At 60.7% G+C, this 57,671-nt stretch carries 45 protein-coding genes, 2 tRNA genes, 2 rRNA genes and 1 pseudogene (2 of these 50 running past the window's edge); 23 read left to right on the top strand and 27 right to left on the bottom strand.

Annotated elements, in window-relative coordinates:
• Positions 1 to 143, top strand: the final stretch of a protein-coding gene (locus AB4O45_RS04700) for a chemotaxis protein CheV (protein WP_150637783.1). The gene continues 793 nt to the left of window position 1, outside the view; 143 of the gene's 936 nt are visible here — the last part of the coding sequence; the start codon falls outside the window, past its left edge; it ends in the stop codon at positions 141 to 143.
• A gap of 191 nt (positions 144 to 334) precedes the next feature.
• Positions 335 to 1,141, top strand: a complete 807-nt coding sequence (locus AB4O45_RS04695; protein WP_150637785.1) for an MOSC domain-containing protein — start codon at positions 335 to 337, stop codon at positions 1,139 to 1,141.
• 72 nt (positions 1,142 to 1,213) lie between these two features.
• Here the strand turns inward: AB4O45_RS04695 and ppnP are convergent, their stop codons facing one another.
• The 8 genes from ppnP to AB4O45_RS04655 all read right to left on the bottom strand — a co-directional run bounded on the left by ppnP (position 1,214) and on the right by AB4O45_RS04655 (position 10,720).
• Positions 1,214 to 1,498 carry a pyrimidine/purine nucleoside phosphorylase gene (ppnP, locus tag AB4O45_RS04690; protein ID WP_039759849.1) on the bottom strand — a complete coding sequence of 95 codons (285 nt, stop codon included), beginning with the start codon at positions 1,496 to 1,498 and terminating at the stop codon, positions 1,214 to 1,216.
• A gap of 71 nt (positions 1,499 to 1,569) precedes the next feature.
• The gene (locus tag AB4O45_RS04685) at positions 1,570 to 2,112 is read right to left on the bottom strand and encodes a 3'-5' exonuclease (protein WP_460161132.1); all 543 of its coding nucleotides are present in this window, start codon (positions 2,110 to 2,112) and stop codon (positions 1,570 to 1,572) included.
• A 70-nt stretch (positions 2,113 to 2,182) separates the two neighbouring features.
• Complete coding sequence (locus AB4O45_RS04680) at positions 2,183 to 4,144, bottom strand: acetyl/propionyl/methylcrotonyl-CoA carboxylase subunit alpha (RefSeq protein WP_460161131.1); 1,962 nt, start codon at positions 4,142 to 4,144, stop codon at positions 2,183 to 2,185.
• A 292-nt stretch (positions 4,145 to 4,436) separates the two neighbouring features.
• Positions 4,437 to 5,234: an enoyl-CoA hydratase/isomerase family protein gene (locus AB4O45_RS04675; protein ID WP_150637791.1), complete on the bottom strand. Its 798-nt coding sequence runs from the start codon at positions 5,232 to 5,234 to the stop codon at positions 4,437 to 4,439.
• Positions 5,231 to 6,388 (bottom strand): citronellyl-CoA dehydrogenase, encoded by a 1,158-nt coding sequence (atuD, locus tag AB4O45_RS04670; RefSeq protein ID WP_056788533.1) that lies wholly within the window; start codon positions 6,386 to 6,388, stop codon positions 5,231 to 5,233. Before atuD ends, AB4O45_RS04675 begins: the two co-directional genes overlap by 4 nt.
• 30 nt (positions 6,389 to 6,418) lie before the next feature.
• The gene (atuC, locus tag AB4O45_RS04665) at positions 6,419 to 8,035 is read right to left on the bottom strand and encodes a geranyl-CoA carboxylase subunit beta (RefSeq protein WP_460161130.1); all 1,617 of its coding nucleotides are present in this window, start codon (positions 8,033 to 8,035) and stop codon (positions 6,419 to 6,421) included.
• Between the two features lie 3 nt (positions 8,036 to 8,038).
• Positions 8,039 to 8,923: an SDR family oxidoreductase gene (locus AB4O45_RS04660; RefSeq protein WP_122700113.1), complete on the bottom strand. Its 885-nt coding sequence runs from the start codon at positions 8,921 to 8,923 to the stop codon at positions 8,039 to 8,041.
• A gap of 12 nt (positions 8,924 to 8,935) precedes the next feature.
• On the bottom strand, positions 8,936 to 10,720 hold the full coding sequence (locus tag AB4O45_RS04655) for an acyclic terpene utilization AtuA family protein (RefSeq protein WP_460161129.1): 1,785 nt from the start codon (positions 10,718 to 10,720) through the stop codon (positions 8,936 to 8,938).
• A gap of 184 nt (positions 10,721 to 10,904) precedes the next feature.
• Here AB4O45_RS04655 and AB4O45_RS04650 point away from each other — a divergent pair, with 184 nt between their 5' ends.
• The 3 genes from AB4O45_RS04650 to AB4O45_RS04640 all read left to right on the top strand — a co-directional run bounded on the left by AB4O45_RS04650 (position 10,905) and on the right by AB4O45_RS04640 (position 13,518).
• Positions 10,905 to 11,528 carry a TetR/AcrR family transcriptional regulator gene (locus AB4O45_RS04650; RefSeq protein WP_041478455.1) on the top strand — a complete coding sequence of 208 codons (624 nt, stop codon included), beginning with the start codon at positions 10,905 to 10,907 and terminating at the stop codon, positions 11,526 to 11,528.
• 93 nt (positions 11,529 to 11,621) lie between these two features.
• Positions 11,622 to 12,419 carry a substrate-binding periplasmic protein gene (locus tag AB4O45_RS04645; RefSeq protein ID WP_041478456.1) on the top strand — a complete coding sequence of 266 codons (798 nt, stop codon included), beginning with the start codon at positions 11,622 to 11,624 and terminating at the stop codon, positions 12,417 to 12,419.
• An 85-nt stretch (positions 12,420 to 12,504) separates the two neighbouring features.
• On the top strand, positions 12,505 to 13,518 hold the full coding sequence (locus AB4O45_RS04640) for a GNAT family N-acetyltransferase (RefSeq protein ID WP_460161128.1): 1,014 nt from the start codon (positions 12,505 to 12,507) through the stop codon (positions 13,516 to 13,518).
• Between the two features lie 108 nt (positions 13,519 to 13,626).
• Here the strand turns inward: AB4O45_RS04640 and AB4O45_RS04635 are convergent, their stop codons facing one another.
• The gene (locus tag AB4O45_RS04635; RefSeq protein ID WP_008088195.1) at positions 13,627 to 14,181 is read right to left on the bottom strand and encodes an RNA polymerase factor sigma-70; all 555 of its coding nucleotides are present in this window, start codon (positions 14,179 to 14,181) and stop codon (positions 13,627 to 13,629) included.
• A gap of 370 nt (positions 14,182 to 14,551) precedes the next feature.
• Between AB4O45_RS04635 and AB4O45_RS04630 the strand changes: the two genes are divergently transcribed.
• The 3 genes from AB4O45_RS04630 (at position 14,552) to AB4O45_RS04620 (ending at position 29,772) form a co-directional block, all read left to right on the top strand.
• Positions 14,552 to 27,550 carry a non-ribosomal peptide synthetase gene (locus tag AB4O45_RS04630; RefSeq protein ID WP_460161127.1) on the top strand — a complete coding sequence of 4,333 codons (12,999 nt, stop codon included), beginning with the start codon at positions 14,552 to 14,554 and terminating at the stop codon, positions 27,548 to 27,550.
• A 227-nt stretch (positions 27,551 to 27,777) separates the two neighbouring features.
• A complete protein-coding gene (locus AB4O45_RS04625; RefSeq protein ID WP_056788552.1) occupies positions 27,778 to 28,590 on the top strand; it encodes an alpha/beta fold hydrolase in 813 nt (270 codons plus the stop codon).
• Between the two features lie 153 nt (positions 28,591 to 28,743).
• Complete coding sequence (locus AB4O45_RS04620; RefSeq protein ID WP_460161126.1) at positions 28,744 to 29,772, top strand: ParB/Srx family N-terminal domain-containing protein; 1,029 nt, start codon at positions 28,744 to 28,746, stop codon at positions 29,770 to 29,772.
• A 30-nt stretch (positions 29,773 to 29,802) separates the two neighbouring features.
• Here the strand turns inward: AB4O45_RS04620 and dsbG are convergent, their stop codons facing one another.
• The 4 genes from dsbG to AB4O45_RS04600 all read right to left on the bottom strand — a co-directional run bounded on the left by dsbG (position 29,803) and on the right by AB4O45_RS04600 (position 33,953).
• The gene (gene dsbG / locus AB4O45_RS04615; protein WP_110601469.1) at positions 29,803 to 30,573 is read right to left on the bottom strand and encodes a thiol:disulfide interchange protein DsbG; all 771 of its coding nucleotides are present in this window, start codon (positions 30,571 to 30,573) and stop codon (positions 29,803 to 29,805) included.
• The gene (locus AB4O45_RS04610) at positions 30,549 to 31,430 is read right to left on the bottom strand and encodes a prolipoprotein diacylglyceryl transferase family protein (protein WP_375122468.1); all 882 of its coding nucleotides are present in this window, start codon (positions 31,428 to 31,430) and stop codon (positions 30,549 to 30,551) included. Before AB4O45_RS04610 ends, dsbG begins: the two co-directional genes overlap by 25 nt.
• Positions 31,430 to 33,163 carry a protein-disulfide reductase DsbD gene (dsbD, locus tag AB4O45_RS04605; protein WP_460161125.1) on the bottom strand — a complete coding sequence of 578 codons (1,734 nt, stop codon included), beginning with the start codon at positions 33,161 to 33,163 and terminating at the stop codon, positions 31,430 to 31,432. The genes AB4O45_RS04610 and dsbD overlap by 1 nt, the downstream gene beginning before the upstream one ends.
• A gap of 97 nt (positions 33,164 to 33,260) precedes the next feature.
• Positions 33,261 to 33,953, bottom strand: coding sequence for a hypothetical protein (locus AB4O45_RS04600; RefSeq protein WP_056788565.1), 693 nt, complete (start codon positions 33,951 to 33,953; stop codon positions 33,261 to 33,263).
• A gap of 253 nt (positions 33,954 to 34,206) precedes the next feature.
• Here AB4O45_RS04600 and AB4O45_RS04595 point away from each other — a divergent pair, with 253 nt between their 5' ends.
• The 5 genes from AB4O45_RS04595 to AB4O45_RS04575 all read left to right on the top strand — a co-directional run bounded on the left by AB4O45_RS04595 (position 34,207) and on the right by AB4O45_RS04575 (position 38,773).
• A complete protein-coding gene (locus AB4O45_RS04595) occupies positions 34,207 to 34,887 on the top strand; it encodes a response regulator (RefSeq protein WP_016770812.1) in 681 nt (226 codons plus the stop codon).
• On the top strand, positions 34,887 to 36,209 hold the full coding sequence (locus AB4O45_RS04590; protein ID WP_123443499.1) for an ATP-binding protein: 1,323 nt from the start codon (positions 34,887 to 34,889) through the stop codon (positions 36,207 to 36,209). Before AB4O45_RS04595 ends, AB4O45_RS04590 begins: the two co-directional genes overlap by 1 nt.
• Positions 36,210 to 36,425: 216 nt before the next feature.
• Entirely contained in the window at positions 36,426 to 36,911 is a 486-nt protein-coding gene (locus AB4O45_RS04585) for a GNAT family N-acetyltransferase (RefSeq protein ID WP_460161124.1), read from the top strand.
• 142 nt (positions 36,912 to 37,053) lie between these two features.
• A complete protein-coding gene (locus tag AB4O45_RS04580) occupies positions 37,054 to 38,466 on the top strand; it encodes a diaminobutyrate--2-oxoglutarate transaminase (RefSeq protein ID WP_460161123.1) in 1,413 nt (470 codons plus the stop codon).
• An 82-nt stretch (positions 38,467 to 38,548) separates the two neighbouring features.
• Entirely contained in the window at positions 38,549 to 38,773 is a 225-nt protein-coding gene (locus AB4O45_RS04575) for an MbtH family protein (protein ID WP_016770808.1), read from the top strand.
• A 176-nt stretch (positions 38,774 to 38,949) separates the two neighbouring features.
• Here AB4O45_RS04575 and AB4O45_RS04570 read toward each other — a convergent pair.
• The 10 genes and pseudogenes from AB4O45_RS04570 to soxR all read right to left on the bottom strand — a co-directional run bounded on the left by AB4O45_RS04570 (position 38,950) and on the right by soxR (position 46,454).
• Positions 38,950 to 39,857, bottom strand: a pseudogene (locus AB4O45_RS04570) (metal ABC transporter substrate-binding protein).
• Positions 39,858 to 40,757, bottom strand: a complete 900-nt coding sequence (locus tag AB4O45_RS04565; protein WP_007917717.1) for a metal ABC transporter permease — start codon at positions 40,755 to 40,757, stop codon at positions 39,858 to 39,860.
• Positions 40,757 to 41,608 carry a metal ABC transporter ATP-binding protein gene (locus AB4O45_RS04560; RefSeq protein ID WP_460161122.1) on the bottom strand — a complete coding sequence of 284 codons (852 nt, stop codon included), beginning with the start codon at positions 41,606 to 41,608 and terminating at the stop codon, positions 40,757 to 40,759. The genes AB4O45_RS04565 and AB4O45_RS04560 overlap by 1 nt, the downstream gene beginning before the upstream one ends.
• Entirely contained in the window at positions 41,605 to 42,534 is a 930-nt protein-coding gene (locus AB4O45_RS04555) for a metal ABC transporter substrate-binding protein (protein WP_056788579.1), read from the bottom strand. Before AB4O45_RS04555 ends, AB4O45_RS04560 begins: the two co-directional genes overlap by 4 nt.
• Positions 42,535 to 42,569: 35 nt before the next feature.
• Positions 42,570 to 43,145, bottom strand: a complete 576-nt coding sequence (locus tag AB4O45_RS04550) for a DUF6162 family protein (protein ID WP_236168528.1) — start codon at positions 43,143 to 43,145, stop codon at positions 42,570 to 42,572.
• Positions 43,142 to 43,480, bottom strand: coding sequence for a hypothetical protein (locus tag AB4O45_RS04545; protein WP_101155631.1), 339 nt, complete (start codon positions 43,478 to 43,480; stop codon positions 43,142 to 43,144). The genes AB4O45_RS04550 and AB4O45_RS04545 overlap by 4 nt, the downstream gene beginning before the upstream one ends.
• Complete coding sequence (locus AB4O45_RS04540) at positions 43,477 to 44,019, bottom strand: hypothetical protein (RefSeq protein WP_041478472.1); 543 nt, start codon at positions 44,017 to 44,019, stop codon at positions 43,477 to 43,479. The genes AB4O45_RS04545 and AB4O45_RS04540 overlap by 4 nt, the downstream gene beginning before the upstream one ends.
• Positions 44,016 to 45,215, bottom strand: coding sequence for a PepSY-associated TM helix domain-containing protein (locus tag AB4O45_RS04535; protein WP_041478473.1), 1,200 nt, complete (start codon positions 45,213 to 45,215; stop codon positions 44,016 to 44,018). The genes AB4O45_RS04540 and AB4O45_RS04535 overlap by 4 nt, the downstream gene beginning before the upstream one ends.
• Positions 45,216 to 45,430: 215 nt before the next feature.
• Positions 45,431 to 45,889 (bottom strand): VOC family protein, encoded by a 459-nt coding sequence (locus tag AB4O45_RS04530; protein WP_150638861.1) that lies wholly within the window; start codon positions 45,887 to 45,889, stop codon positions 45,431 to 45,433.
• A gap of 112 nt (positions 45,890 to 46,001) precedes the next feature.
• Positions 46,002 to 46,454, bottom strand: coding sequence for a redox-sensitive transcriptional activator SoxR (soxR, locus tag AB4O45_RS04525; RefSeq protein ID WP_460161121.1), 453 nt, complete (start codon positions 46,452 to 46,454; stop codon positions 46,002 to 46,004).
• 93 nt (positions 46,455 to 46,547) lie between these two features.
• Here soxR and AB4O45_RS04520 point away from each other — a divergent pair, with 93 nt between their 5' ends.
• From AB4O45_RS04520 to AB4O45_RS04500, 5 genes are all read left to right on the top strand, one after another.
• Positions 46,548 to 46,910 carry an antibiotic biosynthesis monooxygenase gene (locus AB4O45_RS04520; protein WP_460161120.1) on the top strand — a complete coding sequence of 121 codons (363 nt, stop codon included), beginning with the start codon at positions 46,548 to 46,550 and terminating at the stop codon, positions 46,908 to 46,910.
• Positions 46,911 to 47,011: 101 nt separating this feature from the next.
• Entirely contained in the window at positions 47,012 to 47,281 is a 270-nt protein-coding gene (locus AB4O45_RS04515; protein WP_056788593.1) for a hypothetical protein, read from the top strand.
• Between the two features lie 101 nt (positions 47,282 to 47,382).
• Entirely contained in the window at positions 47,383 to 47,997 is a 615-nt protein-coding gene (locus tag AB4O45_RS04510; RefSeq protein WP_041478477.1) for a LysE family translocator, read from the top strand.
• Between the two features lie 206 nt (positions 47,998 to 48,203).
• Positions 48,204 to 49,370, top strand: a complete 1,167-nt coding sequence (locus tag AB4O45_RS04505) for an aminotransferase class V-fold PLP-dependent enzyme (protein WP_252876668.1) — start codon at positions 48,204 to 48,206, stop codon at positions 49,368 to 49,370.
• Positions 49,371 to 49,435: 65 nt separating this feature from the next.
• Entirely contained in the window at positions 49,436 to 51,244 is a 1,809-nt protein-coding gene (locus tag AB4O45_RS04500; protein WP_460161119.1) for an aminopeptidase P family protein, read from the top strand.
• Between the two features lie 44 nt (positions 51,245 to 51,288).
• On the opposite strand, the gene AB4O45_RS04495 is transcribed toward AB4O45_RS04500, so the two are convergent.
• Together AB4O45_RS04495 and AB4O45_RS04490 are read right to left on the bottom strand one after the other, a co-directional pair.
• Positions 51,289 to 51,885: a 2-hydroxychromene-2-carboxylate isomerase gene (locus AB4O45_RS04495; protein WP_150638872.1), complete on the bottom strand. Its 597-nt coding sequence runs from the start codon at positions 51,883 to 51,885 to the stop codon at positions 51,289 to 51,291.
• A gap of 41 nt (positions 51,886 to 51,926) precedes the next feature.
• Entirely contained in the window at positions 51,927 to 52,655 is a 729-nt protein-coding gene (locus tag AB4O45_RS04490) for an SDR family oxidoreductase (protein WP_460161118.1), read from the bottom strand.
• Between the two features lie 91 nt (positions 52,656 to 52,746).
• On the opposite strand from AB4O45_RS04490, the gene AB4O45_RS04485 reads away from it, so the two are divergent.
• A complete protein-coding gene (locus AB4O45_RS04485; RefSeq protein ID WP_150742473.1) occupies positions 52,747 to 53,316 on the top strand; it encodes a TetR/AcrR family transcriptional regulator in 570 nt (189 codons plus the stop codon).
• Here AB4O45_RS04485 and AB4O45_RS04480 read toward each other — a convergent pair whose 3' ends face one another.
• Entirely contained in the window at positions 53,317 to 53,598 is a 282-nt protein-coding gene (locus AB4O45_RS04480; protein WP_460161117.1) for a hypothetical protein, read from the bottom strand.
• Between the two features lie 167 nt (positions 53,599 to 53,765).
• Positions 53,766 to 54,653 carry a threonine/homoserine exporter RhtA gene (gene rhtA, locus AB4O45_RS04475; protein ID WP_252882417.1) on the bottom strand — a complete coding sequence of 296 codons (888 nt, stop codon included), beginning with the start codon at positions 54,651 to 54,653 and terminating at the stop codon, positions 53,766 to 53,768.
• Between the two features lie 667 nt (positions 54,654 to 55,320).
• On the opposite strand from rhtA, the gene AB4O45_RS04470 reads away from it, so the two are divergent.
• The 4 genes from AB4O45_RS04470 to AB4O45_RS04455 all read left to right on the top strand — a co-directional run.
• A 16S ribosomal RNA gene (locus AB4O45_RS04470) occupies positions 55,321 to 56,857 on the top strand.
• A gap of 123 nt (positions 56,858 to 56,980) precedes the next feature.
• Positions 56,981 to 57,057 (top strand) — tRNA-Ile (locus AB4O45_RS04465).
• Positions 57,058 to 57,067: 10 nt separating this feature from the next.
• A tRNA-Ala gene (locus AB4O45_RS04460) sits at positions 57,068 to 57,143 on the top strand.
• 238 nt (positions 57,144 to 57,381) lie between these two features.
• Positions 57,382 to 57,671 (top strand): 23S ribosomal RNA (locus tag AB4O45_RS04455) (it continues 2,604 nt past the right edge of the window).
• Together the 16S and 23S rRNA genes with 2 tRNA genes alongside form the textbook arrangement of a ribosomal RNA operon.

Genomic DNA, 57,671 nt, shown 5'->3' with positions numbered 1-57,671 from the left:
TGTTGCACACCTCGCTTTCCGGCAGTTTCAACGACTCGATGGTGAAGAAGGTCGGTTGCGACAACTTCCTTTCCAAATTCCAGCCGGACAAACTGGTCGACGTGGTGCGCCAGCGTCTGATGCTCGACGCCGTGCCGGCCTGAAACACGCACATTTTGCTTCCAGTGGGAGCGAGCCTGCTCGCGAAAGCGCAGGGTCTGACACATTGATGGTGAATGTGCCGGCCTCTTCGCGAGCAGGCTCGCTCCCACAGAAGTGTATTTACATTAATGACGGCTTTGATTCGGTATTGAAGCTCGTATAGGGTGGCGTTTTTCCTCCAAGGAAGCTGGCCATGCTGCGTCTGAGCGCGCTTTATCGTTACCCGTTGAAATCCGGCAAGGGCGAAATGCTGCAAAGCATTGAGCTGGACAAGCTCGGGCTGGTGGGCGACCGACGCTGGATGCTGGTGGACGAGGCCAGCGGGCGCTTTCTGACCCAGCGTGCCGAAGCGAAGATGAGTCAGCTGTCGGCGTTATGGAATGCCGGCGGCGGTCTGACTCTGAGCGCTCCCGAGCAGGGTTCTATCGAAGTCGCGCTGCCCGCGGCCGACGCCGAGCAGCGCGGTGTGACGATCTGGCGTGACACCCTGCGTGTGCCGGACGCCGGTGATCTAGCCGCGCGTTTTGTCAGCGACTTCCTCGGCAAGCCGACACGTCTGGTGCAAATGCCACTCGAGCGGGCGCGCACCACGCAGTCGGGTTTCGGCAAGGATGACGATCAAGTGGCGTTCGCCGACGGTTATCCGTTGCTGCTCATTGGCGAAGCCTCGCGGCTGGCACTCTCGGAAACGGTAGGGCGAGAGCTGGAGATGCTGCGCTTCCGTCCGAATCTGGTCATCGAAGGCAGCGCGCCTTACGCCGAGGACAACTGGAAGCGTATTCGCATTGGCGACATCGAATTTCGCGTGGTCAAGCCGTGCGCGCGTTGCATCATGACCACTGTCGACCCGCAAACCGGTGAGCGCAGTGCTGATCGTGAGCCGTTCGCGACGTTACAGAAACACCGCAGCACCGCCGATGGCGCGATGTTCGGGCAGAATCTGGTCAATGACGGTAACGGCCGCCTGGAAGTCGGCATGCCGGTGGAAATCCTCGAATAGGTTGTCGCTGAAACGAAAAATGCCCGGGTCTTTTGGACGCGGGCATTTTTTTGCGCAGTGAAACCGGCGGGATCAGCCGCGGTATTCGCACAGGTAAGCGGTATCAACGGCGACTTTCAGTTGGAACTTGCTGTTGGCCGGGACGTTGAACTGGCTGCCGGCGGCGAAGGTTTCCCAGTCGCTGCTGTCTGGCAGTTTTACGCTCAGCGCGCCGGAAACCACATGCATGATCTCGCGCTGGCTGGTGCCGAATTCGTATTCGCCCGGGGCCATGACGCCAATGGTCGCCGGACCTTCAGCGGTGCCAAAGGCGATCGACTTGACGGTGCCGTCGAAGTACTCGTTGACTTTAAACATGGGCGGATTCCTCGAAAAGGGCTTAAAAGGGGGCGGCCAGTATGCACAAGGCTTTTCGCGCCGTCACGCGTCTAGAGCGGCAGGACCAGCGGCAATAACCGTGCAGTATTGCGGGCATCTTCCAGCGCGCGATGTTGTTGGCCGTTGAACTGCATACCCGCCAGCTGCAACGCGGCGTTGAGGCCCAGCGGTCGTTCCAGGCGGCGGGCCTTGGCGAAGCGCTGTTTGAGGTTCATGTGCGGTACTTTGCTCAGGCCGCTGGCGATGTTCAGGCGCTGCCACTCCTGCAGCAACTGCTGGCGATCGTAACCGCCCCAGCTGGCCCAGCCTTCAAGGCGAGCCTGATGCTGCGCCAGCCAACGCTCAAAGGCCGGCCAGACTTCGCTCAGCGGTTGCGCCGAATCGATGTTGGCCTGAGTGATGTGCGTCAGCTCCCGACAGAACGACGTCAGCAATGGCCGGCGGGTCGGTTTGACGAAGCGCTGGAAGTGATCCTGCTCGCGCCCGGCGCGGTCGACCAGGGTCGCACCGATCTCGATAATTTCCATTTCCGTGACCGGCCAGCCACCCTCGTCTGTGGTGGCTTCCAGATCTATGACCAGCCAATGGGGCATCGCAGGGTTCCTGATTTCCGCGTTCTGATTTATCAGAGCGTAGTCAAACCCCGCGCTTGTGCCCGGGCGACTACTCGACCTGCAACAGAACCTGACGATTTTTTACCTGATCGCCGACCTTCACTTGCACCCGTTTGAGCACGCCATCGATGCCGGCCTTCAACGGATGCTCCATTTTCATTGCCTCCAGCACCACCAGCAATTGACCCTTGCTGACCGTACTGCCTTCGCTGACCAACACATCGACAATGGCACCGTCCATCGGGGCTTTGAGGGTGCCGGAGGCGACGCTGGTCTGACTGTCGATCGGCGCATGAGTTCGATCCTCCAGGCGCAGGCTGCCCGGATGGGTGAACAGCCATAGCTGACCATCGTGCAGACGGTAGGCATGACGCTGGCGCAGGCCGTCGATTTCCATGGTTACCGATTGCGCGGTGTGCTTGATGATTTTCAACTCCAGCGTGCGTTCGCCCAGCTGCACGACACATTCGCCGGATTTGCGCGCCAGCACCGACAGCGTCCAGTCCTGCTCGTCACTGCCGAGTCGATAGTGCAATGGCACGCTCGCGTTGTTGCGCCAGCCGTTCAGCGGGGCGCGATGGGGCAGGGCGCTGGCCTGATAGAACAACACCACAGCAATCGCCAGTTGCTCCGTCGTCGGCACATAAGTGTTGAGGCTGGCATGGCTGGAAAAATGGTGCTGGATGAAGGCGGTGCTGAAATCGCCGCTGATGAACTGCGGATGTTGCAACAGGCCCTCGAGCAAGCGTTGATTGCTTTGAACGCCAAGCAGCACGGTGTCCTGCAGCGCACGCAACAGCTTGCGCCGCGCCTCTTCGCGGGTTGCACCGTGGGCGATCAGTTTGCCGAGCATCGGATCGTAGAACGGGCTGACCGACTGACCTTCAAGCAGACCGTGATCGATCCGTGCACCGTGGCCCGACGCCGGTTGCCATGCGGCAATTCGGCCGGTTTGCGGGAGAAAATCCGCAGCGGGATCTTCAGCGTAGAGGCGCACTTCCATGGCGTGACCGTCGAGACGGATCTGCTCCTGCGTCAGCGGCAGCGGCTGACCCTCGGCAACCAGCAACTGCCACGCGACCAGATCGAGGCCGGTGATCGATTCCGTCACCGGATGCTCGACCTGCAGACGGGTGTTCATCTCCAGAAAGTAGAACTGGCCGCGCGCGTCGAGGAGGAACTCCACGGTGCCAGCGCCGACGTAATCCACCGCGCGCCCGGCCTTGAGCGCCGCTTCGCCCATGGCCTGGCGCAGCTCGGCGGTCATCACCGGGCACGGCGCTTCTTCGATGACTTTCTGATGGCGGCGCTGGATCGAGCAATCACGTTCGCCGAGATAGACCAGATGCCCGTGCTGGTCGCCGAACAGCTGTACTTCGACATGGCGTGGCTCGACCAACGCTTGCTCGAGAATCAACTCGTCACTGCCGAAACCGTTCATTGCTTCGGACCGCGCGGTACGCAGTTGCGCCGCCAGTTCGCTGGCCTCGTGCACCAGACGCATGCCGCGTCCGCCGCCACCGGCGCTGGCCTTGATCATCAGCGGATAACCGATCCGCGCGGCTTCGGCCAGCAGCGTCGCGTCGTCCTGCGCTGCTCCCTGGTAGCCGGCAATGCATGGCACGCCCGCGTCGAGCATGGCAATTTTCGACAGGCGTTTGCTGCCCATCAGTTCGATAGCTTTGACGCTGGGACCGATGAAAATCAGCCCGGCTTCGGCGCAGGCGCGGGCGAAATCGGCGTTTTCCGAGAGAAAACCGTAGCCCGGGTGAATCGCATCGGCACCGCTGCGTCGGGCGGCGTCGATGATCGCCGCAATGTTGAGGTAGGACTGCTGCACCGGCGCCGGGCCGATATGTACGGCTTGGTCGGCCATTTGCACGTGTAGCGCATCGGCGTCGGCGTCGCTGAACACGGCGACGGTGCGATAGCCCAGCGCCTGGGCCGTGCGCTGGATGCGGCAGGCGATTTCACCGCGGTTGGCGATCAGGATTTTGTGGAGGGTAGGCATGGTGGGGTTCCTGAAATGATAGCGGTGAATGGGATGGCCTCTTCGCGAGCAGGCTCGCTCCCACATTTGGAACGCATTTCAACCGCGAATTCGGGCGCTCCTGAGTTTTGGGCGGCGAAGGTGCGGGCCTCTTCGCGAGCAGGCTCGCTCCCACATTTGGAGCGCATTTCAACTGCGAACTCGGGGGCTCCTGAGTTTTGGGCGGCGAAGGTGCGGGCCTCTTCGCGAGCAGGCTCGCTCCCACATTTGGAATGCATTTCGACCTGTGGGAGCGAGCCTGCTCGCGAAGCTTTTAGCTGACCCACCGAGGGTTACGTTTCTGCATAAATGCCATGGTCCCCTCGATTCCCTCGTCTCCAGTCACCGCCGCGCTGAACCACTGCGCCGCCTCATCGAGCAATGCGCTCGACGGCTGTCCGGCACTCGCCAGCAACAATTTTTTCGTCATCGCATTCGCTTCCGGTGCGCAGCGCAGCACCTGTTGCAACACCTCATCCAGTCGCTCGGCCAACGCTTGCGCATCCTGTTCAACGAAATGCACCAGCCCCAATCGCTGCGCCTCGGCGCCATCGAAACGCGCCGCCGTCAGCGCGAGTCGGCGGGTTTCGGTCAAGCCGAGCCGTTGCACCACAAACGGTGCGATTTGCGCCGGGATCAGGCCAAGGCTGGTTTCCGGCAAGCCGAACTGCGCCTTGTGATCGCTGATCGCAATATCGCTGACGCAAGCCAGGCCGAAGCCGCCGCCGAGCACGGCGCCTTGCAGCACAGTGATCAGCACTTGCGGCGCATGTTGGGCTTGTTCCAGCAGCGCGCCAAACGCCCGGTTCAACTCACGGTAAGCGTCCGCGCCCTGAGCCCGGGCACTGGCCATGTCCTTGATGTCGCCACCGGCGCAGAAATGCCCCCCGGCACCGCTGAGCACCAAGGCCCGCACTGTGCGGTCATCACGCACCGCCGCCAGCACCGCGCGCAGTTCGGCGACCATTTGCAGGCTCATCGCGTTGCGGCTGTCCGGGCGGTTGAGGGTGATGTGCAGCACGCCACCATGCAGTTCCAGCAACAGCGTCTGGCAATCGGGCAGGCGGCTCATTTCTTTTTCCCCGGCAGGATGCCCATCAGTTTGCAGATGATCCCCAGCATGATTTCGTCGGCGCCGCCGCCAATCGATACCAGGCGCACATCGCGATAGGCGCGGGCCACCGGGTTGTCCCACATGAAGCCCATGCCGCCCCAATATTGCAGGCAGCTGTCGCTGACTTCACGGCCGAGGCGTCCGGCCTTGAGCTTGGCCATCGATGCCAGGCGCGTGACGTCCTGGCCTTTGATGTATTGCTCGGTGGCCTGATAGACCAGGGCGCGCAGGCATTCGATTTCGGTCTGCAATTCGGCGAGGCGGAAGTGGATCACCTGGTTATCGATCAGCGCGTTGCCGAAGGTCTTGCGCTCCTTGCAGTACTCGATGGTGCTGTCGATGCAATATTCCAGGCCCTTGATCATGTTCGCCGCGCCGAACAGACGTTCTTCCTGAAACTGCAGCATCTGCATCATGAACCCCGCGCCTTCATGGCCGATGCGGTTGCGCTGGGGCACGCGCACGTTGTCGAAGAACACCTGCGCGGTTTCCGAGCTGCGCATGCCGAGCTTGTCCAGGTGCGAACTGAGGCTGATTCCCGGGGTGTTCATCGGCACCATGATCAGCGACTTGTTGATGTGCGGCTTGTCGTCCGAAGTGTTGGCCAGCAGGCAGATGAAATCGGCGCTCGGCGAGTTGGTGATCCACATCTTGCTGCCGTTGATCACGTAGTCATCGCCGTCCTTGCGCGCCGTGGTTTTCAGCCCGGCGACATCGGAGCCGGCGCCGACTTCGGAAACGCCGATGCAACCGACCTGTTCGCCCGTGATGGCCGGGCGCAGGAATTCTTCGCGCAATTCATCGGAGCCGAAGCGGGCGAGGGCGGGTGTACACATATCGGTCTGCACGCCGATCGACATCGGAATCCCGCCGCAATGAATGGTGCCGAACTCTTCAGCGGCGACGATCGAATAGCTGTAATCAAGGCCCATGCCGCCGAATTTTTCCGGCTTGGAAATGCCCAGCAGGCCCAGCTCACCGGCCTTGCGGAAAATTTCGTGGATGGGAAAGCGTCCGGCCTTTTCCCACTCTTCGACGTGCGGGTTGATCTCGTGCGTGACGAACTGGCGGACGGTGCGGCGCAGGGCTTCGTGTTCCGGGGTGAAGATCATTGTTGTTGTTCTCCGTAGGATCCGTGGCGGTCAGAAGCGGCTGACGCCGAAGCTGTTGGGTTGCAGCGTGCGCATGTCGGCTTCGTGGCAAATATCCAGCAAGTAACCGAGCAGGGTGCGGGTGTCGCGCGGGTCGATCAGGCCGTCGTCCCACAGGTTGGCGCTGCCGTACAGTGCGGTGGACTGGCTGTCGAGTTTCTGCGCGGTCATCTGTTCGAGCATGTCGAGCATTTTCGGATCGGGCTCGATGCCGTCCTTAAGCTGTTTGGCTTCGGTAACGATGCGCAAGACCTTGCCGGCCTGTGCGCCGCCCATTACTGCCGTGCGGCTGTTGGGCCAGGCGAAGATGAAGCGCGGATCGAGCCCGCGCCCGCACATGGCGTAGTTGCCGGCGCCGTAGGAACCGCCGACGACAATGGTCAGTTTAGGCACCCGTGCGTTGGCCACCGCCTGGATCAGTTTCGAGCCGTGCTTGATCACGCCTTGCTGTTCCGATTCGGTGCCGACCATGAACCCCGTCGTGTTGTGGAAAAACAGCAGCGGCGTCTGGCTCTGGTCGCACAACTGGATGAACTGCGCCGCCTTGCTCGCACCTTGCGGGGTGATCGGGCCGTTGTTGCCAATGAAGCCGCAGGCGCGGCCCTGGATTTTCAGTTGGCCGCAAAGGGTTTGCTGATCGAACTCGCCTTTGAATTCGAGAAAGTCCGACTCGTCAGCAATCCGCGCGATGATTTCGCGCACGTCGTAGGGCTTTTTTGCATCGTCCGGGATCAACCCCAGCAGTTCGTCGATGGGGTAGAGCGGTTCTTTGAATTGCGGCTCCGGCAGCCACGGCAACTGCTCGTTCCATGGCAGCATGCGCATGATGTCGCGGACCTGGCGTATGCCGTCAGCGTCGTTTTCAGCGAGATATTCGGCAGTGCCAGCGACCTGCGCGTGCATTTCGGCGCCACCGAGTTCTTCATCGCTGGCCACTTCGCCGGTCGCCGCTTTGAGCAACGGTGGGCCAGCAAGAAACAGCTTGGCCTTGCCGCGCACCACCACCACGTAATCCGACAACCCTGGTTGATAGGCGCCGCCGGCCGTGGCCGAGCCGTGCACCACGGTGATCTGCGGCAAACCCATCGCTGACATGCGCGCCTGATTGGCGAAACTGCGCGCACCTTCGACAAAAATCTCCGCCGCGTAATTGAGGTTGGCACCGCCGCTTTCGGCGAGGGTGATCATCGGCAGTTTGTTTTCCCGCGCGATCTGTTGCAGGCGCAGGGATTTTTTCAGGCCGCTCGGCGAGATCGTGCCGCCCTTGATTGCGCTGTTGTTGGCGACCACCATCGCGCGGATGCCGCAGACATAACCGATGCCGGCAATCAGCCCGCCACCGGCCGAACTGCCGTCCTTGTCGTCGTGCAACTTGTAGCCGGCGAGGCTGGCCAGTTCGAGAAACGGCGCGCCGGGGTCGAGCAACAGGTTCAAGCGCTCGCGGGGCAACAGTTGCCCGCGTTTGCTGAATTTGTCTTTGGCTTCGGCGGCCTTGTTCAGCAGGTTCTGTTCGAGCTGCTGCACCTGCTCGATGGCGGCGAGCATGGCCGCGCGGTTGCGCGCGAACGCTTCGCTGTGCGGATCGAGTTGCGACTGAATCTGCGCCATGGCTTATTCCTTGTCCTTGAGCACGTCGGGACGCAACACTTCTGGTAAATACGCGCGGTGAAAACCGTTGAACGATTCGCTGTGGCTGGCCTTGTGCAGCGGCCAGGCACGACTGCCGAGGCTGGCGGCGCCGTCGATTTTCACTGTGGTGCCGCTGATGAATGCCGCCGCCGGGCTGAGCAGAAACACGATCGCCGCACTGACTTCCGATTCGGTGCCGATACGCTTGAGCGGCACATGCTCGCGCAGGGTCGGAATCACCGCTTTGAATGCGCCCTCGTAAGTGTCCATGCCGCTGGACGCAATCCAGCCCGGCGCCACGGCGTTGACCCGGACCCCGGCGTAACCCCACTCGAACGCGGCGGTCTTGGTGAAATTGTCCATGCCCGAACGCGCTGCCCCCGAGTGGCCCATGCCGGGCATGCCGCCCCACATGTCAGCGAGCATGTTGACGATGCTGCCGCCATGTTTGCTCATCGACTGGTTGAACACTTCGCGGGCCATCAGAAAGCCGCCGACCAGATTGGTCCGCAGCACGGTTTCAAAGCCCTTCTGATTGATTGAGGCCAAGGGCGACGGGTATTGGCCGCCGGCGTTGTTGACCAGGCCGTGGATCGGCCCGTGTTCGGCGATCAGCTCTTTGACCAGTTGCTTGACCGCTTCTTCATCGCGGATATCGCAGGCCTTCCAGTGCGCGCGGCCGCCGTCCTCGGCGATTTCGGCGGCGACTTTTTCGAGCTTTTCCGGCTTGCGCCCGACCAGCAGCACATTGGCGCCGAGGGCCGCCAGTTCATGGGCGGTGCAGCGACCGATGCCGCTGCCGCCACCGGTGACAATCAGGTTCTGGCCGCTGAACAGATCGGCGCGGAAAATCGACGCGTAAGCCATGCACACCATCCTCTAGTCGAGCTGTTCGGCGACGCTCTGCGGCACCGGGATCTGGATTTCCAATAGTTGCTGGGCGAAGGCTTTGCCTTGCGGGTCGATGCGCAGACTGGCGACACCGCCACCGCCGAGGGCGTTTTCCAAAAGAAAGTTGAGGCTGTGGGTGCCGGGCAGATACCAGCGTTCGACACGCCCGAGAACCGGATCGAGGACGTGACGCATCCAGTCGACCACCACCGAAGGGGTCAGCGCTTCGGCGATCCACGGCAGGTAATCGGGATGGCGCGGCATCACGCCGATATTGCTGTGGTTGCCCTTGTCGCCGGAGCGCGCCACCGCCAGTTTCACCAACGGCACACTGGCATCGGCGCGGCCCTGGGGTCTGGGCGGCTGATGGGCGAGTGGCAAATCTGCGCTGTCGAGGGCCACCGGGTCGGGCAGGGCGCACGGATGACGCTCGCCTGCGATGTCGACTTGCAGGGTGCAGGCGCTTTTATCGATGAGGAAAGAGAACAGACGGATGAGGGGGTATACGGTCGGACGACCGCCGACGATGCCGGTCAAGCCCGGCGCCATGCCGGTCGCGGCCTGGGCGATCTCTCTGGAAAACAGTACCAGTGCGCGTTTGTCGGGATGGCGCACGGCGATTTTGATCACCACTTCACGGCTGTCGCGGCGCTGGCCGTGGGGGCCGTAGGTGGCTTCGCTGCCGAGCAGTTCGACATGGGTTTCGCTGTACGGCGCCCAGCCGCGCAGGCTGAACATCTCGGCGGTCTTGTCGATGATTGCCTGACTGACCCGCCGTGCCTTGTCCACTGCGTCGATGCCGGCCATCAGGCAACTGGCGGTGCAGCGAAAACCGTCCGGGTACGTGGCGCTGACCTTGTATTTATCGGTAGGCGGCAGGCCTTTGGCACCGTGCACGTGCACGACGTTTTTGCCTTGTTGCTGGAGTTTGACCTGGCTGAAATCGCAGATCACGTCGGGTAACAGATAGGCCTGCGGATCGCCGATTTCGTAGAGCATCTGCTCGCCGACCGTCAATGGTGTGACCAGTCCGCCGGAGCCTTCGGGTTTGCTGACGAGGAACTGGCCATCGGCGCTGACCTCGACGATCGGAAAACCGATGTGCTCGTAATCCGGCACCTCGCGCCAGTCGGTGAAATTACCGCCGGTGCACTGCGCGCCGCATTCGATGATGTGCCCGGCCAGTGCGGCCTGGGCGAGTTTGTCGTAGTCATGCCACGACCAGCCGAATTCGTGAACCAACGCCGCACTGACCACGGCGCTGTCGACCACCCGGCCGGTGATGACAATGTCGGCACCCAGGCGCAAAGCTTCGACAATTCCCGGCGCGCCGAGGTAGGCGTTGGTCGACACGCACATACGCGGCAATGGGGCGCCGCTGAACATTTCGCGGATGTCGGCGGGGTTTTTGAGCTGTCCTTGCAAGTCGTCGCCGAGCAACACGGCAATCTTCAGCTGGACTCCAGCCTGATCGCAGGCCGCTTGCAGGGCCGCCGCGCAAGCCTGCGGATTGACCCCGCCGGCATTGCTGATCACGCGGATGTTCTGTTCGGCCAGTTGCGTCAGCAGCGGCGCCAGCACTTCAACGAAGTCGCCGGCGAACCCGGCCTGCGGGTCTTTCAGGCGCGCGCCGGCCATCAGCGACATGGTGATCTCGGCCAGATAATCGAACACCAGATAATCCAGGTTTCCGCCGGAGACAAGCTGGGCGGCAGCAGTGGAAGTGTCGCCCCAAAAAGCACTGGCGCAGCCGATTCGCACGGTGGTTGGCATTTTTATCTCCGACTCAGGGACCTGCGACAGAAGTGTCTGGAGGCTACCAAGCAAGCGCTTGGTTTGTAAACAGGCGAAACATTCTTCTGCCCAAGCGCTTGCTTGGTGCCCGCGCGCGGCTTAAATTGCGCGCAACCCTGCGGTTACAGGGGGCAACACACTGATCGACTGTAGGAGAGAACGGGTGGACGAGCAAAAAGCCCTGCGGGTCATGCGCGAACTGGTCGACCAAGGCCAGTTGACCGACCCGGACAGCGCCCGCGGCAAATTGCTGCAAGTGGCGGCTCACCTGTTTCGCAACAAAGGCTATGAGCGCACCACAGTGCGTGATCTGGCCAGTGCTGTGGGCATTCAGTCGGGCAGTATTTTTCATCACTTCAAAAGCAAGGATGAAATTCTCCGCGCGGTGATGGAGGAAACCATCCGCTACAACACCGCGTTGATGCGCGCAGCCTTGGCCGAGGCGAGCGATGTGCGCGAAAGGGTGCTGGCACTGATTCGTTGCGAGTTGCAGTCGATCATGGGCGGCAGTGGCGAGGCGATGGCCGTGCTCGTGTACGAATGGCGCTCATTGTCCGAGGACGGTCAGGCTAAAGTCCTCGCTTTGCGTGATGTTTATGAAGACATCTGGTTGCAGGTTCTGGGCGAGGCCAAGGACGCCGGCTTTATTCGCGGCGACGTTTTTATTACCCGACGTTTCCTTACCGGCGCACTGTCCTGGACCACCACCTGGTTCCGTGCCGGCGGCAGTTTGAGCCTCGATCAACTCGCCGATGAAGCGTTGATTCTGGTCCTCGAAGCGCGTTGAACGGTTGTCGGACCGGCCGGGAAACTGGCTAAGTCGGCGAAACCGCCTAGCTTGAATGCATTGATCGCTATTTTTTTCGGGGAGTGGGGTGTTTTGAAGTCTTCGCCAATTCGGACAGCCGCCGGGCTGCTGCTCGCTGCGCTGGCTGCGTTATGGGTATTGCCCGCTCAGTCAGCGCAATTGGTCCGGGTCGGCGCCGCGCATTTCCCGCCTTATACGATTCGCCCGGAAAACGGCGCCGATACCGGCCTGTTGCCGCAATTGGTCGAGGCACTGAACCGCTCGCAGAGCGACTATCAGTTCGTCCTGGTGCCGACGTCGATCCCGCGCCGCTTCGGTGATTTCAAGCAAGGCCGCATCGATATGGCGATCTTCGAGAACCCCGAGTGGGGCTGGAAGGACATTCCCCACGACGACGTCGACATGGGCCTGGAAGACGCCGAGATTTTTGTCGCGCAACGCGAAGACGGCCGCCAGCAAAACTACTTCTCGAGCCTGTCGGGCAAACGTCTGGCGCTGTTCAGCGGTTATCACTACGAATTCGCCGACTTCAACGCCGACCCGAAATATCTCGCGAAAAACTACAACGCGACGCTGACCTATTCCCACGACAGCAACCTGCTGATGGTCCTGCGCGGGCGCGCCGACATTGCCCTGGTCACCCGTTCCTATCTGTTCGATTACCTGCTGCGCAACGAGAAGGTCCGCGATGAGCTGTTGGCGTCGCAGCGTACCGATCAGATCTATCACCATTACGCGATTCTGCGGCCAAGCGCTCCTATCACCGGCGAAGCCTTCGGCAACCTGTTGCAGCGTTTGCGCGACAACGGCGAATTGCTGAGGATTTTCGAGCCCTACAGGATTGCCGTGATGCCGGCGCCTCATCACTGAAGCGCTAATTGCCTCTCGCGCTTAAATTTCCCCTCCCGGCTCACGTCACTTCGTTGAACTGTCGACGATTACGTGAGCCCGACCCATGTCCAATCTGAATGACCTGACTGCCTTGGCGTTGCCCTCGGGCAGTCAATTGATCGCTGATGCTACCGAGAGCCGGCTGAGCCTGAGCCTGGACGGGCAACCGCTGATTCGGCTGCGCCTGGACCGCGAGGCCAATGGCCCGATCCAGCTCGACGAGCGTTTCGCTCTGCCGCCCGGCCACGCCTTGTGGGCAGCCTGTTATTGGCTGTTCGCCCGTGACCCGGCGTGTCAGCAGTTGATCTGGCAACTCGATCAGCCACCGACCGAAGCCTTGCGCAGTGGTTTGCTGATCAACACCGCAGTCGCCGGCGAATATCGCTGCGAGCGCACGCTGTTCTGGCAACTGCCGCAGCCGTGGCTGGGCACGTCACTGACCGGCAGCTATCCGCAGCAAATGGTCATCAGCCAGGGCAAGCGCCATCCGCTGCGACCGGTGAAGCCGCGCGGTGAAGTCTATCGGCGTTTCGATGCACGTCTCGGCGCGTGGATTTCCTTGCGAACGCTGGAAATCGAGGAAGATCTGTCGCGCTTCAATCGCTGGCAGAACAGCCCGCGCGTGGCGAGTTTCTGGCAGGAGGAGGGCAGCCTTGAGCAGCATCGCGAATACCTCGGCAAGCTCGAGGCCGATCCGCACACGCTGACGCTGATTGGCTGTTTCGATGACCAGCCTTTCGCTTACTTCGAAGCCTACTGGGCCAAGGAAGATCGCATCGCGCCGTTCTACGATGCCGGCGATTACGACCGTGGCATTCACATGCTGGTCGGCGAGGAAAGTCATCGCGGCCCGCACAAAGTGGCGAGCTGGTTATCGGCGCTGGTGCATTACCTGTTTCTCGATGATCCACGCACCCAGCGCGTGGTCGCCGAGCCACGTGCCGACAACGCGAAGATGATCGGGCATATGCACAACCAATGCTTTCACTGCGAGAAGGAATTCGATTTTCCGCACAAGCGCGCGGCGCTGATGATTCTGTGGCGGGAGCGGTTTTTTGATCGGTGCCCATTGGCCTGATATCGCATCAAGCAAAAGATCGCAGCCTTCGGCAGCTCCTACAGAGGAATGCATTCTCATGTAGGAGCTGCCGAAGGCTGCGATCTTTTTTGGTCAGACGACGCGGTCTCAGCGACGACCCGCAATCACCGCATCCCGCCGACTGCCCGAGACCTTGCGGCAGTGCACCAAAGCATCACGAATCATGAAGTTGACCAGGGTGGGCGATACGCCCAGTTCCTTGGCGATGTCTTTCTGCGGCACGCCGTGCAGACGGTACATCTCGAAGGCATAGCGGGTGCGGCTGGGCAGCTCGGTCAGCGCATCGGCGATGTGTTCCAGAGTCGAGAAGTTGATGTGCGAAGTTTCCGGCGAAGCGCCCTGAATCACCACGTTCAAGCCTTCCTCTTCCGGGCCTGAGTATTTCTGTTCGAGCGCCTGCTTGCGGTAGTGATCGATGGCGAGGTTGCGCACGATCTGGAACAGGTAGCTCAGCTGAGCCTTGATCGACGACGTGATCGGCGGGGCCGATTGCAGTCGGAAAAACGCATCCTGAACCACGTCTTCGGCACGAGACCTGCAACCGGTAATACGGGCTGCAATCTTGACCAGAATCAGTCGATTGTCGACGAATGCCTGAAGTAGCGGTGAATCGCACCTGCTTGTGGATACTTGTTCCGTCATGGAAATCACCTTGCTGCCAATAGGTTAGTGGGAGGGCCTCGGGGGACGGCGCCGTCCTACACATCGAGCGACAAATTATGTTGAATGATAATGATTGTCAAATGAGAAAGAGAAGTAGTGCTGTAAGTCGATGTGTTTTGCGAACTGCGACACGCCGCCGCACCCTGGCCCCGCTGGACGTCGTGCCTGCCGACTAATTATTTCCCCACTCCATCCGTTCTCATTGGTGAATGGCCCGGGTGCAGATCCCCGGCCTCAGCGCATTCCGATGCCTTGCGCGGTCGGCACAGACCGCGCCCCGCACGCCTCTCGACAGGTGTGACGCAGCCACCCGATTCCACTTGCAAGCCGAATTCAGGCAGGAAACCTCATGACCGACGCGTTCGAACTCCCCAGCACCCTGGTCCAAGCCCTCAAGCGTCGCGCAGCCCTGACGCCGGACCGACTGGCCTTGCGTTTTCTCGCCGAAAACCCGGAGCAGACCGTGGTGCTCAGCTATCGCGAACTGGATCAACGCGCGCGCACCATCGCCGCTGCGTTGCAGGCCGAGGCTGGATTCGGTGAGCGTGCGGTACTGCTGTTTCCCAGCGGCGCAGATTACGTCGCGGCGTTTTTCGGTTGTTTGTATGCCGGTGTGATTGCGGTACCGGCCTATCCGCCGGAATCCGCCCGTCGTCATCATCAGGAGCGATTGCTGTCGATCATCGCCGACGCCGAGCCCAGGCTGTTGCTGACCAGCGCCGACCTGCGCGATGCCTTGCAACAAATCGACGGCGCGCCGCCGCTGTTGTGCGTAGACACTCTGGACAGCGCACTGGCCGAACAGTGGGTTGAGCCGCCACTGCCGCCCGAGCACATCGCCTTCCTGCAATACACTTCCGGCTCCACCGCGCTGCCCAAGGGCGTGCAAGTCAGCCATGGCAATCTGGTCGCCAATGAACTGCTGATCCGTCACGGTTTCGGCATCGACATCAACCCGGACGACGTCATCGTCAGTTGGTTGCCGCTGTATCACGACATGGGTCTGATCGGCGGTCTGCTGCAACCGATTTTCAGCGGCGTACCGTGCATTCTGATGTCGCCGGCGTACTTCCTCGGCCGGCCGTTGCGCTGGCTGGAAGCGATTGCCGAATACGGCGGCACCATCAGCGGCGGGCCAGATTTCGCCTACCGTTTGTGCAGTGAGCGGGTCAGCGAGTCGGCCCTTGAGCGCCTCAATCTCAGTCGATGGCGCGTGGCCTATTCTGGCTCCGAGCCGATTCGCCTCGACACCCTTGAACGCTTCGCGGAAAAGTTCGCTGCTTGCGGTTTCAGCGAAAACAGCTTCATGGCTTCGTACGGTCTGGCCGAGGCGACCCTGTTTGTCGCCGGCACGCCGCGCGGCACCGGCATCCCGGCACTGCGCGTGGACGATCAGGCGCTGGCGCAAAACCGCGTCGAGCCGGGCGACGGCAGCGCGATCATGAGCTGCGGCATCAGTCAGCCTGAGCACGCGGTGCTGATTGTCGATCCCAACACGCTCGAGGAACTGACCGACAATGCCGTCGGTGAAGTCTGGGCCGCCGGCCCGAGCATCGCCCACGGTTACTGGCGCAACCCCGAAGCCAGCGCCAAGACCTTCGTGCAGCACGCCGGCCGCACCTGGTTGCGCACCGGCGACCTGGGTTTTATCCGTGACGGCGAACTGTTCGTCACCGGGCGCCTGAAAGACATGCTCATCGTCCGTGGCCATAACCTGTATCCGCAGGACATCGAGCAGACTGTCGAGCGCGAAGTCGAAGTGGTGCGCAAGGGGCGTGTGGCGGCGTTTGCGGTCACTCACAACGGCGAAGAGGGCATCGGCGTCGCTGCGGAAATCAGCCGCAGCGTGCAGAAAATCCTTGCGCCAGATGCGCTGATCAAAGCCATTCGCCAAGCCGTGGCCGAGGCCTGTCAGGAGGCGCCAAGCGTGGTGGTGCTGCTCAATCCGGGCGCGTTGCCGAAAACCTCCAGTGGCAAACTGCAGCGCTCGGCGTGCCGCAATCGTCTGGCTGATGGCAGCCTCGACAGTTACGCGCAGTTCCCTTCGATTACAGCGGCAACGGAAACCGCGACCAGCAGCACTTCGGATCTTGAAGCGTTGATCGGGCAAATCTGGGCCGAGCAACTCAACGTCAAGCAGGTCAGTGGCGACGACCATTTCTTCCTGCTCGGCGGCAACTCGATCGCCGCCACGCAAGTGGTTGCGCGGGTTCGCGAAGCACTCGATGTGGAGCTGAGCCTGCGCCTGCTGTTCGAAGCGCCAACCCTGTCCACCTTCGCTGCCGCTGTGGCGCAGCTAAAACAGGACGGCGGCAGCGCTCAAGGTCCGATCAGCACCTTGTCGCGCAGCGAACCGATGCCGCAATCGCTGGCACAAAACCGTCTGTGGATCACTTGGCAACTCGATCCACAGAGCAGCGCCTACAACATTCCCGGTGGTCTGCGCCTGCGTGGCGAACTCGACGAAGACGCCGTGCGCAAAAGTTTCCAGCAACTGATCGAACGCCATGAATCACTGCGCACACGTTTCTTCGAGCGTGACGGCGTGGCATTGCAGCAAGTGCTCGCTGATGCCGAATTCAACCTGCAACTGATCGACATCAGCGACCTGCCAATGTCCGAGCGTGAAGCCCGTGCCGAGCAGATTCGCGAAGACGAGGCGCGCACCCGGTTCGATCTGGAAAAAGGCCCGTTGCTGGCGGTGACACTGGTGCGTCTCGATGACGAAGAACATCAACTGCTGGTGACCCTGCACCACATCATCGCTGACGGCTGGTCGCTGAATATCCTGCTCGACGAATTCTCGCGTCTCTACGCGGCGGCAACCCAAGGGACGCCGGCGACACTGGCAGCGCTGCCCACGCAATACGCCGATTACGGCAACTGGCAGCGGCAATGGCTGGCGCAAGGCGAGGGCGAGCGGCAACTGGCGTACTGGCAAGCGCAACTGGGCGAAGAACATCCGCCACTGGAACTGGCCACCGATCACCCGCGCTCGGCCAGACACAACCACAGCGCCGCGCGCCACAGCGTGCGCTTGAGTACCGAACTCAGCGAGGCGATCCGCCAGACCGCGCAGGCTCACGAAGCCACGCCGTTCATGCTTCTGCTCGCTGCGTTGCAAAGTTTGCTGCACCGCTACAGTGGTCAGCGCGACATTCGCATCGGCGTGCCCAACGCCAACCGTCCGCGCCTGGAAACCCAAAGCCTGATCGGCTTCTTCATCAATACGCAGGTGTTGCGTGCGCAAATCGATTCACGCCTGACATTTGCCGAGTTGCTGAACCAGACCCGCCAAGCCGCACTCGGCGCCCAGGCCCATCAGGATCTGCCGTTCGAACAACTGCTCGAAGCGTTCCCGCAGGCCCGCGAACAGGGACTGTTCCAGGTCATGTTCAACCATCAGCAGCGCGACCTCAGTGCACTCAAGCGCCTGCCCGGTCTGCTCGCCGAAGAACTGCCGTGGCACAGCCGCGAGGCCAAGTTCGATCTGCAATTGCACAGCGAAGAGGATCGCAACGGTCGTTTGAGCCTGTCGTTCGACTACGCCAGCGAACTGTTCGACGCCGCGACCATCGAGCGCCTGGCCGAGCATTTCCACAATCTGCTCAGCGAGGTCTGCGAACGGCCTCAGCAGGCCATTGGCGATCTGCGCTTGCTGACCGCCAGCGAGCAGAATCAGCAGAAGGACTGGAGCGTCGCTCCGTGCACCCCGGCGCAACAATGGCTGCCGGAACTGCTCGAGCAACAATTGCGCAACACCCCGCAACGCACCGCGCTGGTGTGGGACGGCGGTCGTCTGGATTTTGCCGAGCTGCACGCGCAAGCCAACCGGCTCGCCCATTACCTGCGCGACAAAGGTGTTGGTCCGGACGTGTGCGTGGCCATCGCCGCCGAGCGTTCGCCGCAACTGTTGATCGGCCTGCTGGCGATCATCAAGGCTGGCGGCGCCTATGTGCCGCTTGATCCGGATTATCCGGCCGAACGACTTGCATACATGCTCCGCGACAGCGGCGTCGAACTGCTCCTGACCCAGACGCAATTGCTCGAGCGTCTGCCGGCCAGCGATGGCGTCAGCGTGATCGCCATGGATGCGCTGCACCTGGATAAATGGCCGAGCCAGGCACCGGGCCTGCATCTGCAAGGCGACAACCTCGCCTACGTGATTTACACCTCGGGTTCCACCGGGCAACCGAAAGGCGTCGGCAACACCCACGCCGCGCTGGCCGAGCGCCTGCAATGGATGCAGGACACGTACCGCCTCGACGAAACCGACGTGCTGATGCAAAAAGCGCCGATCAGCTTTGACGTCTCGGTGTGGGAATGCTTCTGGCCGCTGATCACCGGCGCGCGGCTGTTGCTTGCCGCGCCCGGTGAGCACCGTGACCCGTATCGCATCGCGCAACGGGTCCAGCAATACGGCGTGACCACGCTGCACTTCGTCCCGCCGCTGCTGGCGCTGTTCATCGATGAGCCGCTGAGTGCCGAATGCACCAGCCTGCGCCGGGTGTTTTCCGGCGGTGAAGCCTTGCCCGCCGAGTTGCGCAACCGTGTGCTGACGCAACTGCCGGCGGTGCAGTTACACAACCGTTACGGGCCGACTGAAACCGCGATCAACGTCACCCATTGGCATTGCAGTGCCGCCGATGGCGAGCGCTCGCCGATTGGCCGGCCGCTGGGCAATGTGATCTGCCGCATTCTCGATGCCGATCTCAATCCTGTGCCGGCAGGCGTGCCGGGCGAGCTGTGCATCAGCGGTATTGGTCTGGCTCGCGGTTACCTGGGTCGTCCGGCGTTGACCGCCGAGCGTTTTGTCGTCGATCCACTGGGCGAGCAGGGCGCCCGTTTGTACCGCACCGGCGACCGTGCGCGCTGGTCCTCGGATGGCGTGATCGAATACCTCGGTCGTCTCGATCAGCAGGTCAAGCTGCGCGGCTTTCGCGTTGAGCCGGAAGAAATCCAGGCACGACTGCTGGCGCAAAATGGCGTCGCCCAGGCCGTAGTCCTGGTGCGGGAAACCGCTGCCGGTGCGCAACTGATCGGCTACTTCACGGCGAGCGATGCGCAGGAAAATGCCGATGAGCAAATTCTTCGGCTGAAAGCTGCTCTCGCTGCCGAGCTGCCGGAATACATGGTGCCCGCACAATTGCTGCGCCTTGATGCGATGCCGCTGAGCCCCAGCGGCAAACTCGACCGCCGCGCCTTGCCCGAGCCGCAATGGCAGGTGCGTGAACATGTCGAGCCGGTCAGCGAACTGGAGCAACAAATCGCCGCGATCTGGCGCGAAGTGCTGGGTCTGAAGCAGATCGGCCTGCGCGATGATTTCTTCGCCCTCGGCGGTCATTCGCTGCTGGCCACGCAAATCATTTCGCGCACACGTCAGGCCTGTGACGTCGAACTGCCGCTGCGCACATTGTTCGAGCACAGCGAACTGGGCGATTACGCCGAACAGATTCGCCTGATCCAGGTCAGCGGCCGCACCAACCCCCAGCTGCCGATCAGCAAAGTCGACCGCAGCCAAGCGGTGCCGTTGTCCTATTCGCAGCAGCGCATGTGGTTCCTCTGGCAGATGGAACCGGACAGCCCGGCGTACAACGTCGGCGGCATGGCGCGCTTGCGCGGCGTGCTGCACGTCGAGCATTTCGAGGCGGCGTTGCAGGCACTGATCCTGCGTCATGAAACCCTGCGCACTACGTTCCCCAGCATTGACGGCGTCGCCCGCCAACAGGTGCATGCCGAGACCGGCGTGCGCATGGGCTGGAAAGATTTCTCCAGCCTGCCGGCAGAAGTCCGGGAGCTACAAGTCCAGCAACTGGCCGATGCAGAAGCGCACCAGCCGTTCGATCTGGAAACCGGTCCGCTGCTGCGCGCCTGTCTGGTCAAGACCGCCGAGCACGAGCATTACTTCGTCCTGACCTTGCACCACATCGTCACCGAAGGCTGGGCGATGGACATCTTTGCCCGTGAACTCAGCGCGCTGTATGAAGCGTTCGTCGATGAGCGTGCCTCGCCGCTTGAGCCGCTGCCGGTGCAATACCTCGACTACAGCGTCTGGCAGCGCAACTGGCTGGAGTCCGGCGAGCGCCAGCGCCAGCTCGATTACTGGACCGCGCAGCTCGGTCGCGAACATCCGCTCCTCGAACTGCCCGGCGACCGTCCGCGTCCACCGGTGCAGAGCCATCAGGGCGAGCTGTTCCGTTTCGATCTGAGCGACGATCTCGCCGCGCGGGTGCGGGCATTCAATGCGCAAAACGGTCTGACGTTGTTCATGACCATGGCCGCCGCGCTCGCCACATTGCTGTACCGCTACAGCGGCCAGACCGACCTGCGCATCGGCGCGCCGGTGGCCAACCGCATTCGCCCGGAAAGCGAAGGGCTGATCGGGGCGTTTCTCAACACCCAAGTGCTGCGTTGCCGGCTCGACGGGCAGATGTCGGTCGGCGAACTGTTCGAGCAGGTGCGCCACACCGTCATCGAAGGCCAGTCCCATCAGGATCTGCCGTTCGATCATCTGGTCGAAGCCTTGCAGCCGCCACGCAGCGCGGCTTACAACCCGCTGTTCCAAGTGATGTGCAACGTGCAGCGCTGGGAATTCCAGCAGAGCCGCACGCTCGCTGGGATGACCGTCGAGTACCTGGCCAACGATGCGCGGGCGACCAAGTTCGATCTCAATCTGGAAGTCACCGACCTCGACCATCGCCTCGGCTGCTGCCTGACTTACAGCACCGATCTGTTCGACGAGCCGACCATCGCGCGCATGGCCAGGCACTGGCGCAACCTGCTTGAAGCGTTGATCGCTGATCCGCAGCAACGCCTCAGTGAACTGCCGCTGCTCGATAAGCCTGAGCAACAGCAGCTGCTCGACAGCCTCGGCATCGAGCCGGGCGAGCATCGTCTCGATCAGTGCATCCATCACCTGTTCGCCGAACAGGCACTGGCGCGCAAAGACGCACCAGCACTGACTTTCGCTGGGCAGACCCTGAGCTACGCCGAACTCGATGCCCGTGCCAATCGTCTGGCCTGGGCGCTGCGGGAACGCGGGGTCGGCCCGCAAGTGCGGGTCGGTCTGGCGCTGGAGCGTTCGCTGGAAATGGTCATCGGCCTGCTGGCGATTCTCAAGGCGGGCGGCGCCTATGTGCCGCTGGATCCGGAATACCCGCTCGACCGCCTGCATTACATGATCGAAGACAGTCGCATCGGCCTGCTGCTCAGCGATCGGGCGATGTTCGAAGCCCTCGGTGAGTTGCCGCCAAGCGTGGCGCGCTGGTGTCTGGAAGATGACAGCGCCGGGTTGGCCGACTACCCGGCCAGCGAGTTGCCGTTTATCAGCCTGCCGCAACATCAGGCTTATCTGATTTACACCTCCGGCTCGACCGGCAAACCGAAAGGCGTGGTGGTCTCCCACGGTGAAATCGCCATGCACTGCCAGGCCGTGATCGAGCGCTTCGGCATGCGCCCGGACGACTGTGAACTGCATTTCTATTCGATCAACTTCGACGCTGCCACCGAACGTCTACTGGTGCCGCTGCTCAGCGGTGCGCAGGTGGTACTGCGGGCGCAAGGGCAGTGGGGCGCGGAAGAAATCTGCGGCTTGATTCGCACGCATCGGATCAACGTCCTCGGTTTCACGCCGAGCTACGGCAGCCAGTTGGCGCAGTTCCTCGCGACCCAAAATGAAGTCCTGCCGGTGCGCATGATCATCACCGGCGGTGAGGCGCTGACCGGCGAGCATCTGCAGCGCATTCGCGCGGCATTCCAACCGGCGCAGTTTTTCAATGCTTACGGCCCGACCGAAACCGTGGTCATGCCGCTGGCCAGTCTGGCGCCGCAGGTGCTGGAAGAGGGCGCGGGCAGTGTGCCGATCGGTAGCGTGATCGGGTCGCGGGTCGCCTACATTCTCGACGCCGATCTGGCCGTGGTGCCGCAAGGCGCGACCGGTGAACTGTTCGTCGGTGGCGCCGGTCTGGCCCAGGCCTATCACGACCGTCCGGGCATCAGCGCCGAGCGTTTCGTCGCTGACCCGTTTGCCGCTGATGGCGGACGCATGTACCGCACCGGCGACTTGGTGCGCCAGCGTGCCGATGGTCTGGTCGAGTATCTGGGGCGGATCGACCATCAAGTGAAAATCCGGGGCTTCCGCATCGAGCTGGGCGAAATCGAAACGCGCCTGCTCGATCACCCTTCGATCCGCGAAGCGGTGGTGCTGGCGCTGGATGCGCCGAGTGGCAAGCAGTTGGTGGGTTACCTCGTTACAGAGGTCGCCGGGCAAGGCGAAGCGCAACAGGCTGAACTTCGCGAAGCGCTCAAGTCGCACCTCAAGGCGCAACTGCCGGACTACATGGTGCCGACCCACCTGATGCTGCTGGCAAGCATGCCGCTGACCGCCAACGGCAAACTCGACCGCCGCGCCTTGCCGGCGCCGGACCCACAGCTCAATCGTCAGGACTATGTCGCGCCAAGCAACGAGCTTGAGCAGACCCTGGCGCAGATCTGGTGCGACGTGCTCAACGTCAGGCAGGTCGGCCTCAACGATAACTTCTTCGAACTCGGCGGCGACTCGATTCTGTCGATTCAGGTGGTCAGTCGCGCGCGTCAGCAGGGCATTCATTTCAGCCCGCGCGACCTGTTCCAGCACCAGACCGTGCAGACCCTCGCCGCCGTTGCCAGTCGCACCGAGCAGGTGACGGCCGAGCAAGGACTGGTGGTCGGCGACTCGCGCCTGACACCGATTCAGCACTGGTTCTTTGATACGGACATTCCCCAGCGTCAGCACTGGAATCAGGCGCTGTTGCTGGAACCGACTGTGCGCCTTGAGCCGCAACGATTGCAGCAAGCCTTGCTGGCAGTGATCGAACAGCACGATGCGCTGCGTCTGCGTTTCACTGAAACCGATGATGCATGGCAAGCGACGCATCAAGCGCTGACGAATGAGGATGTGCTCTGGCAAGTCAGCGTCGATTCGCTGGATCAGTGCGAAGCCCTGTTCGCCGACGCGCAACGCAGTCTGCATCTGCACAACGGCCCGTTACTGCGCGCGGTGCTGGTCGATGTTGCGGATGTTCAGCAACGCCTGTTCATCGCCATCCACCACTTGGTCGTCGACGGCGTTTCCTGGCGCGTGTTGCTGGATGATCTGCAAACCGCCTATCGCCAACTCGACGCTGCGCAGCCGCTGAAACTGCCGGCGAAAACCAGCGCCTTCAAGGACTGGGCCGCGCGTTTGCAGGCTTATGCCGGCAGCGAATCCCTGCGTGAAGAGCTCGGTTGGTGGCAAACGCAACTGGCCGGGCCGAGCGCTGATCTGCCTTGCGAAAACCCGCAGGGCGGTAGGCAGAATCGTCATGCGCAAACCGTCAGCGTGCGCCTCGATGCCGAGCGCACCCGACAATTGCTGCAACAGGCACCGAGCGCTTATCGCACTCAGGTCAACGACCTGCTGCTGACCGCGCTGGCCCGTGTGCTGTGCCGCTGGAGTGGCCAGCCCTCGGCACTGATTCAACTGGAAGGACACGGTCGCGAAACCTTGTTCGACGAGATCGATCTGACCCGCACCGTCGGTTGGTTCACCAGCGCTTATCCGCTGCGCCTGACTCCGCACAATGTCGAAGAGGCCGCCGGGCAGGGCGCTTCGATCAAGGCGATCAAAGAACAATTGCGCGCCGTTCCGCATAAAGGTCTCGGTTATGGCGTGTTGCGTTATCTGGCCGATGACGGCTGCCGCCAGAGCATGGCCGCGCTGCCACAGGCGCCGATCACCTTTAACTACCTCGGCCAGTTCGACCAGAGCTTCGGCAGCGATGTGCTGTTCCGTCCGCTGGATGAGCCAATCGGTGCAGCCCACGATCCGCAGGCGCCGTTGCCCAACGAGCTGAGTGTCGACAGTCAGATTTACGGTGGTGAATTGCTGCTGCGCTGGACTTTCAGTGCCGAGCGTTACGAGGTGCAAACCATTAACGATCTGGCCGCCGCCTACCTCGGTGAGTTGCAAAGCCTGATCGCCCATTGTCTGCAAGAGGGCGCCGGCGGCCTGACGCCATCGGACTTCCCGCTAGCCAGACTGACTCAGGCGCAACTCGATGCGCTGCCGGTGCCGGCCGCGCACATCGAAGATGTCTACCCGCTGACGCCGATGCAGGAAGGCATGCTCCTGCATACCTTGCTCGAGCCGGGCACCGGTCTGTACTACATGCAGGATCGATATCGCATCAACAGCGAGCTCGACCCCGAGCGTTTCGCCCAGGCCTGGCAAGCGGTGATCGCTCGTCATGAAGCATTGCGCGCTTCGTTCTGCTGGAACGTTGGCGAAGACATGCTGCAAGTGATTCACACGCCGGGGCGCACGCCGATCGAGTATCTGGACTGGAGCGCCGTCGCCGAAACCGAGCAGGAACCACAGCTGCAAGCGCTGCTGAAAAGCGAGCGCGAAGCCGGGTTCGATCTGCTCAATCAGGCGCCGTTTCACCTGCGCCTGATCAAGGTCGGCGCGGCGCGTTACTGGTTCATGATGAGCAACCACCACATCCTCATCGATGCCTGGTGCCGTTCGCTGCTGATGAACGACTTTTTCGAGATCTACACCGCCCTCGGTGAAGGTCGTGAAGCGCAGTTGAGCGTGCCGCCGCGATATCGCGACTACATCGGCTGGCTGCAACGCCAGAGCCTGGCCGAGGCGCGGCAGTGGTGGCGGCAGAATCTGCAAGGTTTCGAGCGCACCACGCCGATCCCGAGCGACCGGCCGTTTTTGCGCGAGCACGCTGGCGAAAGCGGCGGCATGATCGTCGGCGACCGCTACACCCGCCTCAATGTCGAGGACGGAATGCGGCTGCGGGAACTTGCGCAGGCTCATCAACTGACCGTCAACACCTTCGCCCAGGCTGCATGGGCTCTGGTTTTGCGGCGTCTGAGCGGCGATCGCGACGTGCTCTTCGGCGTGACTGTGGCCGGGCGGCCGGTGGAGATGCCGGAAATGCAACGCACCGTCGGCCTGTTCATCAACAGCGTTGCCCTGCGGGTGAAGATGCCTGCGGACGATCAGCGCAGCAGCGTGCGCCAGTGGCTCAGCGCTTTGCTCGACAGCAACATGCAACTGCGCGAGTACGAATACCTGCCGCTGGTGAATATCCAGGAGCAGAGCGAATTGCCCAAAGGCCAGCCGCTGTTCGACAGCCTCTTCGTCTTCGAAAACGCCCCGGTGGAAGTCTCGGTGCTTGATCGTGCACAGAGCCTGAATGCGACCTCGGATTCAGGCCGCACCCACACCAACTTCCCGTTGACGGCGGTGTGTTACCCGGGCGATGACCTTGGCTTGCATTTGTCGTATGACCAGCGTTACTTCGACGAATCGACGGTCGAGCGCATGCTCAATGAGTTCAAGCGCCTGCTGCTGGCGCTGGTCGACGGTTTCCATGGCGACATGGCCGATTTGCCGCTGCTGGGCGACGAAGAACGCGACTTCCTGTTGCACGGTTGCAACCAGAGCGGCCACGACTATCCGCTGGAGCAAAGCTACGTGGCGTTGTTCGAAGCGCAGGTCGCGGCGCATCCGCAGCGCATCGCCGCCAGTTGCCTCGATCAGCATTTGAGCTATGCCGAACTGAATCACAACGCCAACCGCCTCGGCCATGCCCTGGTCGCTGCCGGTGTGCGCATGGATCAACCGGTGGCGCTGCTCGCCGAGCGTAATCTCGACCTGCTCGGCATGATCATCGGCAGCTTCAAGGCCGGCGCTGGTTATCTGCCGCTGGATCCGGGCCTGCCGAGCCAGCGTCTGAGTCGCATCATTGAGCTGAGCCGCACGCCGTTGCTGGTGTGCAGCGCCGCTTGCCGTGAACAGGCGCAGACCTTGCTCGAGGAGTTTGGCTGTTCGAATCGTCCACGCCTGCTGGTGTGGGAAGAGGTGCAGGCGTCGGCGGCAGCGACGCACAATCCGGGCATCCACAGTGGCCCGGATAATCTCGCCTATGTGATCTACACCTCGGGTTCGACCGGGCTGCCTAAAGGCGTGATGGTCGAGCAGCGCGGCATGCTCAACAACCAGTTGAGCAAACGTCCGTACCTCGACTTGATCGAGGCCGATGTGATTGCGCAGACCGCCTCGCAAAGCTTCGACATTTCCGTCTGGCAGTTCCTCGCCGCACCATTGTTCGGCGCGCGGGTCGACATCGTGCCGAACGCGATTGCCCACGATCCGCAAGGTCTGCTGGCGCATGTGCAGGCGCAGGGCATCACCGTGCTCGAAAGTGTGCCGTCGCTGATTCAGGGCATGCTCGGCTCCGAGCGTCTGAGCCTCGACGGCTTGCGGTGGATGCTGCCGACCGGTGAAGCGATGCCGCCGGAACTGGCCCATCAATGGCTGCTGCGTTACCCGGATATTGGTCTGGTCAATGCTTACGGCCCGGCGGAATGCTCGGATGACGTGGCGTTCTTCCGTGTCGACATGGCCTCGACGCGCGGCAGTTACTTGCCGATCGGCACGCCGACCGACAATAACTTGCTGTATCTGCTCGATGGCGCGCTGGATCTGGTGCCTTTGGGCGCGGTGGGTGAGTTATGTGTTGCCGGCACCGGCGTCGGTCGCGGTTACGTCAGCGATCCGCTGCGCACCGCGCCGGTGTTTGTGCCGAATCCGTTCGGCGCGCCGGGCGAGCGCTTGTACCGCACCGGTGACCTGGCGCGGCGCCGCGCGGACGGCGTGCTGGAATATGTCGGCCGCGTCGATCATCAGGTGAAGATTCGCGGCTACCGCATCGAACTCGGTGAAATCGAAGCGCGCCTGCATGAACAACCGGAAGTGCGTGACGCTGCGGTTGGTGTGCAGGAGGGCGTCAACGGCAAGCATCTGGTCGGTTATCTGGTCGCGGCCGACGCAGCGCTCAACCCGGGCGAACGCCTGGAGCGGATCAAGCAGCGCCTGCGTGCCGAACTCCCCGAATACATGGTGCCGCTGCACTGGCTATGGCTGGAGCAGATGCCGCTCAATGCCAACGGCAAACTCGACCGCAAAGCCTTGCCGGCCTTGGAGATCGGTCAGTTGCAGAGCGAGGATTATCTGGCCCCGCGCAACGAGCTGGAGCAGACCCTGGCTGATATCTGGGCTGAGGTGCTGAAAGTGGAAAAGGTCGGCGTGCGCGACAACTTCTTCGAACTGGGCGGGCATTCGTTGCTGGCTACGCAGATCGCTTCGCGGGTACAAAAAGCCCTGCAACGCAACGTGCCGCTGCGCGCGATGTTCGAGTGCAGCACGGTGGAGGAACTGGCCGAATACATCGATGGGCTGGCGGCCAGCGACATTACAGAGGAGAAGGTTGACCGGTTGAATGATCTGATGGCGGAGTTGGAGGGGTTGTAGTTCTCCGGCGCCTGGGCCGGCCCCTCGCTGGCAAGCCAGCTCCCACAGTTTTTGCGGTGAGCACAAATCTTGTGAACGACGTTGAACCCTGTGGGAGCTGGCTTGCCAGCGATGGCGCCGGTGAATTCAACACAAATCACCAGTACATGACTGTACATTTCCATCCTTGACGATCATTAACCGGCAGCTCAGTCTGCCGGTTCTGTTTTTTCTCGCGGAGGTGGTCGATGCCCTTTTTCACGGTTGACGGACAAGCACTGCACTACATTGATCAAGGCACCGGCCCGGCCGTGTTGCTGGCTGGCAGTTATCTCTGGGATCAAGCGATGTGGGCGCCGCAGATCGCCGCGCTGACCCCGCATTATCGCGTCATTGCCCTGGATTTGTGGGGGCATGGCGAGTCCGGCAAGTTACCCGAAGGCACCACATCGCTGGACGACATTGCCCGACAGTCGCAGGCCTTGCTCGATCATCTGGACATCGACCGCGTCACCCTCGTCGGGCTGTCGGTCGGCGGCATGTGGGGCACGCGCCTGGCACTGTCCGCACCGCAACGTCTCAACGGTCTGGTGCTGATGGACACCTACGTCGGTGTCGAGCCGGAACCGACCCGGCAGTATTACTTCTCGTTGTTCAAGCAGATCGAAGACAGCGGCACCATCTCCGAACAATTGCTCGACATCGTTGTGCCAATCTTCTTCCGCCCGGGCATCGACCCGCAGTCGGCGCTGTATCAGGACTTTCGCGCGAAATTGAAGGGCTATTCGCCCGAGCGTCTGCGCGAAAGCATCGTGCCGATGGGGCGCATCACGTTTGGCCGCAACGACCTGTTGCCACGCTTGGGCGAGCTGAACCCGGCGACGACGCTGGTGCTGTGCGGTGATCAGGACAAACCACGGCCACCCTCGGAAGCCCGGGAAATGGCTGAGTTGATTGATTGCCCGTGTGTGCTGGTGCCGGAGGCGGGGCATATCTCCAATCTGGAGAATCCCGGGTTTGTCACTGAGGCGCTGCTGGCGTTTCTCCGCGAGCGCAACTGACACACCGAGTGAGCTTCATTCGCGAGCAGGCTCGCTCCCACAGTTAATCGCATTCCATTGTGGGAGCGAGCCTGCTCGCGAAGGGGCCTCTCAGGTCACCATGCAATCACGAGTGTGAAACTCATCTATAAAAGCATTTGATAAGGGAATGACGTGCAACAGTTCTGGTGGCGTGACCTCAGGGATCTTGAGGACAAGTGGGTTGGGTTGAGTATTGAGGTCAACCGACCGAAATCAAGCAAACCGCCGCTTCATCTGCAAAGTGGTAACAACGGGCGGATGAAGTTGATGCTCAATGAAAGCCCACTCTTCTGGGCGACCATTGCCACCTCATATTACGGTGCTTGGCTGGTTCGCAATCCGCGGCCCGTTCAACTGGAATCGCCATCCGTGCCCCCCATCGTTTCGGCTGACGTTCAGGAGCACTTTGAATTACCCGTCCAAGAGCGCTTCCCGCGCTGGTGTCGCTATTTCTTAAACCAGTTGATGAACAATCAGGCGGACTTTCTCTATCCCGGCCACTGGGTGGCGCGCCCTTTATTGCCAGCAGTTAGCCGATACAAACCCGTTGCCGGTCCGGATGGCTGGTATTTTTCCACCCCGGCCGAGGCGTCCAGCCATCTGCCCAACTGGTACGCGCGCGGCGAGGGCATTCTCGACAACGTGCAACCGCACACCGTGCATTGGCTTGATTGGGATTTGGGACACTTGATCGGTCTGCACACGGTGGACCCTTTTGCAGGTCGCCTCAAATGGTGGCGCAAAAAAGCCAGGGAGGGCAGCTTGCCGCCGATCCTGCTCTGGTATGTGGGCGGACTGTGTTCTTACGTGATCATCGATGGACATTACAGACTGCAGGCCGCGCTCGATGAAGGTGTCAAACCTGATTTCATTGTCCTGAGCTCGACCAAAGCCCAGCAAGTCAAACCATGCGAAGCAACGCAACAGCGCGTGTTCGGTTCGTTGATGTTGCAGAACGCGAGACATCCCAAGTTCAACGTTCACACATTCAATCAGGCGCTGATCAATACGTTTGACGACCGTCCCTGGCATTGGGCAGGGACGCACGCTTGGGCCGGTATTCCTTCAGACCAAGCGTGGTGCGCTGAGGTGACAAGCTTTCTCACGGAACAGGGAAACACCGAGCACTTGCAGGACATTATCGAGCGGTGTGAGTACTGATAGACCCGCACCGGTCAGTGGTTGTGAAGACTATTTCGGCCCGAGAATCTTCACCAGCTTGTCCGGCGATGGCGCGCCTTGCTGTTGTTGCAACTCGCCTTTGTCGTCCATATAGAAAATCGCCGGGGTGGCTTGCAGTTCGAGGTCTTCCATCAACTGCATGTTCGCCGCGAGTTTGCTCTGCACGGCGACCGGAATGTCTTTCAACGCCTTGAGGGCGCTGCCCTTACCGGCGCTCTCATGATCTTGCAGGGCTTTGGCCGGGTCTTTCGCCGCCAGCAGCGCGGCTGATTTGCCCGGGCTGTCTTCGCGAATGATGCCGACCATGATGTGGCGCAGCTGCACTTTGCCGGCCTTGACCCATGGTCGCGCCTGTTCCCAGAACATGTTGCAGTACGGGCAGTTCGGATCGCTGAACAGGTACACCGTGCGCGGTGCATCCTTGTTGCCGTCCTGAATCCAGTTGCTCGCCTCGAACTTGGCCCAGACTTCCTTGGACATCGGTGCGTAGACCAGTTTCTGCAGCGGCTCGCTACTCAGGTCCTTGCCGTCGGCGTCGTATAGATTGCCCACCACGACGTGTTTGCCGTCCGGGGTCAGGTACAGCGCCATGCCGCGATTCTGGTATTGCGCGGCGTACCCGCGCAGGCCATCAGGGGCGTCGAACTGGCCGACGATTTTCGCGCCCTTGGCTTCGATTTTTTTGATCGCTGCGGGTAGTTCTTCAGCGGCCTGCACCGACGGCAAGTGCAGTAGGGCAGTGCCCAGGGTCAGCGTCAGCAGGTGGCGGAGGCGGGGCATGGCAGTTTCCTTGCAGAGTTGGCCGGGGCAACGGCCTGATTCGGGCTTGAAGGTGAAGTGTCGAAGGTTTCCAGGGCGCGGGCGAGGCTGGCGTTCGACAGTTCGCCGAGGTGACTGGTCAGCAAGCGACCGTCCGGGCTATAGAACAGCGTAGTCGGTAACGCCATGGAACCCACGGCCTGACCGAGACGGCCGCCGCGGTCGAACAGCACGTTGTTCAGGCTCAGGCCCTGGGTTTCCAGGAACGTCGCCACGCTTTGCATGCTTTCGGCCTGATTGACGAACAAGAACGTCAGATCAGGGCGCTGTTGCTGGGCATTCTCCAGTACTGGCATTTCTCGCCGGCACGGCGGGCACCAGGTCGCCCACAGGTTGATCACCAGCGGGCCGCCCTGATAGTCGCTGAGCTTGATCTTTTCCCCGGCGGCGTTGCGCAGGGCAATATCCGGCAGCCGGGAGCCCTGTTCGTAGATATTCAGCGACAGGGTGGCAAGCAGCCAGAACGCCACGCCACTGACCACGCCGAAGCCCAGCGGACGGCGCAAAGCAGGCCGGCGCCAGCCGCGATACAACGCCGCCAGCAGCAGCACGAGCACTCCGGGCCAAGCGAGGAAACCGCCGTCGCGCAGATCGATGATCTGCCACGGGTCATTGCGATAGTGCGACCAGTACAGCGCGACAAACGCAATGCGCGCCGCAAGCATGCCCAGCAAGAACAGGCTGAACAGCGCCGACTCGGGGTTCTCGCCGCCGCGCTTGGCCACTCGCCAGCCGACAAATGTCGCCAGCGCCAGAGCACTGATCAGCAGCAGGTGGTTGAGCGCGATGGCGAAGGTGCCGAGGGTGAACGTCAGCATCAGTTGGCATCTCGGGTGGCGGACCAGCGTTGCAGGAAGGTCTCGGCATCGACCTCGCCGGTGATGCGCTGGCTGCGGCGTTCTTCACCGTCGGCGCCGATCCAGATGAACGTCGGCGGCCCCGGCACTTTGTAGCGACTGAGCAGCTCGCGGCTGGCGGCGTTATCGGCGGTCACATCCAGGCGCAGCAGGCGCACATCGCTCAGGGCCTGCATGACCTTGGCTTCACCGAACACCTTCTTCTCCATGACCTTGCACGACACGCACCAGTCGGCGTAGTAATCGAGCAGTACCCACTGGCCTTGAGCCTTGGCCGCATCGAGTTCGCGTTGCAGGACGGCCGGTTCCTTGATTGTGCTGAAGGCATCGTGGCCCGTCGGCGCTGCGCTGGCGACAGGGCCGGCGCTGTAGACCTGCAATGGCTGATACGGATCATCGCTGCCACCCGCCGCACCGATCACCAACAAGCTGCCCCACAAACCGAGCAACAGGGACAGCGCGCCAAACATCTGTGCGACGCGGCCAAAACCTTCGGATTGTTTCCAAGCGCTGTAAGCGGCGATCAACAGCAGAGCGCCACCCAGGCCCAGCCACAACGACGGATCCAGCACCGGGCGCAGCATCAACAATGCAGTGGCAAGAAAGAGGAAGCCGAATATGCCCTTGAGCAGATTCATCCACGCGCCGGGCTTGGGCAGGAATCGGTTGCCCACGGTGACCAGCAGCAACAGCGGCACACCAATGCCGATGCCCAGTGCAAACAGAATCAGACCGCCGTGCAACGCGTTACCGCTCTGCGCGATGTACAGCAGCGCGCCGGCCAGTGGCGCGGTCATGCACGGCCCGACCAACAGACCGGACAATGCGCCCAGCACGCCGGCGCCGATCAGGCTGCCGCCGCTGCGGCTGCGCGACGCATGTTCCAGGCGATCACGCAGGGCCACCGGCAGTTGCAGCTCGAAGAAGCCGAACATCGGCAATGCCAGCACCACGAAAATGGCGGCAAATGCTCCGAGTAACCAAGGATTCTGCAACCACGCCTGCAGGTTCGCACCGAGCAGCGCAGCAATCACGCCCATCGCCGCATACACCAGTGCCATGCAGATCACGTAGCTGCTGGCCAAGGCAAACCCGCGCCGTGGTGTGGCGCCACTGCCGACGATCATCCCGGCGAGAATCGGCAGCATCGGCAGCGAACACGGGGTAAACGCCAACAGCAGGCCGAGTCCGAAGAACACCAGCAGACTCCAGCCCAGCGCTCGTTGTTGCAGACTGCTGGCCAAAGCCTGATCCGGGGCTTCAGCGCCCGTTACTGCTGCGGCTTTGCCACCCAGATCGATCACCCTGGTTTGCGGTGGATAACACAGACCGGCATCGGCGCAGCCCTGATAACTGACTTTGATCTGACCGCTGGCCGCCGCCGGGATTTTCACTTCAAGCCCTTGGCGATAGACCGGCTGCTCGCCGAAGAACTCATCGCTGTGGGATTCGCCTTCAGGCAACACCGGCTGCTGATCGGCGGCCAGTCCGTCGAATTTCAGGCGTTTCTGATACAGGTAGTAGCCGTCAGTGATCTGCCAGAACAGCTGGGTTTCGCCTGAATCCAGACGCTCGGAAGTCAACACGAACGCCTGGTCGACCGGCAAGAAGTCCGGTTTCGTATCGAAAGGATTGTTTCCGGCCTGAGCCAGACCGGAAACCAGTAGAGCAAACAGAAGAAAAAAATGACGCATGGAGGAGCCTTGTCCCTGTGCAAGTGGGGTGCAGGATGGGCGGCGGCGATTAACCGATAATTAACCCTATCCTACTAGGCTCGCCGGGATTGACCAATCAACCACGCAGCAGGCCGGGCCAATTGCCGTCATCAATGGTTCTGGGGCCGGCAACGAGTCGATCGGACTGAATGTTGTAAGTGAGGTACTGATTATTGGTCAGGAAGATATACCAGTAACTGTCTGCAAATGTCCGGTCATTCTGCGCCGCTGTGATTATCCGGTCCTTGTAAGGTTTCAGCGCGCCCAGCTGATATTCGCCGAAACGGTTGTACTTGACGGTCTTGGCCTTGTAGTCGAAAGACAAGTAGTGGCCGTCATCGAGGATGAATCGAAACAGGAAAGGGTAGCCGGTCAGTTGAAACCAGGTGCCAGCGATGATCTTGTCAAAATATGGAAGAATCGGCTTCCACACCGAGTCGGCTACCTTGTAGAAGCCGGCAACTTTATCGCTGTCCTGATCGTATTTGCAGACCATCGGAGTTGTTCCGTCATAAAAGAAAAGCCAGGCAATATCCTCGTCACTTTCGGCGTTCCAGCCGAAGGAAGTGGTAGTCAAGCCAAAGCGCAGATCTTTGGTATACGGGGCGAAGTTGTCCCAGTTGCCTGCCGTGGCGGCTGGATAATTGGACGGGACACTATTATCGCCAATATCAAATCGCGTATAGGTATCGGTGTCCTTGAAGAAAAAATAAATTCGATCAGGGCCGGAGCGCCAGTCTATGGCAACAAAGTTATTCAAGTTGGTCATGTTTAAAAGTCCATTTAAGTTTGGGGTTGAAGTTGCCAGTTGAAACTAGATGAAGTTGCGTTGGCGATAAAGGCTGGAATTGTTTCTGAATGGATAGCGGGGTAATAAAGTTTGCTAGGCGTGCTCGCGTCGGTTGCTGGGCTGCGACAATCTGACTGCATTCTTGTGCAGCTTTGCGAAGTCGACGTGTGCCGCCATAATTGCCCCTTAATCCTTGCATGCTTTACTCGCCTTTTTTATTTCCGGAGCCCCTATGCACGTACTGGTTTGCGAAGACGATGAGCTGATCGCCAGCGGCATCGTCGCCGGACTCAAGGCTCAGGGTCTGACCGTCGAGCACGTCAACACCGCGTCCAAGGCGCGGGCGATGCTCAAGGTCGCCGAATTCGATGTGATGGTGCTCGATCTCGGCCTGCCGGACGAAGATGGCCTCAAGTTGCTGCAACAGTTGCGGCAGAGCGGCCTGGAAATCCCGGTTCTCATCCTCACTGCCCGTGACTCGGTGACCGATCGTGTCGATGGTCTGCAGGCCGGCGCCGACGACTATCTGCTCAAGCCTTTCGACCTGCGCGAACTGTTCGCTCGCCTCCAAACCCTGCTGCGCCGCGTGGCCGGGCGCAGTGTCAATCTGATTGAGCACGGCGCGCTGACCTACGACCCGAGCAGCCGCGAAACCCGTCTGGCCGGGCAACCGGTGGACCTCTCGCGCCGTGAGCAGTCGCTGTTGCAGGCGCTGCTGCACAATCGCGGCCGGGTGCTGTCCACCGAGCAACTGAAGGACAGCGTCTACGGCTTCAACGACGAACTGGAAAGCAACGCGCTGAACGTGCATATCCATCATCTGCGCAGCAAGCTTGGCAAAGGCATCGTCGAAACCGTGCGTGGTCTGGGCTATCGCCTCGGCCCCGCCGATGGCGGAGAGCAAGGCAAGTGATGAGTCTGCGCCTGCGCCTGAGCCTGACGCTCGGCGCCGCCTTCGCGTTGATCTGGGCGCTGGCGGCGGCGTGGATGCTCAGCGACCTGCGCAATCAGATGATGTTTTCCCTCGACCAGCGTCTGGTGGCCTCGGCGCGCATGGTCGCCGGCTTGCTCGAGCAATTGCCGACGCTGCCGAGCAAGGGCGAGGGCACCCATTTCAGCGCAGAACAGCTGAATATTCCCGGTGGCATGGCTTGTCAGGTCAGCTCATTGCGCGGCGAGATTCTCGCGCGAAGCCATAACAACCCCGAGCAAGCGCTGGAAGCCGAGAAAATGGGCTTCCACGATCAGATGATCGACGGCGCCCCGTGGCGCAGTTTCACCCTGGCCCGCGGCGATGTGCGCATCACTACGGCGGATCGGCAGATCGAGCGCGAAGCCTTGAACATGTCGATTCTGCTCGCTGCTTCGGTGCCGGTCGGTGTGGCCTTGCTGGGTTGCCTGTGCCTGCTGTGGCTGGGCATCGGTCAGGGCCTGGCGCCGCTCAATCGTCTGCGCGAGGCGCTGATGCGGCGCAATGCCGACTCTCTTGAACCATTGCAGTTGCAGGCGTTTCCCAGCGAATTGAAGCCGTTGCTGGAAACTCAGAATCAGTTGTTTCAACGCATCGGCAAGACCATCGAACGTGAACGTCGTCTGACCGGCGACGCCGCGCATGAACTGCGCAGTCCGCTGACGGCGATCAAGACCCACCTGCAAGTGGCGCGCATGACCGACGGCAGCGCCCGCGATCAGTCGCTCGCGCGCGCCGAGGAGGGCGCCGATCGCTTGCATCGCACCCTTGAGCAATTGCTGTTACTGGCGCGGGTCGAAGGCAGTCTGTCGTTTGATGACGGCTCGCAATGCAGCGCCGAGCAAGTGGCCAGACTGGCGATCCAGGACGCCACCGGCGGCGAGCGGCTGCGGATCAAACTGCACGTGCCGGACGACCTGTCCGCCGCGCCGCTGCAAATGCCTGCGGTGCTGGCGATTGCTGCACTGCGCAACCTGCTCGACAACGCCTTGCGCCATACGCCTGAAGATTGCGCGGTCGAGGTCCATCTGGAAAACATCGGCAATCGCGTGCGTTTTGTCGTGCGTGACCATGGTCCGGGCATTGCGCCGGATGATTTGCAGCATCTGACCCAGCGCTTCTGGCGCAACGGGCAGAGCACCGGTTGCGGCTTGGGGCTGGCGATTGTCCAGGCGATTGTTCAGCGCTGTGATTGTGCGCTGCATTTCGACAGCCGCCCGGATGGCTTGCGGGTCGAACTGACCATGCCGTTGCAAGCCCTCTGATCTCACCTCAGATCCCCTGTGGGAGCGAGCCTGCTCGCGAATGCGGTAAGTCATTCAACATCGACGTTGACTGGCCTGACGCTTTCGCGAGCAGGCTCGCTCCCACAAATGATCACGTTCTTCCACATCAAATGTAACTTCTCGGCGTTCGCTATCCGTCAGGGTTGGGGCTAAGGTCAACCCAGCTTTGACTCAAAGGATTGAGGGAACTGCGCCATGGAAGCACCCGTCTGCGTTCGTTCGGCCACTCTGGCCGACACCGGCATCATCAACCGTATTGTCGAGCGCTCGATCCGTATCGGATGTGCTCTCGATCACCGCAACCATCCACTTCTCGTCAGCGACTGGCTCAACCGCTCCTCCGCCGATTTCATCGGTAGCCGGCTCGCCGACCCACACTTCTATCTCTGTATCGCTTCGTTCGAAGACAAACCGGTCGGTGTCGGCATGGCCCGGGTCAGTGGCGAAATCCTGCTGTGTTACGTCCAGCCTGAATCCTTTCGTCGCGGCGTCGGCCGGGCGCTGATGCACAATCTCGAGGGTTGGTTGCGCATTCGTGGTGTGCAGCATGTGCACCTCAACAGCACCCGCACCGCCGAGGCGTTCTATCGGCACCTGGGTTACCAACAGGCAGCGCCACCCGGCCTCTCCACCGGCGTGCAGACCGTGCCGCTGCACAAACCTTTGTCCTCACCGGCCTGACAACTCGATCAAGGGTGTAAATCCGTACCGCGCTGAAGCGTTTCCAGAACAGGAAAACCTGCAAGTGCGCCCCGCGACCGGAACGCGCACCTGTCGGTGTGCTGTTCTGGTCACTATCCATAGCGAATTGAGGGGTCGAGAGATGTCAGTCGCCACCAGTCTTATCGAAGCGTCGTCGGCCCGGGTCGCCTCGGCGCCGGCAGAAACGTTATACGAATTCAACGAATCCCCGTTACTGGCGCGCCAGAGTCGTCAGGAGTCCAACGCGCGCAGCTATCCTCGGCGTATTCCGCTGGCGCTCAAGCGTGCCAAGGGCCTGTATGTCGAGGATGTCGAAGGGCGTACATTCATCGACTGCCTGGCTGGGGCCGGCACGCTGGCGCTGGGGCACAACCACCCGGTAGTGATTGAGGCGATCCAGCAGGTGCTGGCCGATGAGTTGCCGCTGCACACCCTCGACCTGACTACGCCGGTCAAGGATCAATTCGTCCAGAACCTGTTCGGACTGCTGCCGGCGGAGTTGGCGGCGCAGGCGAAAATCCAGTTCTGCGGCCCGACCGGCACCGACGCCGTGGAAGCAGCGCTGAAACTGGTGCGCACGGCCACTGGCCGCAGTACCGTGCTGTCATTTTCCGGCGGTTATCACGGCATGAGCCAAGGTGCGTTGAGCCTGATGGGCAGCCTGGGGCCGAAAAAACCACTGGGTGCCTTGCTCAGCAATGGCGTGCAGTTCATGCCGTTCCCCTACGATTACCGTTGCCCGTTCGGCCTCGGCGGCGCGGCGGGCGTCAACGCCAATCTGAGCTACCTGGAAAACCTGCTCAACGATCCCGAGGCCGGGGTGCAATTGCCGGCGGCGGTGATCGTCGAAGCGGTGCAGGGCGAGGGCGGCGTGATTCCGGCCGATATCGAGTGGTTGCGTGGCTTGCGCCGAATTACCGAAAGGGCCGGGGTGGCGCTGATCGTTGATGAGATCCAGAGCGGGTTCGCCCGCACCGGCAAGATGTTTGCCTTTGAACATGCGGGCATCGTTCCGGATGTGGTGGTGTTGTCCAAAGCCATCGGTGGCAGCCTGCCCTTGGCGGTGGTGGTGTACCGCGACTGGCTCGACACCTGGCAACCGGGCGCCCACGCCGGCACGTTCCGTGGCAATCAGATGGCCATGGCCGCCGGTTCAGCGGTGATGCGCTATCTGGTGGAGCACAAGGTTTGCGAGCACGCCGCCGCCATGGGTGATCGACTCAGCGAGCATCTGCACATCCTGCAACGCGACTTCCCGCAGCTGGGCGATATTCGTGGTCGCGGCCTGATGCTCGGCGTTGAACTGGTCGACCCGAACGGCGCGCCCGATGCGCTCGGTCATCCGCCGGCATTCGCGCGTCTGGCGCCGCTGGTCCAGCGTGAATGCCTCAAGCGTGGCCTGATTCTGGAACTGGGCGGCCGCCATGGCGCGGTCGTGCGCTTCCTGCCGCCGCTGGTGATCAGCGCAGCGGAAATCGATCGGGTGGCCGAGATCTTCGGTCGCGCATTGGCCGCTGCCACCACCGCGCTGTAAATTTTTCCGCGCGGCGAACGTTCTTTCTACATACCCGGCTGCATTCTTTGTGCAGCCGACCTTACAGCGATGGAGAACCAGCATGACGTCAGTATTCGACCGCGAGGACATCCTCTTTCAGGTCGTGGTCAACCACGAAGAGCAATACTCGATCTGGCCCGATTACAAAGCTGTGCCGCAAGGCTGGCGCACCGTGGGCAAGAGCGGCCTGAAAAAGGAATGCCTGGCCTATATCGAAGAAGTCTGGACCGACATGCGCCCATTGAGCCTGCGCCAGAAGATGGATGCGCAAGTCGCGGCGCAATAAGCGACCGGGCATAAAAAAACCGCTGGACCAGTGAGGGTCAGCGGGTTTTTTCATGTCTGGAGAGTGACGTTGTGGGTGCGGGCCTCTTCGCGAGCAGGCTCGCTCCCACAGGGGATCGCATTTCAACTGTGGGAGCGAGCCTGCTCGCGAAGAACGATTACGCGGACTTACTGAAACTACGCTCCGCTCAACCCCTTGAGCAACAAATCCACATTCCCCTCCAGCTCCGCCAGCGGATCCGCCGCATCGGTACTCAACACCACCAGGCGGCTGCCGGATTCGGCAATCGCCGCTTTCACCGGCTCCGCTGGCTGGCGATGGTGCAGCACCACCGCCACGTCATTGTCCTTGAGCGTCGCTGTCAGCTTCTTCAATTCATCTGGCGTCCACTCGGCATCAGGCCGTGCGTCCTGTCCAGCCAGTTCAAGGTTGAGGCTGCCAATCAGATAGCCGAAGTGATCGCTCAGGCTCATCACACTCAGGTTGTCCGCCTCGGCCAGACGCCCTTCGGTGTCTGCGCTGAGTTTCAGCAGACGCTGTTTCAACGCCGCCAGGTTGGCTTCGATCGCAGGTTTGGCGCTCGGTGCCAGGCACGCACCAGGTCCGCGGCCATCACATCGGCCATGCGCCCCATGTTGTTGCTCGCCAGCCATGGCTGACTGTTCAGGCCATCAACCTGCAGGCCCGGCTGTACGGCGATGCCGGGCAGGGCGCCGTCGACCGGGCGCGCTGCGTCGACCTCGACGATACGAATATTGCTGCGCCGCGCGATCGGGTACAGCGGGTCATCGGCCCACAATGAGCGCAGACCGATCACCGCGTCCGCGTCGGTGGCCAGTTTGCTCAGCGCCGGAGCGCCACGGCCGGTGAAATAGGCGGTCTGGCGGCTGCCGGGCAGGTTGGCCGGCGCTGCGCGTTCGAGTTTGACGTCGGTACCCTTGAGCAATGCTTCGCCCAATCCATAGGTGATCGGCAACGAGGCCAGGACGCGCAAGGGTTTCGCGCTTTCAGCCGCCAGCAGCGGGGTGCAGACCATGCCACACAGGGCCATGGCCAGAGTCAGGTTACGCAGTGAAAAAGCCATTTATCCAAGATTCCCTTTCAGGCTGGGGACGACGCCGCGCGCGATGGCGGCGAGGGCAAAAGCGATGCCGGCGACCAGAATGATCGCGGCGCCGGACGGGATCGGCAGGTCGAAGACGATCGGCGCGAGAATCCCGCACAGCGTACTGACGGTAGCGATCAGCACCGAACACCAGAAAAAACCTTTGAGCGACTGGCTAAGCAAGCGCGCCGCTGCCGCCGGAATCACCAGCAAGGCACCGACCAGAATCGCGCCAATCACCTTCACGGCGGCGACGGTGATCAGGGTCACCAGAATCACGAACAGGTAATCCAGGGTCTTGACCGCTACGCCACGCACCGCCGCCAGTTGCGGATTGAAACTGGCGAGCATGATGCGGTTGTACAGCGGCAGGGCGAGGGCCATGACCAGCGAACCGACGATCGCCAGCACCGCCAGATCATTGCCGTTGACGGTCAATACCGAACCGAACAACACGTTTTCCAGAATGTGCACGTTGATCTTGCCGGCGAGAATCAGCAGCAGGCTCGCGCCCAGTGCCAGCGACACCGAGAGAAACACACCGATCAGCGTATCCGGCGCCAGCCCGGTGCGGTTGCGCAGGTAATTGAGCAGGATGCCGAACAGCAGGCAGTAGCCGAACAGGCTGCCGTACGGGCCGGTGTAGGGTTCGCCGAGCAGAATGCCGATGGCGACACCGGTCAACGCGGCATGGCCGACTGCTTCGGAAAAGAATGCAAAGCGCTTGACCACCACCAGCGTGCCGAGCCCGCCCAGCACCGGGCCGATCAGCAGGCCGGCGAGCAGGGCGTTGACGACAAAGCCGTAGGCCAGCGCTTCCGGCAGATAACCGGAAGACGCCCAGCCCTGGACCATCAAACGAAAGGCTTCGTAACTCATCAGACCGCGCTCCGTGGATGGGTGGAAAACAGCGTCAGCAGACGTTCCGGGGTCAGCGCCAGTTGCGGTGTGGCGTCGAACAGCACCCGGCGGTTGAGGCCGGTAACCCGATCGGCCAGCCGACCCACCGCTTCCAGATCATGCTCGATCCACAGCACGGTGATGCCCGCCGCGCGCCAGTCAGTCAGCAGACGTTCGAACACCTGAATCCCGGCCTCATCGAGGGCCGACATCGGCTCGTCGAGCACCAGCAGCTGCGGCGCCGGGATCAAGCCCTGCGCGAGCAGTACCCGCTGCCGCTCACCACCGGACAGCGCGCCCATGCGCCGCTTGCGCTTGTCCTGCATGCCGACCCGTGCCAGCGCCTCGCCGATGGCGCCGGCATAGTGTTTGCTCAAGCCGAGAAAGGCCGGACGGCGCTGACACATGGCGGCCATGAAATCGTCGACGGTCATCGGCAAACCGCGATCGAACTCCAGCGCCTGTGGGACGTAACCAATGGTGCCGGGCTCGCCGGGCCAGTGCAGGCTGAGCTGGCCCTGATGCGGCATCTGCCCGAGCAGGGTCTTGATCAGCGAACTTTTACCACCGCCATTGGGGCCGACCAGCGCATGCACGCTGCCGGGCTGCACCTGGAAGCTGACCTTGTCGAGAATCGTCGTGCGGCCCAAGGTCAGGCTGATATCCGCAAACTCCAGCGTCGGCCCGGTTATCCCCTGTGGGAGCGAGCCTGCTCGCGAATGCGGTGTGTCATTCAACGAAGATGTTGCCTGATCCGGCGCCTTCGCGAGCAGGCTCGCTCCCACCGGGTTATTGGTGTTGTCAGGGATCAGGGTTTCTTTCAACGTCATGCCCCTGACTCCTGAATCGCCCGAACCACGGTGTTGAGGTTGCCGGTCATTTCCTTTTCGTACTTGTCGGCGGTGTATTCGCCGTAGGAAATGTGCGACAGCGGGTACAGCTTCACCCCGGATTCGCGCTGGATGGTGTCGACGTAGCTGGATGGGAAATCCATCTCCGAGAAGATCACTTTGACGTCGAGTTCACGCAACTGGTCGATGGTCTTTTTCAGCTGACTCGGGCTTGGCTCGATGCCGTGGGCGGGCTCGACCACGGCCGTCACTTCCAGACCGAATTCACGCAACAGATAGTCGTAAGCCGCGTGCACCGTGGCCACGCGCAGTTCGGCGTTGGGTGCCTGGGTCAGTTTGGCCAAAGCGTCAGCGCGCATCTGCCGCAGGCGTTTGCCATAGGCACGCGCGTTCTGGGTGTAGGTCTTGGCGTTGTCCGGATCGATCTTGCCCAGCTCGCGGGCGATATTGTTGACCTGGGCGATGGAGGCGCTGATCGACAGGAACGTGTGCGGATTGACCACTTTGCCGGCGCCGCGCGCAGCGACACCGGTGGCCGCCAGCAATGGCACGTTCTCGTTGGCTTCGATGGTTTTGACGTTGGGTGTTTCGCTGGCGGCGATCATCCGGTCGGCGAAGTCGTCATGGCCGACGCCATTGAGCACGATCACGTCCAGCCCGCTGATGCGCTTGATGTCTTCGGCGCGCGGCTCGTAGGCGTGCGGATTGAACCCAGCAGGAATCAGCGGCACTACTTCGGCCTTGTCGCCGACGATGTTGGCGACGTAGCTGTAATACGGATGCAGAGTGATGCCGATACGCAGGCGTTTGCCTTGCTCGGCGCTGGCCAGTGGGCTCAACAGGCAGGCGCACAGGCCAAGCAGAAACAGGCGTAACAATGGACGGCGAGGAGATGAAATGGACATGGGCAAGCAGTCTTCTCTCGGATAAAGGCGAGGAATCAATGGCGATGTTCGCGGGTAACCCCGGCATCGAATTGCGCGACGATCTGTTTCCAGCCAGCGGCGGACAGCGCCGCGTCGGACAGATCCTCCGCAGGCGCGAGGTCGGCGCTGCGGTTCAGCCAGATGTCCGGCGCCGCGTTGGCGTCAGTGCCGACACGCATCAAAAACGAACCGGCGACATCAGGCGTCGCACTCCGACCGAAATAGGCACGATCGGCGAGCATCTGCCATGCGTGACCACCACGGCTGACCGAACTGGCGTCCTGCGCGAACGGCGCGAAACCTTCTTCGGCCAGCACCTGTGGCGTCGGCAGGGCTTGTTGCTCTTCGCGCAGCAGACGGATTTCGTCGAGGGTCACGCGCAGGTCGGCATAGATGCCTTGCTCAGCGGCGCTGAGATCGCGGCGGGCGTCGTACTGGTTGCTGGCGACCGGCTCCGGTTCATGGGAAACCCCGCGCCACGCCACCACCGAGCCGGCGACCGCGAGGATCAGCAGGCACAACAGCAGCACGTTGAGGGTTTCATGGCCGGCGCCGGCCGGGCGTACCACTTGCGTCGTCGGGGTACTCATGGGGCTTCGATATCCGCCTGGTCGATTTCCACAACGTGGCCTGGGCCGGCGTCGAACAGCACATAGAACTCGCTGCCGGGCTTCTTGAACGTCAGCGTTGAGTCGTCACCGAGTTTGCCCGGCACCAGAATGGTTTCGTCGTAGCCGATCACATCAAGGGTCACCCCCGGCGCGCCGCTGCCGTCGGAGAAACCGCCGGTGCATTTGATCTGTTCGGCATCGATGGCTTTGCATTCGCACATCGGGTTGTGCGCCAGGGCGCTGGCGCTGAAACCGGCGCTCAGCAGCAGCGCGGCGCTGGCGAGCAAACGGGTATGAAGGGGTGAGCGAGTCATGGTTTGGCTCCTTGTTTGTTCAGCCACGCAACCGTGGCGGGGGAGGCTTGGCTCAGGGGAATCGCGGCTTGGTGCATGCTGCCGTCCCAGCCTTCCATGGTGATCCACAGCTCGGCGTCAGGTTTGGTCTTTGCCGGGATCGGCATCTGCGTGCCCATGCGGTAAGGGGTACCGAAGAAGATCGTGCCGGCGGCACGCAGGCTGCGCGGTTTACCGATGCGCAAGTAAGTGGCCTTGACCTGTTCGACACAGCTGTCGCAGACGGCGGCAGTGAAATCCTTCATGTAGCCGGCCGGGCCGCTCAGGTGCGGCGCCTCTTCGCGTAACTCGGCCAGACGCAGGCTCCACGGGCCAACCTGAACGGTGCCTATTTCACGCTGGCCCAGGCCGCTGTCGCCGCGAAACAGCGAAGCATCGGCAAAATATTTCGGCATGAAGCCCAGCGGGATCAGCAACAGCAGGACATTGATGTGGAAACGCCACTTGTGCCAGAAACGCGACAGGCGCGACGGCGGTGTGACCGAGATGGCTTTGTTCACAGGCTCGCCTCCGAAGTTTCACGGCGCAGCGCCGGTTGGGCGGTGACGCGGTTTTTCTTGTCCTCGCGTTTCAGCGCATTGGCGGTGGCCAACGCGGTGCGCTTGGTCCAGATCAGCAGGCCGCTGAGGATCATCATGCTCAGCAACAGACCGAAGAAGAACCAGATCAATTTGATCCAGATGCCGCCGAAGTCGCCGGTGTGCAGCGGGCGCATGGATTCGGTGACGAATTCCAGCGAGGACCGATCGGACAGCAACCGTGAGGAGGCCATTTCGCCGTTGTACGGGTTGAGAGTCGCGGTCTGATACATCAGCGGATACCAGCCACGGCCGCTGACGCTCATGTGCGAGTAGGCATTGCCCGGCAGGTTGACGTAGCTGGCTTCCAGCCCCGGAATCTTCTGCTGGGCGATTTCGATGGCGCGGTCCAGGCTGATGCGCGGCGGCGGGGTGCCGGCGGCCGAGATCGGCACACTTTCGCGGGACATCGCCGGAATGATCGGTTCGCTGGAAATGGAAATCTGGTTATCGAACAGGATCGCCTTGATCAGGAACCAGATGCCGGTGATGGAAATCACCGCGATGAACCAGATCGACCAGATGCCGCACAGGCGATGAAAGTCGCCCCAGAAAATCCGCGCGCCGTGGCGCACGCGCAGTGTCGGGCGCAGGAAACCTTTCCAGAAGCGCTTGTACACCACCAGCCCGGTAATCAGCGACACCAGCATCGGCACGCCGAGCAGCGACACCAGATACCAGCCCCAGCTGTAGCCATTGGTGAACGGCACCAGCCACCAGCCATGCAGGGCGCGGGTGAACGCTTTGAAATCAAAGGCCGGCGCGGTGCCCTGGATGACCCCGGTGTACGGATTGACATAGACCGTCAACGAGCGCCCGTCGGGGTAGCTGACTTCGACGTCGAGGGCAAAGTGCGACTCGTCCGGGCGATTGATGCTCTGCACCAGGGTTTGCGGCTCGGCCTGTTTGATCGCGGCGAGAATCTGGTCGTAGCTAAGTCGCGGCGCATCGTCCGACGGTTGACTGGCGCGCATTTGCGGGTTGGCCAGCCAGACAATCTCCTGGCTGACCACCGCCAGCGTGCCGGTGACACAGACGATCAACACAAAGAACCAGATCGGCAACGCCAGCCAGCTATGCACCAGGAACCACAGTTTGGAACGGGATTTCTTCGACATGATTGCGCGTCTTGATTGCGGTGGAAGGGGCCGGGCTACGGGCTTCGCAGCACGGAACTCCCCGGGGAGGCCGTTCGTGGCTTTTGCCTACGCGAACGGCCTGCATTCCTATAAGACGGATGAGCGAAGAAAATCCCGAAAGCGGATATGAAAGTAAATGTTTCGCAATTACATCGGCAGTGTATTTCTGCCGGTTGATCCGAGGTAAAAAACCCTCAACCTTGGTTAAACATCTCCATCGCCCGCTGGCGAATCTGCTCTTCGCTCAGATCCTCTTTGTGCGTGGCGAGAAACCACAGATGGCCGAACGGATCTCTGAGCGTGCCGCTGCGATCACCATAAAACTGGTCTTTGACCTCGGAGACGCTTTGCGCCCCGGCATCCAGCGCTTGTTGAAAGGACTGGTCGACATCGGTGACATACAGGTGCAAGCCGATCGACACCGCCTGCTGCGGATTGCTCAACGGCCCCTGATCACAAGGGGTGCCAAGCATGATCGCGCTGTCGCCGATGCGCAGTTCGGCGTGGCCGATATTGCCGTCGGGCATGGTCAGGCGCATGACTTCGGTGGCGTTGAAGGCTTTTTTGTAGAACTCGATGGCCTCGGCAGCCTGTTGGATGCCGAGATACGGGGTAATGCTGTGATACCCCTCGGGAATGGGTTTGACGCTCATGACGTTCTCCCTGTTTTTGTTTTCAACAGATGTGGTTACACCGGACTTACCCGGAGCAATCACTATAGAACCGTCCTTACTGCACAGATTTTCCGCCGACGAGCAGCAATCATCATTCATCGCGAAAGTGCGGGCCTGGGCCTCGGTCACCGAGCATGTCGCCTTTATTGCGTAACGGACACGCTTCCATGGATAGACAGCCGCAGCCGATGCACCCGGTGAGCTGATCGCGCATCAGCGTCAATTGCCTGATTCGTTCGTCGAGCTCGCGCTGCCATTGTTCAGACAGCATTTTCCAGTCCGCCGCCGATGGCGCGCGATCCTGCGGCAGGATCTTCAGCGCTTCGCCGATTTCCGCCAGCGGTATTCCCAGCCGTTGCGCGACTTTGATCAACGCCACCCGGCGCAGGACGGAACGCGGATAGCGTCGTTGGTTGCCGGCATTGCGTTCACTTTTGATCAACCCTTTGGCTTCATAAAAATGCAGCGCCGTGACCGCGACGCCACTGCGCGCCGCAACCTCACCCACGGTGAGAGGCTTGTGCACCTGCTCCTTGCTGATCATGCGGAAAATACTCTTGACCTTGACTTAACTAGAGGTTTTACCCTGCAGCTCTTCGGGTCGCAAGGCTCGCTTCAAGATGAGTGGGGGCTTTCCATGAGCAATCGCAGCTTTACCCAATTGATCGAATTCGAAATCGAACCCCGCCAGCAAGCAGCGCTGGTCTCGGCACTGGCGACGCAGACCGAGGGGCTGGCCCAGCGTTACGACGGGTTTCTCAGCTCCAGTGTGCAGGCCAGCGACGACGGCCGTCGCGTGTTGAGCTTTTTGCAGTGGCAAAGTCGCGAAGCGGGCGAGGCGGCATTTCGCAGTTTCGACCGCGGCGAAGAGGATTTCTGGCAGTTGATCCGTACGCATCGGGCGAAAACCGTGACCTTCAACTCGTTCCAGGTGCACAGCAGCATTGCCCGCAGCCACGACGACGCGCTGCACTGCCGTCTGCCGGTCAGCCAGTATTAGTGCCAACCTGATAGCCACTATTGAGAGCGTTGATTTCTGCGCGAGCGTGCCCGGGCGTAGCCTTTCTCCATCGACCCCACATTGCTCGCCAGGACGCTCCCATGAACCGTTTACTGACTGTTTCGCTGATGCTCGCTGTTTCCGTACTCGCCGGCTGTGCCAGCCACGTTTCGCCAGAGCTGCGCCCCTATACCGCTGAAGAATCCCGCGAGCTGGCGCTGGAAGCGCTGAACCGCAGCGGTTTGTCGTTCGACGAATACCACGCGAAAAAAGCCCAATTGCTCGGCCAGCCGCAGAAAACTTTCGGCTTCGATCAACAGGGTGAGATGAGCGCCGAACGTGCCATACAGCTGCACGGTCGTCCAAGCTGAAAGCAAACTGTACTGCTTGAAGTTTTCCCTAACTGTCCGTGGGTTTGCCGGGCCGTGTGGGATAGGGTCAATAGCTGAATGACCCTGGATGGACTGCCTCGATGAACCTCTCGCTTGATCTGCTGTTGGCCTTTGCCCTGTTTGCCCTTGTCACCTCGATCACACCGGGGCCGAACAACACCATGTTGCTGGCGTCCGGAGTGAATTTCGGTTTCAACCGCACCATTCCACACATGCTCGGCATCAGCTGCGGCTTCTTTCTATTGGTGGTAGCGGTGGGCTTCGGCCTTGGTGCGGTGTTTCAGGCCTACCCGATTCTGTATACGGTGCTGCGGTATGTCGGCGCGGCGTATTTGTTGTATCTGGCGTGGAAGATCGCCCACTCCGGCCCGGTCGGCGACAGTGTCGACGGCGAGGCGAAACCGATCAGTTATCTGGGCGCCGCGGCGTTCCAGTGGGTCAATCCCAAGGCATGGATCATGGCAATCGGTGCCATCAGCACGTACACGCCGATGCAGGGTTATTTCTATAACGTCGTGATCATCGCGGCGGTGTTCGCCATCATCAATCTGCCCAGTGTCGGCCTGTGGGCGGCGTGCGGCACGCTGTTGCGCAATGTGCTGAAAGATCCGCGCTGGTTGCGCGTGTTCAATTGGGGCATGGCGGCGCTGTTGGTGATCTCGCTGTATCCGTTACTTCTGGAAAGCTTTCACTGACGCATTGCTTCAAACGCCGGCCCGATGCCTGTTAAGCTCGGTTTCAGGAGCGTTCCTACGCACTTTTAAATGAAGCCCCACTTCTTTAACGGCATCCGATCAGGTATTGATGACGCTCTCGAACCCCATGCACAGCTCACGAGGCTGTGCATTGTCGTTTGCAGATACGAGCCTCCTGATCCCGGAACACGCTCTGCGAGTCCTTTATGAACACACGTCCGTTGTATTTCGATTACGCCGCCACCACCCCGGTGGACGAGCGGGTCATCCAGGTGATGATCGAATGTCTGGGTTTTCACGGTAACTTCGGTAACCCGGCGTCCAGCTCCCACGCTTTCGGCCAGCAGGCCCGGCAGACGGTCGAGCAGGCACGTCGGCAAGTCGCCGATCTGGTCGGCGCGCAGCCTGAGCAGATTGTCTGGACCTCCGGAGCCACCGAATCCAACAACCTCGCCCTCAAAGGCGTCGCTCAGGCCCGTGGCGTTTGCGGCGGGCACATCATTACCAGTCAGATCGAACACAAGGCCATTCTCGACACCGCGCGGCAATTGCAGGACTCGGGCATTGCCGTGACCTATCTGGTGCCGGACGCCCAAGGCTTGATCACGCCGCAAGCGGTCAGCGAAGCGATGCGTGACGACACCTTTCTGGTCTCGCTGATGCTGGTCAACAACGAGTTGGGCACGGTCAACGATGTCGAGGCGATTGGCGAAGTGGTGCGCAGTCGGCAGGCGTTGTTTCATGTGGATGCGGCGCAAGGCGCGGGCAAAGTCGCGATCGACCTGAGCCGCTGGCCGGTGGATCTGATGTCGTTTTCCGCACACAAACTCTACGGCCCCAAGGGCATCGGCGCCTTGTATGTCGGCCCGCAGGCGCAGCAACGCTTGCAGGCACAGATCCACGGCGGCGGTCATGAAGGTGGCCTGCGCTCCGGAACCCTGGCGACTCATCAGATTGCCGGGATGGGCGCTGCTTTCGCTTTGGCCGCCGACGCATTCGATGAAGAGAAAAAATCCATCATCGCTTTGCGCGAACGCTTGCTCGAACAGCTTTTGAAGTTGCCCGGCGTGCGCCTCAATGGCAGTGCCTCGCAACGTATTCCGCACACCCTGAGCCTGACCTTCAGCGAGGGCGAGTTCAACAGCGCCGCGTTGAACCATTCGATCGCGTTTTCCGCGACGTCGGCGTGTAATTCCGCGAGCAACGCACCGTCCCACGTGCTGCTCGCGCTCGGGCACGATGCGCGGCTGGCGGGGCGCACCATTCGCTTGAGCCTCGGGCGGTTTACCACCGTCGAGGATGTCGACAAGGCCGTTGACCTGATCACAACTGCCTGCGCCAGTGCCCCGGCATTCTGGGCGACAGGGCTTTAAACAGACGCTTTCCATGGCCGCGAAGGCTACGAACAATAACGATGACGCGATTAGCAGGAGACATGATGAGTTCCCACACCTTGACCGAAGGATCGGTGCCTCAGCGCCTGGCGCATACCCGTGAACTGATGCGCCGCGAAGGCATCCATGCGCTGCTGGTGCCGTCCGCCGACCCGCATCTTTCGGAATACCTGCCGGGTTACTGGCAAGGCCGGCAATGGCTGTCGGGTTTCCACGGTTCGGTCGGTACGCTGATCGTCACTGCGGATTTCGCCGGTGTGTGGGCCGACAGTCGTTACTGGGAACAGGCGACGAAAGAGCTCAACGGCAGCGGCATCGAACTGGTCAAGCTGCAACCGGGGCAACCGAGCCCGCTGGACTGGCTGGCGGAGCAAACCCCCGAGGGCGGCGTGGTTGCGGTGGATGGTGCGGTAATGGCGGTGGCTTCGGCGCGCACACTGAGCAGCAAGCTCGAGGCACGCGGCGCTCGCCTGCGCACCGATATCGACCTGTTGCAGGAAGTCTGGCGTGATCGCCCGAGCCTGCCGAACGCGCCGATCTATCAGCATCTGCCGCCGCAAGCGACTATCAGCCGCGGCGAGAAGCTGGCGAAATTGCGCGAAACCTTGCAAGAACGTGGTGCCGACTGGCACTTCATCGCCACCCTGGATGACATCGCTTGGCTGTTCAACCTGCGCGGCGGAGATGTCTCCTTCAATCCTGTGTTTGTTTCGTTCGCTTTGATCAATCAGCAACAGGCCACGCTGTTTGTGGCGCTGAGCAAGGTCGATGCCGATCTGCGTGCCGTGCTCGAACAGGATGGCGTAACGCTACGTGATTACAGCGAAGTGGCCGATGCATTGCGGTCTGTGCCGAGTGGCGCGAGCCTGCTGGTCGATCCGGCGCGAGTGACCACGGGGTTGCTGGATAACCTCGAAAGTGGCGTGAAACTGGTCGAGGGCTTCAACCCGACTACGTTGGCCAAATCGCAGAAAAGCGAAGCCGACGCTCAGCACATCCGCAAAGCGATGGAGCAAGATGGCGCGGCGTTGTGCGAATTCTTTGCCTGGCTGGAATCGGCGTGGGGGCGCGAGCGCATCACCGAACTGACCATCGACGAGAAACTTACCGCTGCCCGTGAACGTCGTCCCGATTACGTTTCGCTGAGCTTCAACACGATTGCCGCGTTCAACGCCAATGGCGCGATGCCGCACTATCACGCTACCGAAGAAGAGCATGCGCTGATCGAGGGCGATGGTCTGTTGCTCATCGATTCCGGTGGCCAATACCTCGGCGGTACCACTGACATCACGCGGATGGTCCCGGTGGGCACGCCGACGCAAGAGCAGAAACAGGATTGCACGCGCGTGTTGAAAGGCGTGATTGCCTTGTCGCGGGCACGTTTCCCGAAAGGCATTCTGTCGCCGCTGCTCGACGCCATCGCTCGTGCGCCGATCTGGGCTGACAACGTCGACTACGGTCACGGCACCGGTCATGGCGTGGGCTATTTCCTCAACGTTCACGAAGGTCCGCAAGTGATCGCTTATCAAGCGGCACCGGCACCGCAGACGGCGATGCAGCCGGGGATGATCACCTCGATCGAACCCGGCACCTATCGTCCGGGCCGCTGGGGTGTGCGCATCGAAAACCTGGCGATGAACCGTGAGGCCGGCAGCAGCGAATTCGGCGACTTCCTCAAGTTCGAAACTCTGACGCTGTGCCCGATCGATACCCGCTGCCTGATTGCTGACCTGCTGACCCACGAAGAAAAGCAGTGGCTGAACGACTACCACCGCGAAGTGCGTGAGCGACTCAGTCCATTGCTGGATGGCGGGGCGTTGAGCTGGTTGAACGAGCGCACTGTGGCCATTTGATCGATTTACCCAAGGCGCCGCTCGCGGTGCCTTGGGGCTTGGCTTCAGTCCTGGCGCAATGCCTCTTCCACGAAGTCGAGTCGATCCTGACCGAAGAACAACTGATCGCCTATAAACATGCTGGGGGCGCCGAAAACGCCGCGCTTGATGGCGGCTTCGGTGTTTTCCTTGAGTGCTGCTTTGACTGATTCATCGTTGGTCAGCGCGATTATCTCTTGGGGATCGAAGCCGTTTTCAGTCAGCACTGCAGCAATGGTTTGCGGATCGTTGAGGTTACGACCTTCTACCCAAAGCGCCCTGAACAGGCAATCGACGAACTCCGCGAAACGCTGCGGCTGGCGCATCTGCATGCCAGTAACGGCACGCATCAATATCAGCGTGTTGATTGGAAAGTGCGGATTGAATCTGAGCTGTACGCCGTAGCGTTTGGCGAAGCGATCGAGGTCCTGAAACATGTAGCGGCCCTTGGCCGGAATCACTGCCGGAGAAGCGTTGCCGGTGGCTTTGAACACACCTCCCAACAGCATCGGGATGTAGATCAGTTCACTTTGGGTATCGGCGCAGATTTGCGGTAGCTGGGTGTGCGCCAGGTAGGTGGTGGGGCTGCCGAGGTCGAAATAGAATTCCACAGTTTTCGTCATGATCAAATTGCTCTCTTATTGTTGTAATGAGGGGGGAGGGCTTACCAGCGTTCGTTCCAAGGACGCAGGTCCAGCTCAAAAGTCCAGGCATCCCGTGGCTGACTGTGCAGATACCAATAGTTTTCAGCGATGTGCTCGGGATTGAGAATGCCGTCCTGATCCTTGGTCGCGTATTTCTCGGGAAAGCTGTTGCGGATGAAGTCGGTATCGATCGCACCATCAACTACGACGTGGGCGACATGAATGTTCATCGGCCCCAACTCTCTCGCCATGCTTTGCGCCAGTGCGCGGATGCCATGTTTGGCTCCAGCGAAAGCGGCAAATCCAGAGGCGCCGCGCAACCCGGCCGTGGCACCAGTGAACAGAATCGTACCGCGCTGCCGAGTGACCATGCGCTTGGCCACTTCACGGGCATTGAGAAAACCGGAGAAGCAGGCCATCTCCCAGATCTTGAAATATTTGCGCGCGGTTTCTTCGAGAATGCTGCAGGGCACGTTGGCGCCGATGTTGAAGACAAAGGCCTCGATCGGGCCGACGCGGGTTTCGATGTCTTCGATCAAGGCGATGACGTCTTCTTCCTTGCGCGCATCGCAGGCAAAACCATGGGCCTCACCGCCCTCAGCGATGATTGCGTCAACCAGTGGCTGCAGCTTGTCGGCGCTGCGACGGGTTACGCAGGCAATGAACCCTTCCCTGGCAAAGCGCTTGGCGATGGCCCCGCCCGTGGCATCGCCGGCACCGACAACCAACACGACCTTGTTGTTATTCATGGATGAATCCCTTTGGGTTAACGATCGTTTAGTTAACGAACGTTATGCTAGGATCCGGGCAGCGTCAAGGCGAGCTATTTCAGGAGAGGACATGCGTTATTCGGCCGGACACAAATCGGAAACCCGCGAACGATTGCTGCAAAGCAGCGCGCTGTCGGCGAAGAAATCGGGGTTTTCCACGGTGGGCGTGGATGGCCTGATGAAAGCCATCGGTTTGAGTGGCGCCGCGTTCTACAGCCACTTTTCATCCAAGGATGCGTTGTTCGCTGCCATCGTCGAGCGAGAGTTGAGTGAAAGTCTTGAGCGCCTTGGTGGCCAGGGTGGTGCAGATAGGCAGCGGCTGGAGCGTTGTCTGAAGCAGTACCTGAGCATGGCCCACGTCGAGCAACCAGAGTCCGGTTGCGCGCTGCCGACATTGGGCGCAGAGGTTGCCCGTGCCGATATGCAGGTGCGTGAGCAGGCTGAACAGTGGATCTGCCGTCTTCAGCAGGGCTGGGCTGAGATCCTGGAAAGCGAGAGTCTGGCCTGGTCGGTGCTGTCGCAATGTGTGGGTGCGTTGGTGGTCGCGCGAATGCTGGCAACACCGGACGTGCAGCGTACGGTGTTGCGCTCGAGTCATGAGCAAATCACTCGTCAGCTCGCTTTGCCACGAGCCGAGTAGTTATCTGCAGATGACGATCATGCTGCGGCTGGTATAACCGGCGGGGTTCAGGCCGAACGGATAATCGCCAGGTTCCTCGACGGCATCCCCGGATTTGGCGATCACCTTGTAACCCTTGGGGGCGCAGGAGTTGGCTGCGCTGCTGTAGCACTTGTCCCATGAGGATGAAAGACCGGAACAGTTGATGTGCAGTCCCTTCTTGCCGCGTTTGACCTGGGTTTCCGAAGTCGCCGCGCAACTCGCGATCGCCAGTAGGGCGATCATTAGCAAAATTCGTATCATTACCATCCTTAATAGCGGCCGCGAGTCTGGTGCTCGGGTCTGCCTGTATTCGCTCGCGTTTGCAGCGTGGTGCCGTCCTTTGCGAAAAAATCCATGCCTGGCGATGGGTTACGCAGCTAAACATGGCCTAAATGAGCGCCAATTACCAGAGCCACTTTCGCTACGCTTCAGTCAGCCGCGACAGCAGGCTTTGCTCCGCTACCCATGGTCATGGTTGCGCCCACTGAAGCCAGAATAATGCACAGGATGGCCAGCCATTGTGACAATGAAAGGTATTCCTGGAGAAAAAGCAGACCTGACAGCGCGCCGAAGGCCGGCTCGATACTCATGAGCGTGCCGAAGGTGCGCGCGGGCATACGCGTCAGCGCGACCATCTCCAGGGTATAGGGCAGGGCGGTCGACAGAATGGCAACGCCGATAGCGACTGGAATCAACGATGGTGTAAGCAGCGCAGCACCGGCATGAACGATTCCGATCGGTGCCACGAACAGCGCGGCGATCATTACGCCGAGGGCTGCCGTCGTCACCCCGTTGTCGGCGCCGGCCTTTTGCCCGAACAAAATGTACAGCGCCCAGCAAACCCCGGCGCCGAGCGCATAGCCCGCTCCGACGAGGTCAATGCCAGCAGTGGTTGCCCCAGTAGGTATTAATAGGAGCAAACCGACTGCAGCGAGCGCGATCCAGACAAAATCGATGGCGCGGCGGGAGGCATATATAGCTACCGCCAATGGGCCGGTGAATTCCAGCGCAACGGCGATGCCCAGCGGCACTGTGCGCAGCGACATATAAAAGAGGAAGTTCATTCCTCCCAGTGCCATCCCATAGACGATGACGGTACGAAGGGATTTGGCGGTCAACTTTGCGCGCCATGGGCGGAGCAACAGCAGCATGATGACGCTGGCAAAGATCAGGCGCAGCGTGGTCGTCCCTTGTGCGCCGATAATGGGGAACATGCTTTTGGCCAGAGAAGCACCTGACTGGATGGACGCCATGGCTATCATGAGCAGGCAAACCGGAAACAATGTGGAAGCAAGGGAGCGAGGTTGATCATTCATTGCGCGGCAGCATCCAAGGCAAAAACACAGTATTGTTGTGGTAGTGGGCAATATACTGCGCATTGGATGGGGGCGCGTCTATATATAGAAAGCGTTTTTGCTGATTTGAAAGAAAAGCGAAATTAACGGTTGACGGCAGATTCCAGAGGTCTATAATTCGCCCCACTTCCGGCGCAGTCGAAACGGAAAAATCCTTGAGATTCAAAGAGTTATGCGGTTTTCGACAGCGGGTTGCTTCAGATCATCGAAGCCTGGAAGGAGTTGAAAGAGCAGTGATGTGTAGCTCTTTTAACGGTTCGATCTTCTCGGTCGAAAGCGGAGAAAAAGAGGTGTTGACAGCAGCGATTAACGCTGTAGAATTCGCCTCCCGCTAACGAGAGATCGGAAGCGCAAGTGGTTGAAGTTGTTGAAGAATTCTTCGAAAACTTCTGAAAATAATCACTTGACAGCAAATGAGGCTGCTGTAGAATGCGCGCCTCGGTTGAGACGAAAGATCTTAACCAACCGCTCTTTAACAACTGAATCAAGCAATTCGTGTGGGTGCTTGTGCAGTCAGACTGATAGTCAACAAGATTATCAGCATCACAAGTTACTCCGCGAGAAATCAAAGATGTAACCAACGATTGCTGAGCCAAGTTTAGGGTTTCTTAAAAACCCAAAGATGTTTGAACTGAAGAGTTTGATCATGGCTCAGATTGAACGCTGGCGGCAGGCCTAACACATGCAAGTCGAGCGGATGAAAGGAGCTTGCTCCTGGATTCAGCGGCGGACGGGTGAGTAATGCCTAGGAATCTGCCTGATAGTGGGGGACAACGTTTCGAAAGGAACGCTAATACCGCATACGTCCTACGGGAGAAAGCAGGGGACCTTCGGGCCTTGCGCTATCAGATGAGCCTAGGTCGGATTAGCTAGTTGGTGAGGTAATGGCTCACCAAGGCGACGATCCGTAACTGGTCTGAGAGGATGATCAGTCACACTGGAACTGAGACACGGTCCAGACTCCTACGGGAGGCAGCAGTGGGGAATATTGGACAATGGGCGAAAGCCTGATCCAGCCATGCCGCGTGTGTGAAGAAGGTCTTCGGATTGTAAAGCACTTTAAGTTGGGAGGAAGGGCAGTAAATTAATACTTTGCTGTTTTGACGTTACCGACAGAATAAGCACCGGCTAACTCTGTGCCAGCAGCCGCGGTAATACAGAGGGTGCAAGCGTTAATCGGAATTACTGGGCGTAAAGCGCGCGTAGGTGGTTTGTTAAGTTGGATGTGAAATCCCCGGGCTCAACCTGGGAACTGCATCCAAAACTGGCAAGCTAGAGTATGGTAGAGGGTGGTGGAATTTCCTGTGTAGCGGTGAAATGCGTAGATATAGGAAGGAACACCAGTGGCGAAGGCGACCACCTGGACTGATACTGACACTGAGGTGCGAAAGCGTGGGGAGCAAACAGGATTAGATACCCTGGTAGTCCACGCCGTAAACGATGTCAACTAGCCGTTGGGAGCCTTGAGCTCTTAGTGGCGCAGCTAACGCATTAAGTTGACCGCCTGGGGAGTACGGCCGCAAGGTTAAAACTCAAATGAATTGACGGGGGCCCGCACAAGCGGTGGAGCATGTGGTTTAATTCGAAGCAACGCGAAGAACCTTACCAGGCCTTGACATCCAATGAACTTTCCAGAGATGGATTGGTGCCTTCGGGAACATTGAGACAGGTGCTGCATGGCTGTCGTCAGCTCGTGTCGTGAGATGTTGGGTTAAGTCCCGTAACGAGCGCAACCCTTGTCCTTAGTTACCAGCACGTAATGGTGGGCACTCTAAGGAGACTGCCGGTGACAAACCGGAGGAAGGTGGGGATGACGTCAAGTCATCATGGCCCTTACGGCCTGGGCTACACACGTGCTACAATGGTCGGTACAAAGGGTTGCCAAGCCGCGAGGTGGAGCTAATCCCATAAAACCGATCGTAGTCCGGATCGCAGTCTGCAACTCGACTGCGTGAAGTCGGAATCGCTAGTAATCGCGAATCAGAATGTCGCGGTGAATACGTTCCCGGGCCTTGTACACACCGCCCGTCACACCATGGGAGTGGGTTGCACCAGAAGTAGCTAGTCTAACCTTCGGGAGGACGGTTACCACGGTGTGATTCATGACTGGGGTGAAGTCGTAACAAGGTAGCCGTAGGGGAACCTGCGGCTGGATCACCTCCTTAATCGACGACATCAGCTGCTGCATGAGCTCCCACACGAATTGCTTGATTCATTGAAGAAGACGATAGAAGCAGCTTTAAGCTCCAAGCTGATAGCTCTGAGCTAACAGTTACAAGCTCGAAATTGGGTCTGTAGCTCAGTTGGTTAGAGCGCACCCCTGATAAGGGTGAGGTCGGCAGTTCGAATCTGCCCAGACCCACCAATTTTGTTATGGGGCCATAGCTCAGCTGGGAGAGCGCCTGCCTTGCACGCAGGAGGTCAGCGGTTCGATCCCGCTTGGCTCCACCATAAACTGCTTCGAAGTTTGAGAGTTTAGAAATGAATATTCGAGCTGAATATTGATTTCTAGTCTTTTGATTAGATCGTTCTTTAAAAATTTGGGTATGTGATAGAAAGATAGACTGAACGTTACTTTCACTGGTAACGGATCAGGCTAAGGTAAAATTTGTGAGTTCTCTTAGTTGAGAAATTCGAATTTTCGGCGAATGTCGTCTTCACAGTATAACCAGATTGCTTGGGGTTATATGGTCAAGTGAAGAAGCGCATACGGTGGATGCCTTGGCAGTCAGAGGCGATGAAAGACGTGGTAGCCTGCGAAAAGCTTCGGGGAGTCGGCAAACAGACTTTGATCCGGAGATGTCTGAATGGGGGAACCCAGCCATCATAAGATGGTTATCTTGTACTGAATACATAGGTGCAAGAGGCGAACCAGGGGAACTGAAACATCTAAGTACCCTGAGGAAAAGAAATCAACCGAGATTCCCTTAGTAGTGGCGAGCGAACGGGGACTAGCCCTTAAGTGGCTTTGAGATTAGC

Source organism: Pseudomonas sp. S2_B10 (genome assembly GCF_054668425.1).
Note: the sequence above shows the minus strand (reverse complement) of the source record. Positions and strands in the feature narration are given on the sequence as shown.

Excerpts from the sequence above, each read along its gene's own strand:
- AB4O45_RS04530 (WP_150638861.1), bottom strand. The coding sequence starts at position 45,889 with ATGAGCGTCAAACCCATTCCCGAGGGGTATCACAGCATTACCCCGTAT.
- AB4O45_RS04565 (WP_007917717.1), bottom strand. The coding sequence starts at position 40,757 with ATGAGTTACGAAGCCTTTCGTTTGATGGTCCAGGGCTGGGCGTCTTCC.
- AB4O45_RS04550 (WP_236168528.1), bottom strand. The coding sequence starts at position 43,145 with ATGAGTACCCCGACGACGCAAGTGGTACGCCCGGCCGGCGCCGGCCAT.
- AB4O45_RS04675 (WP_150637791.1), bottom strand. The coding sequence starts at position 5,234 with ATGAGCCGCCTGCCCGATTGCCAGACGCTGTTGCTGGAACTGCATGGT.
- AB4O45_RS04495 (WP_150638872.1), bottom strand. The coding sequence starts at position 51,885 with ATGACGAAAACTGTGGAATTCTATTTCGACCTCGGCAGCCCCACCACC.
- AB4O45_RS04685 (WP_460161132.1), bottom strand. The coding sequence starts at position 2,112 with ATGCCCCATTGGCTGGTCATAGATCTGGAAGCCACCACAGACGAGGGT.
- atuC (WP_460161130.1), bottom strand. The coding sequence starts at position 8,035 with ATGGCGCAGATTCAGTCGCAACTCGATCCGCACAGCGAAGCGTTCGCG.
- AB4O45_RS04590 (WP_123443499.1), top strand. The coding sequence starts at position 34,887 with ATGAGTCTGCGCCTGCGCCTGAGCCTGACGCTCGGCGCCGCCTTCGCG.
- AB4O45_RS04630 (WP_460161127.1), top strand. The coding sequence starts at position 14,552 with ATGACCGACGCGTTCGAACTCCCCAGCACCCTGGTCCAAGCCCTCAAG.
- AB4O45_RS04580 (WP_460161123.1), top strand. The coding sequence starts at position 37,054 with ATGTCAGTCGCCACCAGTCTTATCGAAGCGTCGTCGGCCCGGGTCGCC.
- AB4O45_RS04680 (WP_460161131.1), bottom strand. The coding sequence starts at position 4,144 with ATGCCTACCCTCCACAAAATCCTGATCGCCAACCGCGGTGAAATCGCC.
- dsbD (WP_460161125.1), bottom strand. The coding sequence starts at position 33,163 with ATGCGTCATTTTTTTCTTCTGTTTGCTCTACTGGTTTCCGGTCTGGCT.
- AB4O45_RS04575 (WP_016770808.1), top strand. The coding sequence starts at position 38,549 with ATGACGTCAGTATTCGACCGCGAGGACATCCTCTTTCAGGTCGTGGTC.
- ppnP (WP_039759849.1), bottom strand. The coding sequence starts at position 1,498 with ATGTTTAAAGTCAACGAGTACTTCGACGGCACCGTCAAGTCGATCGCC.
- soxR (WP_460161121.1), bottom strand. The coding sequence starts at position 46,454 with ATGATCAGCAAGGAGCAGGTGCACAAGCCTCTCACCGTGGGTGAGGTT.
- dsbG (WP_110601469.1), bottom strand. The coding sequence starts at position 30,573 with ATGCCCCGCCTCCGCCACCTGCTGACGCTGACCCTGGGCACTGCCCTA.
- AB4O45_RS04640 (WP_460161128.1), top strand. The coding sequence starts at position 12,505 with ATGTCCAATCTGAATGACCTGACTGCCTTGGCGTTGCCCTCGGGCAGT.
- rhtA (WP_252882417.1), bottom strand. The coding sequence starts at position 54,653 with ATGAATGATCAACCTCGCTCCCTTGCTTCCACATTGTTTCCGGTTTGC.
- AB4O45_RS04555 (WP_056788579.1), bottom strand. The coding sequence starts at position 42,534 with ATGTCCATTTCATCTCCTCGCCGTCCATTGTTACGCCTGTTTCTGCTT.
- AB4O45_RS04600 (WP_056788565.1), bottom strand. The coding sequence starts at position 33,953 with ATGACCAACTTGAATAACTTTGTTGCCATAGACTGGCGCTCCGGCCCT.
- AB4O45_RS04585 (WP_460161124.1), top strand. The coding sequence starts at position 36,426 with ATGGAAGCACCCGTCTGCGTTCGTTCGGCCACTCTGGCCGACACCGGC.
- AB4O45_RS04510 (WP_041478477.1), top strand. The coding sequence starts at position 47,383 with ATGAACCTCTCGCTTGATCTGCTGTTGGCCTTTGCCCTGTTTGCCCTT.
- AB4O45_RS04695 (WP_150637785.1), top strand. The coding sequence starts at position 335 with ATGCTGCGTCTGAGCGCGCTTTATCGTTACCCGTTGAAATCCGGCAAG.
- AB4O45_RS04515 (WP_056788593.1), top strand. The coding sequence starts at position 47,012 with ATGAACCGTTTACTGACTGTTTCGCTGATGCTCGCTGTTTCCGTACTC.
- AB4O45_RS04500 (WP_460161119.1), top strand. The coding sequence starts at position 49,436 with ATGAGTTCCCACACCTTGACCGAAGGATCGGTGCCTCAGCGCCTGGCG.
- AB4O45_RS04635 (WP_008088195.1), bottom strand. The coding sequence starts at position 14,181 with ATGACGGAACAAGTATCCACAAGCAGGTGCGATTCACCGCTACTTCAG.
- AB4O45_RS04505 (WP_252876668.1), top strand. The coding sequence starts at position 48,204 with ATGAACACACGTCCGTTGTATTTCGATTACGCCGCCACCACCCCGGTG.
- AB4O45_RS04660 (WP_122700113.1), bottom strand. The coding sequence starts at position 8,923 with ATGGCTTACGCGTCGATTTTCCGCGCCGATCTGTTCAGCGGCCAGAAC.
- AB4O45_RS04490 (WP_460161118.1), bottom strand. The coding sequence starts at position 52,655 with ATGAATAACAACAAGGTCGTGTTGGTTGTCGGTGCCGGCGATGCCACG.
- AB4O45_RS04480 (WP_460161117.1), bottom strand. The coding sequence starts at position 53,598 with ATGATACGAATTTTGCTAATGATCGCCCTACTGGCGATCGCGAGTTGC.
- AB4O45_RS04655 (WP_460161129.1), bottom strand. The coding sequence starts at position 10,720 with ATGCCAACCACCGTGCGAATCGGCTGCGCCAGTGCTTTTTGGGGCGAC.
- AB4O45_RS04625 (WP_056788552.1), top strand. The coding sequence starts at position 27,778 with ATGCCCTTTTTCACGGTTGACGGACAAGCACTGCACTACATTGATCAA.
- AB4O45_RS04535 (WP_041478473.1), bottom strand. The coding sequence starts at position 45,215 with ATGTCGAAGAAATCCCGTTCCAAACTGTGGTTCCTGGTGCATAGCTGG.
- AB4O45_RS04610 (WP_375122468.1), bottom strand. The coding sequence starts at position 31,430 with ATGCTGACGTTCACCCTCGGCACCTTCGCCATCGCGCTCAACCACCTG.
- AB4O45_RS04560 (WP_460161122.1), bottom strand. The coding sequence starts at position 41,608 with ATGACGTTGAAAGAAACCCTGATCCCTGACAACACCAATAACCCGGTG.
- AB4O45_RS04545 (WP_101155631.1), bottom strand. The coding sequence starts at position 43,480 with ATGACTCGCTCACCCCTTCATACCCGTTTGCTCGCCAGCGCCGCGCTG.
- atuD (WP_056788533.1), bottom strand. The coding sequence starts at position 6,388 with ATGATCTTCACCCCGGAACACGAAGCCCTGCGCCGCACCGTCCGCCAG.
- AB4O45_RS04595 (WP_016770812.1), top strand. The coding sequence starts at position 34,207 with ATGCACGTACTGGTTTGCGAAGACGATGAGCTGATCGCCAGCGGCATC.
- AB4O45_RS04520 (WP_460161120.1), top strand. The coding sequence starts at position 46,548 with ATGAGCAATCGCAGCTTTACCCAATTGATCGAATTCGAAATCGAACCC.
- AB4O45_RS04485 (WP_150742473.1), top strand. The coding sequence starts at position 52,747 with ATGCGTTATTCGGCCGGACACAAATCGGAAACCCGCGAACGATTGCTG.